Source organism: Clostridium tertium (assembly GCF_902652255.1).
Lineage (GTDB): Bacteria > Bacillota > Clostridia > Clostridiales > Clostridiaceae > Clostridium > Clostridium tertium_A.
Genome location: NZ_CACRTO010000037.1, coordinates 57,672 through 115,342, shown reverse-complemented (window position 1 = coordinate 115,342; position 57,671 = coordinate 57,672). Strand labels below are relative to the sequence as shown.

General features: G+C 28.8%; 50 protein-coding genes (2 of these 50 cut by a window edge). 3 read left to right on the top strand and 47 right to left on the bottom strand.

The features are described 5' to 3' along the window. The 19 genes from GPX08_RS12670 to GPX08_RS12580 form a co-directional block, all read right to left on the bottom strand. Window positions 1-740, bottom strand: the 5' portion of a protein-coding gene (locus tag GPX08_RS12670) for a GTPase Era (protein ID WP_156627171.1). The gene continues 151 nt to the left of window position 1, outside the view; only the first 740 of its 891 coding nucleotides appear in the window; its start codon is at window positions 738-740; its stop codon lies off the left edge, out of view. A 121-nt stretch (window positions 741-861) separates the two neighbouring features. Further along, window positions 862-1,563, bottom strand: a complete 702-nt coding sequence (locus GPX08_RS12665) for a phosphatase PAP2 family protein (protein WP_156627170.1) — start codon at window positions 1,561-1,563, stop codon at window positions 862-864. A gap of 225 nt (window positions 1,564-1,788) precedes the next feature. After that, a complete protein-coding gene (ybeY, locus tag GPX08_RS12660; protein ID WP_156627169.1) occupies window positions 1,789-2,289 on the bottom strand; it encodes an rRNA maturation RNase YbeY in 501 nt (166 codons plus the stop codon). A 125-nt stretch (window positions 2,290-2,414) separates the two neighbouring features. Next, window positions 2,415-4,511, bottom strand: coding sequence for an HDIG domain-containing protein (locus GPX08_RS12655; RefSeq protein WP_156627168.1), 2,097 nt, complete (start codon window positions 4,509-4,511; stop codon window positions 2,415-2,417). A gap of 19 nt (window positions 4,512-4,530) precedes the next feature. After that, the gene (gene yqfD / locus GPX08_RS12650) at window positions 4,531-5,670 is read right to left on the bottom strand and encodes a sporulation protein YqfD (protein WP_156627167.1); all 1,140 of its coding nucleotides are present in this window, start codon (window positions 5,668-5,670) and stop codon (window positions 4,531-4,533) included. 1 nt (window position 5,671) lies between these two features. Further along, window positions 5,672-5,950, bottom strand: a complete 279-nt coding sequence (gene yqfC, locus GPX08_RS12645; protein ID WP_156627166.1) for a sporulation protein YqfC — start codon at window positions 5,948-5,950, stop codon at window positions 5,672-5,674. Between the two features lie 452 nt (window positions 5,951-6,402). After that, entirely contained in the window at window positions 6,403-6,579 is a 177-nt protein-coding gene (locus GPX08_RS12640) for a 30S ribosomal protein S21 (RefSeq protein WP_003441547.1), read from the bottom strand. A 117-nt stretch (window positions 6,580-6,696) separates the two neighbouring features. Further along, window positions 6,697-7,038 carry an HIT domain-containing protein gene (locus GPX08_RS12635; RefSeq protein WP_156627165.1) on the bottom strand — a complete coding sequence of 114 codons (342 nt, stop codon included), beginning with the start codon at window positions 7,036-7,038 and terminating at the stop codon, window positions 6,697-6,699. Window positions 7,039-7,185: 147 nt separating this feature from the next. After that, window positions 7,186-8,490 carry a tRNA (N(6)-L-threonylcarbamoyladenosine(37)-C(2))-methylthiotransferase MtaB gene (gene mtaB / locus GPX08_RS12630; RefSeq protein ID WP_156627164.1) on the bottom strand — a complete coding sequence of 435 codons (1,305 nt, stop codon included), beginning with the start codon at window positions 8,488-8,490 and terminating at the stop codon, window positions 7,186-7,188. Continuing rightward, on the bottom strand, window positions 8,490-9,245 hold the full coding sequence (locus GPX08_RS12625; protein WP_156627163.1) for an RsmE family RNA methyltransferase: 756 nt from the start codon (window positions 9,243-9,245) through the stop codon (window positions 8,490-8,492). The genes mtaB and GPX08_RS12625 overlap by 1 nt, the downstream gene beginning before the upstream one ends. 19 nt (window positions 9,246-9,264) lie before the next feature. After that, window positions 9,265-10,206, bottom strand: coding sequence for a 50S ribosomal protein L11 methyltransferase (prmA, locus tag GPX08_RS12620; RefSeq protein WP_156627162.1), 942 nt, complete (start codon window positions 10,204-10,206; stop codon window positions 9,265-9,267). A 356-nt stretch (window positions 10,207-10,562) separates the two neighbouring features. Next, entirely contained in the window at window positions 10,563-11,060 is a 498-nt protein-coding gene (locus tag GPX08_RS12615) for a thiol peroxidase (protein ID WP_156627161.1), read from the bottom strand. A 147-nt stretch (window positions 11,061-11,207) separates the two neighbouring features. After that, window positions 11,208-12,758, bottom strand: coding sequence for a nitrite/sulfite reductase (locus GPX08_RS12610; RefSeq protein WP_156627160.1), 1,551 nt, complete (start codon window positions 12,756-12,758; stop codon window positions 11,208-11,210). A 239-nt stretch (window positions 12,759-12,997) separates the two neighbouring features. Beyond that, a complete protein-coding gene (gene dnaJ, locus GPX08_RS12605) occupies window positions 12,998-14,113 on the bottom strand; it encodes a molecular chaperone DnaJ (RefSeq protein WP_156627159.1) in 1,116 nt (371 codons plus the stop codon). Window positions 14,114-14,204: 91 nt separating this feature from the next. Beyond that, complete coding sequence (gene dnaK, locus GPX08_RS12600; RefSeq protein WP_156627158.1) at window positions 14,205-16,064, bottom strand: molecular chaperone DnaK; 1,860 nt, start codon at window positions 16,062-16,064, stop codon at window positions 14,205-14,207. A 51-nt stretch (window positions 16,065-16,115) separates the two neighbouring features. Next, the gene (gene grpE / locus GPX08_RS12595; protein WP_156627157.1) at window positions 16,116-16,730 is read right to left on the bottom strand and encodes a nucleotide exchange factor GrpE; all 615 of its coding nucleotides are present in this window, start codon (window positions 16,728-16,730) and stop codon (window positions 16,116-16,118) included. An 18-nt stretch (window positions 16,731-16,748) separates the two neighbouring features. Beyond that, window positions 16,749-17,780 (bottom strand): heat-inducible transcriptional repressor HrcA, encoded by a 1,032-nt coding sequence (gene hrcA, locus GPX08_RS12590; RefSeq protein WP_156627156.1) that lies wholly within the window; start codon window positions 17,778-17,780, stop codon window positions 16,749-16,751. Between the two features lie 184 nt (window positions 17,781-17,964). After that, window positions 17,965-19,098 carry an oxygen-independent coproporphyrinogen III oxidase gene (locus GPX08_RS12585; protein WP_156627155.1) on the bottom strand — a complete coding sequence of 378 codons (1,134 nt, stop codon included), beginning with the start codon at window positions 19,096-19,098 and terminating at the stop codon, window positions 17,965-17,967. A 351-nt stretch (window positions 19,099-19,449) separates the two neighbouring features. Next, window positions 19,450-19,719, bottom strand: a complete 270-nt coding sequence (locus GPX08_RS12580) for a hypothetical protein (RefSeq protein WP_156627154.1) — start codon at window positions 19,717-19,719, stop codon at window positions 19,450-19,452. Window positions 19,720-19,855: 136 nt separating this feature from the next. Here GPX08_RS12580 and GPX08_RS12575 point away from each other — a divergent pair, with 136 nt between their 5' ends. Beyond that, complete coding sequence (locus tag GPX08_RS12575; RefSeq protein WP_156627153.1) at window positions 19,856-20,764, top strand: patatin; 909 nt, start codon at window positions 19,856-19,858, stop codon at window positions 20,762-20,764. 160 nt (window positions 20,765-20,924) lie between these two features. Here GPX08_RS12575 and lepA read toward each other — a convergent pair whose 3' ends face one another. From lepA to GPX08_RS12555, 4 genes are all read right to left on the bottom strand, one after another. Then, on the bottom strand, window positions 20,925-22,730 hold the full coding sequence (gene lepA / locus GPX08_RS12570; protein ID WP_156627191.1) for an elongation factor 4: 1,806 nt from the start codon (window positions 22,728-22,730) through the stop codon (window positions 20,925-20,927). 124 nt (window positions 22,731-22,854) lie between these two features. Further along, window positions 22,855-23,349: a hypothetical protein gene (locus GPX08_RS12565; RefSeq protein ID WP_156627152.1), complete on the bottom strand. Its 495-nt coding sequence runs from the start codon at window positions 23,347-23,349 to the stop codon at window positions 22,855-22,857. 60 nt (window positions 23,350-23,409) lie between these two features. Continuing rightward, entirely contained in the window at window positions 23,410-24,519 is a 1,110-nt protein-coding gene (locus GPX08_RS12560) for a stage II sporulation protein P (protein ID WP_156627151.1), read from the bottom strand. A gap of 72 nt (window positions 24,520-24,591) precedes the next feature. Further along, window positions 24,592-25,566 (bottom strand): GPR endopeptidase, encoded by a 975-nt coding sequence (locus GPX08_RS12555; RefSeq protein WP_156627150.1) that lies wholly within the window; start codon window positions 25,564-25,566, stop codon window positions 24,592-24,594. Window positions 25,567-25,740: 174 nt separating this feature from the next. Between GPX08_RS12555 and rpsT the strand changes: the two genes are divergently transcribed. Further along, window positions 25,741-26,004, top strand: coding sequence for a 30S ribosomal protein S20 (gene rpsT / locus GPX08_RS12550; protein ID WP_156627149.1), 264 nt, complete (start codon window positions 25,741-25,743; stop codon window positions 26,002-26,004). A gap of 40 nt (window positions 26,005-26,044) precedes the next feature. Here the strand turns inward: rpsT and holA are convergent, their stop codons facing one another. From holA to GPX08_RS12490, 12 genes are all read right to left on the bottom strand, one after another. Continuing rightward, the gene (gene holA, locus GPX08_RS12545) at window positions 26,045-27,076 is read right to left on the bottom strand and encodes a DNA polymerase III subunit delta (RefSeq protein WP_156627148.1); all 1,032 of its coding nucleotides are present in this window, start codon (window positions 27,074-27,076) and stop codon (window positions 26,045-26,047) included. Window positions 27,077-27,091: 15 nt separating this feature from the next. Then, on the bottom strand, window positions 27,092-28,789 hold the full coding sequence (locus GPX08_RS12540; RefSeq protein ID WP_156627147.1) for a ComEC/Rec2 family competence protein: 1,698 nt from the start codon (window positions 28,787-28,789) through the stop codon (window positions 27,092-27,094). Window positions 28,790-28,811: 22 nt separating this feature from the next. Continuing rightward, window positions 28,812-31,307, bottom strand: a complete 2,496-nt coding sequence (locus tag GPX08_RS12535; RefSeq protein ID WP_156627146.1) for a hypothetical protein — start codon at window positions 31,305-31,307, stop codon at window positions 28,812-28,814. A gap of 156 nt (window positions 31,308-31,463) precedes the next feature. Continuing rightward, on the bottom strand, window positions 31,464-31,820 hold the full coding sequence (spoVAE, locus tag GPX08_RS12530; protein ID WP_156627145.1) for a stage V sporulation protein AE: 357 nt from the start codon (window positions 31,818-31,820) through the stop codon (window positions 31,464-31,466). A gap of 15 nt (window positions 31,821-31,835) precedes the next feature. Beyond that, window positions 31,836-32,864, bottom strand: coding sequence for a stage V sporulation protein AD (gene spoVAD / locus GPX08_RS12525; RefSeq protein ID WP_156627144.1), 1,029 nt, complete (start codon window positions 32,862-32,864; stop codon window positions 31,836-31,838). Window positions 32,865-32,878: 14 nt separating this feature from the next. Beyond that, entirely contained in the window at window positions 32,879-33,349 is a 471-nt protein-coding gene (gene spoVAC, locus GPX08_RS12520; RefSeq protein ID WP_156627143.1) for a stage V sporulation protein AC, read from the bottom strand. A gap of 193 nt (window positions 33,350-33,542) precedes the next feature. Continuing rightward, window positions 33,543-34,298, bottom strand: a complete 756-nt coding sequence (gene sigF / locus GPX08_RS12515; protein ID WP_156627142.1) for an RNA polymerase sporulation sigma factor SigF — start codon at window positions 34,296-34,298, stop codon at window positions 33,543-33,545. Window positions 34,299-34,307: 9 nt separating this feature from the next. Continuing rightward, on the bottom strand, window positions 34,308-34,739 hold the full coding sequence (locus tag GPX08_RS12510) for an anti-sigma F factor (protein WP_156627141.1): 432 nt from the start codon (window positions 34,737-34,739) through the stop codon (window positions 34,308-34,310). A gap of 13 nt (window positions 34,740-34,752) precedes the next feature. Next, window positions 34,753-35,088, bottom strand: coding sequence for an anti-sigma F factor antagonist (gene spoIIAA, locus GPX08_RS12505; RefSeq protein WP_156627140.1), 336 nt, complete (start codon window positions 35,086-35,088; stop codon window positions 34,753-34,755). A gap of 376 nt (window positions 35,089-35,464) precedes the next feature. After that, a complete protein-coding gene (locus GPX08_RS12500; RefSeq protein ID WP_156627139.1) occupies window positions 35,465-37,753 on the bottom strand; it encodes an AAA family ATPase in 2,289 nt (762 codons plus the stop codon). 441 nt (window positions 37,754-38,194) lie between these two features. Continuing rightward, window positions 38,195-39,367 (bottom strand): MBL fold metallo-hydrolase, encoded by a 1,173-nt coding sequence (locus tag GPX08_RS12495; RefSeq protein ID WP_156627138.1) that lies wholly within the window; start codon window positions 39,365-39,367, stop codon window positions 38,195-38,197. A 124-nt stretch (window positions 39,368-39,491) separates the two neighbouring features. After that, complete coding sequence (locus tag GPX08_RS12490) at window positions 39,492-41,777, bottom strand: AAA family ATPase (protein ID WP_156627137.1); 2,286 nt, start codon at window positions 41,775-41,777, stop codon at window positions 39,492-39,494. 437 nt (window positions 41,778-42,214) lie between these two features. Here GPX08_RS12490 and GPX08_RS12485 point away from each other — a divergent pair, with 437 nt between their 5' ends. Beyond that, window positions 42,215-42,835: a GntR family transcriptional regulator gene (locus GPX08_RS12485; protein ID WP_156627136.1), complete on the top strand. Its 621-nt coding sequence runs from the start codon at window positions 42,215-42,217 to the stop codon at window positions 42,833-42,835. Between the two features lie 172 nt (window positions 42,836-43,007). Here GPX08_RS12485 and GPX08_RS12480 read toward each other — a convergent pair whose 3' ends face one another. The 12 genes from GPX08_RS12480 to GPX08_RS12425 form a co-directional block, all read right to left on the bottom strand. Beyond that, window positions 43,008-43,217 carry a hypothetical protein gene (locus GPX08_RS12480; RefSeq protein ID WP_156627135.1) on the bottom strand — a complete coding sequence of 70 codons (210 nt, stop codon included), beginning with the start codon at window positions 43,215-43,217 and terminating at the stop codon, window positions 43,008-43,010. 184 nt (window positions 43,218-43,401) lie between these two features. Then, a complete protein-coding gene (locus GPX08_RS12475) occupies window positions 43,402-43,746 on the bottom strand; it encodes a hypothetical protein (RefSeq protein ID WP_156627134.1) in 345 nt (114 codons plus the stop codon). Continuing rightward, the gene (locus GPX08_RS12470; RefSeq protein ID WP_156627133.1) at window positions 43,739-44,173 is read right to left on the bottom strand and encodes a hypothetical protein; all 435 of its coding nucleotides are present in this window, start codon (window positions 44,171-44,173) and stop codon (window positions 43,739-43,741) included. The genes GPX08_RS12475 and GPX08_RS12470 overlap by 8 nt, the downstream gene beginning before the upstream one ends. 415 nt (window positions 44,174-44,588) lie before the next feature. Continuing rightward, window positions 44,589-45,944, bottom strand: a complete 1,356-nt coding sequence (locus GPX08_RS12465) for a DUF711 family protein (RefSeq protein WP_156627132.1) — start codon at window positions 45,942-45,944, stop codon at window positions 44,589-44,591. 22 nt (window positions 45,945-45,966) lie between these two features. Continuing rightward, the gene (locus tag GPX08_RS12460; protein ID WP_136003407.1) at window positions 45,967-46,236 is read right to left on the bottom strand and encodes an ACT domain-containing protein; all 270 of its coding nucleotides are present in this window, start codon (window positions 46,234-46,236) and stop codon (window positions 45,967-45,969) included. 243 nt (window positions 46,237-46,479) lie between these two features. Beyond that, the gene (locus GPX08_RS12455) at window positions 46,480-46,830 is read right to left on the bottom strand and encodes a DUF1667 domain-containing protein (RefSeq protein ID WP_156627131.1); all 351 of its coding nucleotides are present in this window, start codon (window positions 46,828-46,830) and stop codon (window positions 46,480-46,482) included. Window positions 46,831-46,848: 18 nt separating this feature from the next. Next, window positions 46,849-48,087 carry an FAD-binding protein gene (locus tag GPX08_RS12450; RefSeq protein WP_156627130.1) on the bottom strand — a complete coding sequence of 413 codons (1,239 nt, stop codon included), beginning with the start codon at window positions 48,085-48,087 and terminating at the stop codon, window positions 46,849-46,851. An 11-nt stretch (window positions 48,088-48,098) separates the two neighbouring features. Further along, window positions 48,099-49,526: an FAD-dependent oxidoreductase gene (locus GPX08_RS12445; protein ID WP_156627129.1), complete on the bottom strand. Its 1,428-nt coding sequence runs from the start codon at window positions 49,524-49,526 to the stop codon at window positions 48,099-48,101. A gap of 537 nt (window positions 49,527-50,063) precedes the next feature. Beyond that, window positions 50,064-50,732 carry a cyclic nucleotide-binding domain-containing protein gene (locus GPX08_RS12440; RefSeq protein ID WP_156627128.1) on the bottom strand — a complete coding sequence of 223 codons (669 nt, stop codon included), beginning with the start codon at window positions 50,730-50,732 and terminating at the stop codon, window positions 50,064-50,066. Between the two features lie 39 nt (window positions 50,733-50,771). After that, complete coding sequence (gene hcp, locus GPX08_RS12435) at window positions 50,772-52,409, bottom strand: hydroxylamine reductase (RefSeq protein ID WP_156627127.1); 1,638 nt, start codon at window positions 52,407-52,409, stop codon at window positions 50,772-50,774. A gap of 312 nt (window positions 52,410-52,721) precedes the next feature. Further along, entirely contained in the window at window positions 52,722-54,740 is a 2,019-nt protein-coding gene (locus GPX08_RS12430; RefSeq protein WP_156627126.1) for a HAMP domain-containing protein, read from the bottom strand. A gap of 380 nt (window positions 54,741-55,120) precedes the next feature. Beyond that, window positions 55,121-57,671, bottom strand: partial view of an AAA family ATPase gene (locus GPX08_RS12425; RefSeq protein ID WP_156627125.1) — the 3' portion only. The gene runs 581 nt beyond the window's last position; the window shows 2,551 of its 3,132 coding nt (coding positions 582-3,132); its start codon lies off the right edge, out of view; its stop codon occupies window positions 55,121-55,123.

Genomic DNA, 57,671 nt, shown 5'->3' with positions numbered 1-57,671 from the left:
TGACCATTTTTACCTATTATTATTCCTTTGTGTGAATCTTTTTCACAAAGCATATCTACTTCTATATGCCATGTACCACTAGGGCTTTGCTTCATTTGAATTATATCTACAGCAATACCATGAGGTATTTCTTCTCTTAGAGTTCTTAAAGCCTTTTCTCTTACTATTTCAGATATAACGAATCTTTCTTGAACATCTGTTATCATATCATCTGGATAGTATTTAGGGCCTTCTGGCATTGCATCTACCATTAATTCAACTAACTTTTCTACGTTTTTACCCTTAAGAGCTGAAATAGGAATAATTTCTTTAAATTCCATTTCTCCTGAATACATTTGTAAAGTCTTTGCTACCCTATCTTGTGTAAATTCATCAATTTTATTTACAACTAAAAACACAGGCGCCTTTTGAGTCTTTAAAGTTTCTATTATAAACTTATCTCCTCTTCCTATTTCTTCTTCTGGATTTATTAAAAATAAAACTAAATCTACTTCTTTAATAGAGTCCTTCGCAGAATTAACCATATATTCTCCAAGCTTATGCTTAGGCTTATGAATTCCTGGAGTATCCACAAAGACTAATTGATAATTATCGCCAGTTAATATAGTTTGAATATTATTTCTTGTTGTTTGAGGTTTATTAGATACAATAGAAAGCTTTTCTCCCATTATTTCATTTAATAATGTTGACTTTCCTACATTAGGTCTTCCTACTATCGTTACAAATCCTGATTTAAACATTCTTCCTCCTAGTTTAAGAAACTGTCCTACGACAGCACTAATTAATAATTAAGAATTATTAAAAGTTTCTTTTTTAAGATTATAGCATTCTTAAGAACTTTTATCATCTATTTAATGAAAATTATATTTTAAAAATAACAAATATCAATAACGTTAATAGAGTTCCAAAAAGCCCTCCAACAATAACTTCAAACACTGAATGAACATTGGAATCAACTCTACTTTGCGCCGTAATAAATGCCATTAAATAACTAAGCATTATACATATTGGCTCTTCTGTAATTAAAGATATAGCCGTAGCAATAGAAAAAGAAAGAGCACTGTGACCACTAGGCATACCTCCTTTTAGAGGAGTACCTTCTCCATATATAGATTTAACGATTAATGTTGCAATAGTAACTACTACTAAAGCTATTAATACCATATAGGGCTCAGATTGTTTCATTTTATGTATTACATCATAAGAAATCAAAGAAATCTTATCCCAAAATATAACATACCCAACAACTAAAGCATTTATTGCAGTTATCAGAACTGCTCCAGCAGCTGCATTCTTTGCAATTTTAGCCAAAGGATGATAATGATTTGTACTCATATCTATAGTAGCTTCTATCGCAGTATTAATTACTTCTGCTGCCAAAACTAAAGTTATTGTTACAGCTAAAACTAAAAATTCTGCCTTAGAAATATCTATAACAAAACACGCTATAAGTACACATAGAACTGCAACTAAATGAATTCTCATGTTCCTTTGGGTTCTAACAGTATGTATAATACCTTCTATTGCATAGTTAAAGCTTTCAACTAGCTTTTTTATTTTCATAATCTCGCCCCCATATTTAGTATATATCTTTCAATTAATAATTTACTTCTTATAATCTTATAAATTTAAAAGGCACTAACCATCCTTTTATAAAATATGTAAAATTGAAATCATCTATACCGTTTAATTTATTTATATAAGTTGCTTAAGAACTTACTATACTTAAATTCTATACATTAGAGCAATAATTCAATTGGATGTAGTATCTTTATTACAACTTATATATTATCTTCTAATATCTAATTTATTTAATATTTCTTCTTCTCTTGCTCTCATTTTTATTTTATCTTCATCTACCATATGATCATATCCAAGTAAATGTAAAATAGAATGTACTACTAAATAACTAACTTCTCTTTCATAAGAATGACCATATTCTTTACTTTGCTCTAAAGCTTTCTCTAAAGATAAAACCATATCTCCTAAGATAAGCTCTTCCCCATCTTTGAAAGTTTCATCAAATTCAAAATCCAAATAAATATCTTTATATACTTTTCCTTCTTCAAAATCCAACATAGGAAATGATAATACATCTGTTTCTCTATCAATATTTCTAGTTTCCTCATTTATTTCTTTTATTTCAGAGTTATCAACAAATAATAAAGAAATCTGATAAGGTATATTAAGATTTTCTTCTTTTAATGCAAAATCGCATACCTCTGTAATTTTATTTACAAATTCATCTGTAACTTCTATTTTATCTTGTCTGTTTTCTGTATATAACATTTTTCTCTCCTTATAATATTTTTCTATTAATTCATTTAATAATTTACTTTAGTAGTTTAGAAAAGATAACTTCCTTAACTGTTCACTGTTAATTATTCATTGTAATTGTTAATTAAGGGCTGTTATTAAACAGCCCCTTTTTTAATTTCCTTCTTAGCTTTCGCTTCAGATGGATATTCAATTCTATGATGATAAATACCATCTAAAGTCTTAAGAAAACTCTTTCTTATTATTTCCACATCTTTCAATGTTAAATCACAATCTACAAGTTGCCTATTATTAAGCTTATCATTAATTATATTATTAACCATTTCTTCAATTTTACCTTTAGTAGGATCTGTAATAGATCTAACTGAAGCTTCAACACCATCAGCAAGCATTAATATTCCTGATTCCTTAGTATTTGGAATTGGGCCTGGATATCTAAAATCTTCTTCCTTAATTTCATCAGGATTTTCCGCTTCTTTTTTAGCCTTAAAATAGAAATACTTAACTAAAGTAGTTCCATGATGTTGAACTATAATATCTTGAATTACCTTAGGAATTTTATGCTCCTTAGCTAACTCTAACCCATCCTTAGTATGAGAAAGTATAATTAGTGTGCTTAAATTCGGAGTTATCTTATCATGAGGATTATCTCTTCCTATCTGGTTTTCACCAAAGAAATATGGTCTCTTCGTCTTACCTATATCATGATAATAAGCTCCTACCCTAGCAACCACAGGATTACCTCCAACTAATTCTGCTGCTGCTTCAGCTAAATTAGCCACCATCATGCTATGATGATAAGTTCCCGGTGCCTCCATAATAAGCTTTTTCATTAATGGTTGATTTGGATTAGAAAGTTCTAATAACTTTATATTAGTTACTACATCAAATATTGATTCAAAAAATGGTAGTAAACCAACAGCTAGAATTCCTGATAAGACCACTCCTATTAATGTATATCCAGTCTGAATAATGTTTTCTTTTAAATTATTAGAAGAAATCATACCAACAGTTAAAGCTAAAACACCTATTATTACAGCAATATAGCCTGTTGAATAGATAATGTCATTTCTTTGTTGTACCTTCTTAACTGCTGTAGATCCAAGTATAATACTTAAAATTGATAAAAGTATAATAGATGGGTTAAATCCAGTTATTATAGATATAAATATTAAATTTAACAAGTTTGTTACTAATGATATTCTATAATCAATTAATATTGTTATTAGAATAGCTCCACAAACTATCGGAATAATATATGGTGAAATAATATTTAATCCCATAGACAATCCTAATACAATAATATTTACACTACTTATAAGGATTATTAGCTTAGTATTTTTAAATACATCTGGTCTTTCCTTATATATATAACTAAATTGAATAAATAATATTAAAGCTACTAAAACAGCAAGTGCTAAAAAGGATGATACATAGCTTTTAGTAATACCATTACTTAATAAACCTAGCTCCTTTAGTATCTCTATTTGTCTCTCAGTTACTGGCTCTCCCTCTTTAACAATTATTTGATTTTTCTTTATTATTTCTTTTTGAACACTCTTTTCTGCTTCTTTTATATTTTCTTCTGTTTTTTCTGTATCTATAAATAAGTTAGGCTTTATTTGAGAATGCACAATTGTTGTTAAAGTCTCTTCTAATGCTATATCTAAATTATGACTTTGAATTTCTTCTAAAGCTATTCCCCTAGCCTTCTGCAATGCTTCATAATCATTTTCTTCAATATTATTATTTGCATAAACCTTCTCTAAAGCACCAACTGCAACGGACTGAATCTCTGTAACTTGTGATGCTGACAATGCAAGTAAAATGTTATACTCATCATCACTTAATCTAATTGATTCTATTTTCTTTACTTCAGTCAATTTATCCTTGGCATCTTTACTCGATGAAACTTCCGAAGAAATTTTATTGAATAATTTATTTACATTTTCTATGGCCTGTGTTTTAACTTCACTTTTAACAAAATACTGCTTTTCCTCTTTTGCTTTCTCTATTGCTTCTTGTACTTTTTCTTTAGTTGCAATTTCATCTATAGTATCAATAGGCGCTTTTATGTCTACAGGAGCTATATCTCCAACTGATAAATTATGCTTTTTGGGCGCTATTGATGTTAACAATAGAAAATATGTTAATAAAAATACCACTACATAAATTAGCCCTCTCTTGTACTTTAATTCTTCTTTTCTTATTTCTTTTCTAAAAAACAAGTTCATCCCCCTTTACTACTGTAGCTTAATAATCAACTGTGTCATAGTTAACTATATTTTGTTCAACAACAAAAACTACATTTACTACTAACTCCTCTTCTGAGTCTTCCCTTGTACTAACTATCCTATCTATAATCTTAGCTTCTCTAGTTAAATCATTATACAGAGATTTCTCTAAATCATTAATAGAGTTACTTATTATTTCCTCTTTAGTCAATTCTATAGGAATTTCTTTCTTTTCATAGTAATTTATTTTGTTTATTATTTTTCCACTTTCCTCTATTTTATCATATTCACCAAAGTCTTTTATAGCTTTTTTAAGATAAATTTTCTTTCCGAAGATATTTAAATATATATCACTATCCTTTTCACCACTTCTTTTGAGTTCAGTTCCTTGATATTTAGCCTTTCTACTTTTTTCATAGAATGTATTAGCCATAACCACTCCATCTGGTATAACCTCATAAGGATCCTCTTCTTTTCCATTTATACCTTCTATTATTACATCACCAGCTTTTACAAAATCACCTGAATGTACTACTGATCTTCCTTCAAAAGTATAAACTCTACTTATCTCGCCATCCATCCTAGCAACTAAATTTCCTAAGCTTCCTTCTTTTATTTCAGGAGGATTAACCTTTTCTTCTATCGAAACCTTCAAAGTAGAACCTTCCACCCTTGCTCTTAACCATAAAATATCAGAATTCATATTTTCTAACTTCTTTTCAATATCTTTAAAATCTATTTTTCTCTTACTTATTCCAGGCTTTATTCCTAAATCATATAATTGCTGCCTTAGTTCATAAGGAGAAACATTTTTCTTTGTAGTAATTTCAATACTCCAAACAAAGGTTGATAAATATAATAATATTACTATAAACATCCCTCCACCAAGAGCTAAAACCATCTTACCTTTCAATTTTCCAACAAAGAATAATATCCCTCTACTACCTACTATTTTACTTTTTCCTCCAAGCCTTTTTACAGCCTCAACAACTGCTAAGTAATTCTCATATTCTACAGTAACCCTTATAGTTACAACATCTACTCTCTTTACATTTATAACTCTAATATTTTCACTCCATAATATGTTTAAAAGCCTTTCTGGTTTTAATATGTTAATTTCTAATATTACTTTTCCACTCTCAAATACACCTTTCGCCATGCTACACCTCGTAAGAAACTGATTTAAATTTTCCACTTATCGTAATAGTAGAGTCGCCAATATATAATATTTCAAAGTTTTCTCCCTCAATATTTACAACTTTCACCTTAGTATTAACTTTGATTATATTCCTTTCGAATAGTATTATGCCTTTATGATTTTCTATAGTAATCTCATCATTACCTACTATCGTAATCTTAGGAAAATTCAAAACTACATCCTTTGGCAAATCAAATTTTTCTGCAATTATATCTCTACTCTTATCAAACTTATCTTGCATAATTTTCTCTCCTTATATTATTTCTATTAGTACTTTATGATAAATATATTTAGAAAATTACACCTTACGATTCTCAAAAAAAGTTTCTTAAATAAAGCAAAAAGCAAAAGGAAAATTCCTTTTGCTTATTTATCAGTTAATATTAATCTTTAAATTAATTTTGATACAACTATAAGTTATACCCAAATGTTATTAACACCAGTGGTGTAGCCGTTTCTTTAATAATTTCATTTTCTTCTATTAACTGCTGAGGAAGGTACTATAATAAGAGATTACTCTTATTTATTCCCTTAATTCAAGTATAATTGTATTACACCTTTTGATAACTATACAAATATAGTCCTCAACTCTAATGTATATAAATACATTCAGTTTTATTGGATAATCATAGATTCCAATAATAGTTCACTCAATTAAAAATCAAGTTATATTGAGTCTAAATCAAAATTATCCTACTTGAATTTTCTCTTTCTAGCAGCTTCTGATTTTTTCTTTCTCTTCACGCTTGGCTTTTCATAGTGTTCTCTCTTTCTAACTTCAGAAAGAACTCCTGCTCTAGCACATTTTCTCTTGAATCTTCTTAACGCACTTTCAAGTGTTTCGTTTTCTCCAACTTTTATTTCTGACATCTATTATCCCTCCCTCCGCTAGCTCAAATTAATTAATTTAACTCAGCTACGGGCTTAATAACACACGCTATATTATACAATAGGCATACCCTAAAGTCAACTACTTGTATAAACTATTTAGCCTGGTGGCCATTTTAAATCTCTTTGGCCTAAAACATGAAAATGTATGTGATCAACAGTTTGACCTCCATCTTTTCCACAGTTATTAACTATTCTATACCCTGTTTCGCTTATATTCAGTTCTTTTACTAACTTATTAATTACAAGGAATATGTGTGAAATAATACTAGCATTTTCTTCATTTAATTCATTAGCACTTTGGATATGCTCTTTAGGTACTACTAAAAAGTGAACTGGTGCCTCAGGACTAATATCATAAAAAGCTAATACTTTATCATCTTCATAAAGCTTTTTACTTGGAATTTCACCAGCTACTATTTTACAAAAAATACAACTCATAAATTCACCACCTTTACAATTAAGAATTAAGATGAAAAATGAAGAATTTAGGTTAAAACTCAACGATCTGAGTTTCTGAAATTAAGTTTTTCATAATTTAGCCTCTGCTAAATTATTTCCTTCATTCTACATTATTCATTTTACATTTTACATTAATTTCCCTATTCCGTATTCTTCTTTTGCTTCAGTTATTTCTATATCTACTATTTTACCAGTAACATCTGCACATGTACAAGGTACATGTACTTTGATATAGTTTCTTGTATATCCTTCATATACTCCTGGCTCATTCTTAAGCTCTGTTTCTACTAAAATATCCATTTCTTTACCGATATACTTTTCTATAAATTCTTTTTCATTTTTATTGCTTAATTCAATTAAAAGCTTACTTCTTTTTTCTTTAATAGTTCCATCTATTTGATCTGGCATATCAGCTGCCTTCGTTCCTTTTCTTTGACTATATTTAAATACATGAGTTTTTGTAAGCTTAATATTCTTTAAGAATTCATATGTTTCATTAAATTCTTCTTCTGTTTCCCCTGGGAAACCAACAATTACATCAGTAGTTATTGAAACATCAGGTAAAGTTTTTCTTAAAAGTTCAACTGATGCTGCATATTCTTCTGCAGTATATCTTCTATTCATTCTCTTAAGAGTTGCATTACAACCACTTTGAAGAGATAAATGGAAGTGAGGACATAACTTTTTAAAGCCCTTAATCTTTTCAATTACTTCAGAAGTAAAGAAAGCTGGCTCAATTGAACCTATTCTGATTCTTTCAATTCCCTCTACCTTTTCTATTTCCTCTATAATATCAATTAAGTTAACATTGCCTTCTAAGTCTAGTCCATAAGAAGCTGTATGAATTCCTGATAAAATAATTTCTTTAAATCCATGTTCAGCTAGTTTATTTACTTCTTCTATTACCTTTTTAGGATCCTTTGAACATACAGATCCTCTTGAATAAGGTATTATACAGTAAGTACAGAATCTATTACATCCATCTTGAATCTTTAAGAAGGCTCTAGTCTTATCTTGGTACTCTTCTATATTAAGCTCTTCAAACTTTTTATTCTTTAGTACACCTTCAACATGAACTTGAGATTTCCCCTCATCTCTAGCTTTGTTTACATAATATACTACATCACCTTTATTTCTAGTTCCAAGAACTACATCTACTCCAGGTATTTCAGAAACTTCTTTTGGAGCAATTTGAGAATAACATCCAACTACTGCTATAATAGCATCTTCATTTAATCTTCTTGCTCTACTAATAATTTGCCTAGATTTTTTATCTCCCATATTAGTTACTGTACATGTGTTAATTACATATACATCAGCTACTTCACTTGCTTCTACAACTTCATAGCCTTCTCTAATAAATTTTTCTACCATTGCCTCAGATTCATATACATTAACTCTACATCCAAGAGTTGAAAATGCAACTTTCATTATTTACTTCCTCCTAAATCTCCAAGCTCATATTGAACTAAAGAAGTAGCCACAAAACCAGCTGTTTCAGTTCTTAAGATTCTACTTCCTAAAGTTACTATATAAGCACCATTTTCTCTTAGCTTATTTATTTCCTCTAATTCAAATCCACCTTCTGGACCAACTAATATTCCAACAGTTTTTATACTAGATATATCAATTTTTTCATTATTAAACAGTGTTTTAATTCCGAAATTTTCAGCATTTTCATAAGGAACTATAACTAAATCTAAGTTTTTAAGATTATTTAAAGCTGTTTCAAAATCCACTGGTTCTAAAACCTTTGGAATTATACTTCTTTTACTTTGTTTTGCAGCTTCTAATGCAATCCTATTCAATCTATCTAGCTTTTTAAAGTCCCCCTTAAGCTTTATATCCACTCTATCTGTTAAAGTAGGTATAAATTCAGAAATTCCTAGTTCTGTCCCCTTTTGAACTATTAAATCCATCTTTTGGGCCTTTGGTAAGCCTTGATAAAGAAAAATCTTTATTGAACTTTCATTATTGATTTCTAACTTTTCATCAATATCTAAGATTACTTCTTGTTTAGTTATTTCTTTTATAGTCGCTAAAAACTCTTCACCTTCACAATTGTTTAAGACAATTTGATCCCCTTCATTTAGCCTTAATACTTTATATAGATGCTTTACATCATCACCTAAAATTTTACCTTGATTATCTATTATATTTTCTTTAGGAGTAAAAAACTTATGCATTGAAAACTCTCCTTAAAACCTATTTTGCTTTGGCAACTATACAGTTCCATTCCCCATCTTTATTTATTTCAATAACTTCAAAGCCTGTTTCCTCTAGCTTTTTAGTAACCATATCTACCCTATCATGAATAATACCTGATGTTATAAAATATCCATCAGCTTTAAGCACTCTTTTAACATCTTCAGTTAAAATACATATAACTTCAGCTATAATATTGGCAACTACTATATCTGCTTTTCCATCAATTACTTCAACTAAATTACCATATAAAATATCTATATTGTCTAAATCATTATATCCTACATTTTCCTTAGCAGATTCAACTGCTACTGGATCTAAATCAACCCCAACAGCCTTTTTAGCTCCTAATTTTGCAGCTGCAATTGCTAGTATTCCTGATCCACATCCAACATCAAATACTACGCTATCTTCCTTAACATAGTTTTCTAATGATTGAATACACATTCTAGTAGTTTCATGAGTACCAGTTCCAAAAGCCATACCTGGATCTAAAACTAATACTAATTCATCATTTTCTTCTTTATATTCTTCCCATATAGGCCTAACTACTATTCTATTACCTACCTTTGTTGGCTTATAATACTTTTTCCAGTTATTAGCCCAATCTTCTTCATACATTTTTTCGCTTTCAACTTTAGCTTCTCCTAAGTCTAAGCCTAATGATTTTAATTCCTCAATTTTTTCATTTACGTAATTTAATATATCTTCTATATCATCTTCTTCAGCAAAATATGCTTTTACAACAGCTACTTTGCCTTTATGTTCTAAAACATTAATATCAGCAAAATCCCAAGTTAAAGGTCCTTGCTCTCTTTCTAAAATATCATTAGGATCCTCAATTGCAACTCCTTTACAATCTAATCCATAAAAAATGCCTGAAACTGGTTCTAGAGCTTCACTTTTAGTAATAACTCTTACTTCAATCCATGTTCCTTCCATGTAAATAATCAATCCTTTCAGATATATATGTTTCAATTAATAATCTGCATCAATATGGTTTATAAAATTTATTTAAGTAAAATATAAAAATTGAAAGCATATATTATTTAATTTTTATATAAGTTACAGAAAAAACTTCCTCCATAAATATCATTAAAATAAAAAATTATTTGATAAAATGAATAATACTTATTACAACTTATATATTTGACTAATTTAATATTTTACACTTATGTTAAGTTTCTGTCTAGTATTGTTTTATTTTCAGCTACTCTTCCATTAAAGTAAAAAAATAAAAGTTGTAACATTAACTATTTTTTCTAAAGTTAACGCTACAACTTTTTATGAATTAGAAATTACTTAGCTGATTTAGCTGCTTCTAATATCTTTTCATAACTTGGTTCGTTAGTAATTTCTTCTAAGTATTCAACAAAAGTTACATTGTCATTTGAATCAACTACGAATGATGCTCTTGCAAGTAAACCTAATTCCTTAGCATAAGTACCTGTAGCTGCTCCAAAACTTCTATCCTTATAATCTGATAAAGTCTTTACCTTTTCTACTCCTTCTAAAGCACACCATCTGCTTTGAGCGAATGGTAAATCCATTGATACAGTGTAGCAAGTAACTCCAGCTAAAGCATCAATTTGTTCATTGAACTTCTTAACTTCCATATCACATACTGGTGTATCAATAGATGGAACTGTTAAAAACACTCTAACTCCCTTAGAATCTTTTTCTGTAAATTCTCCTAAATCATTAGTAGTAACCTTAAAACTTGGTAATTTATCTCCAACTGATACAGTATTTCCTTCTAACGTAATTGGCGAACCTTGAAATTTAACAACTTTCATTTTTATATTCCTCCTAAATTAAAACTTCTATTTTATTTTTACCATATTTGTCATAAAATAATATAACTTAATTATACATCTAATAATTATTATTTGCAAATATTTCTTATTTAAAAATCTTTAGTTTTAATTCAAAAGTAATTATTATTAAACTGAGTATTCTTCCACTAGAATCTTAAATTCATCTGCTCTATCACTCAAATAATCTTCAAAGCTTAAGTTACTTTCTTCAACCTTTTTAGAAAGTTTAAATAAAAATTCTGGTATCTTACTACTTTGAATATCTGCGTAAGCTTCTCCTAGTCTTGATTTCTCAATACCACATGCTCCATTTACAAATAAAGTAAAACACTCTTCAATAGCTTCCCCAACCCTCTTTTTCTTACCTGTAAATCCTATTCCACTAATCTGATGTACTCCACAAGAGTTTCCGCATCCAGAAAAATGTATTTTAGGTAATATATCTAATCTACCTTCATTCTCTTTAAAATAATTAATTACGCTATGCAATGTACCTTGGCTATTACATAATCCAACTTGACATATAGGTACTCCAATACAAGCTACACTTTGTTCAAAATCAGTTTTTGCGCTCATATTTTCTGTTAGACTTAATAATTCTTCTGCTTCTTTACCATTTAGATTTCTAAAGTAAACCCCTTCAGTCATTGCAAGTCTAATTTCAATATCTTCAAAGTTAGCAATTAAGTCTAATATTGCTCTTAAATCTTTTACTAATAATTGTCCTCCAATTGGATGTAAATAAACACTGTATAGGCCTTCTTGTTTTTGTTCAACTAATCTTGAATTATCTACATTAGTTTTAATTCCCTTTTTATCATAAACCTTAGGCTTAACTTCAATTTCTAAACTCTTGTCATTCTTAACTTCATTTACATACTTTTCATAGCAATTTAAGAATTCTTCCTCCCCTAACCTCTCTACAATATATCTAATACGAGCCTTATTTCTGTTAGTGTAGTCTCCCTCAGCCATAAATAGTCTTACCATAGCTTCTACATAATATAAGACTTCTTTTGGTTCTATTAATTCTCTATACTTAACTGCTTTCCTAGGGTTCTGTCCAAGTCCACCACCTAAATACACTTGGAAGTATTCCTTACCATCTTTATTTACTGCAAGGAATCCTAAATCTTGAACAGTACAATGTCCTTCATCATTTTCATTACTAGAAAATGAAACCTTAAGCTTTCTCGGTAATTTATATGTATAAATTCTTTCTAAGAAATAATTTCCTACCTTAATAGCATATGGTGTGACATCAAAAGCCTCATCTTTCTCTACACCTGATAAAGGTGAAATAGCAACATTTCTTGGGAAATTCCCACCTGCACCTCTAGTGTAGATATTATTGTCTAAAGCTTCTTTCATCAAATCACAAACTTCATCTATAGATAATCCATGAAGCTGAATAGCTTGACGAGTAGTAAAATGAATTTTATCTAATCCATATTTAGCAGCAAAATTATATATAGTATTCATTTCAGAAACATCCGTTATGCCTGATGGAATTCTAAGCCTTATCATAAAGTCTTTTCCACCTCTGTGAGCATAAACTCCAAAGCCACCTGAAGCATGCTTAAATTGCATTAAATTAAGTTCTCCATTAATAAATTGATGTCCTACTTTTCTGAACCCTTCAATTTCTCCATATAAAATTTCTTTTAACTTTTCCATCTTCCACCTCTTATTATGTATTATTAACTTAAATTATAACACTAATGTTTAGTGTTTCTTTATAGTTTATTCTTATGTAAACTATAAGATTTCCTTATCTTTTATTTTATGTATTATAATATTTTTTAAACAAACTAAATATTTCATATTGAAATATTTTTATAAGAAAACAAAAAAACTCATTAATACTTTTAGAATCTATAATTTCTAAATAAGTATTAATGAGTTTATTTTATATTTTATTTAAAAAGGTCTTTTAATCCTTTTTTGTGAGTTGTCTCTCCAACTTTTTCTCCGCAAGCTTCCATAAACGCTTTTAACGCCTCTTTTTGCTTATCATTTAATGTCTTAGGAATATCAACTATAACCTTAACGTATTGATCTCCTCTACCTGATGAGTTAACTCTTGGAACACCTTTTCCTTTTAATCTAAATAATGTACCTGATTGAGTTCCAGATGGAACAGTATACTTCACGTCACCATCTACTGTAGGAACTGTTATCTCTACTCCTAAAGCTGCATTACCCATAGAAATATGAGTATCATAGTAAATATCATTACCTTTTCTTACAAATTTCTTAGAAGGAGAAACATTGATTCTTACATATAAATCTCCAGGAGGACCATCATTAGTTCCATGATTTCCTTGTCCTCTTAAAGGCATAACATTCCCTGTATCAACACCAGCTGGAATATTAACTTTTATTTTTCTATTTTTTCTTACATTACCTTTTCCATGACAAGTAGTACAAGGTTCTTCAATAACAGTTCCGCTTCCACCACAGTTATTACAAGTTGTAGTGCTAACAAAGCTTCCTAATGGAGTTTGTCTTTGAACTCTTATTTGTCCTTGTCCGTTACATGTAGGACATGTCTTTTTAGATGTACCAGCTTTTGCTCCTGTTCCACTACAAGTTTCACAAGATTCGCTTCTATTTATTGAAATTTCTTTTTCAACACCAAAAACAGCTTCTTCAAAAGTCAAGTTAACAGTGTATTCTAAATCCGAACCTCTTTGTGGGCCATTTCTTCTTCTGCCGCCGCCAAAGAAGCTTTCAAAAATATCTCCAAAGCCACCCATATCAGAAAAGTCAAAGCCACCAAATCCACCTGATCCAAATCCACTGCCATCAAAATCAACTGTTCCAAACTTATCATATCTTTCTTTCTTTTCAGGATCTGAAAGTACTTGATAAGCCTCATTTATTTCTTTAAATTTATTTTCAGCTTCTTTATCGCCTTGATTTTTATCAGGATGATATTTTATAGCAAGCTTTCTAAAGGCTTTCTTAATTTCATCTTCTGAAGCTCCTTTTTCAAGCCCAAGGGCTGCATAATAGTCCTTATTTGCCATTTATTTTTCACCACCATTTTAAACTTTACAAAAGGGAAGACGACTTTTGCCTTCCCTCATATATTATATATATCTGATTAATAGGTTACAACTATTTATCGTCTTTAACTTCAAAATCTGCATCTACTACATTGTCATCATGTGGAGCTTCACTAGCACCTGCGCCACCCATGTTGTTTGGATCGAAGCCTGCTCCTTGAGCTCCTTCTGCTCCTTGAGCATCTTGATACATCTTAGATGAAATTGCATAGAATTCTTTATTTAATTCTTCCATAGCATTCTTAATTGCATCTAAATCTTCGCCATCTTTAACTTTATTTAATTCATCTAACTTAGCTTGAACTTTAGCCTTATCATCAGCAGATACCTTATCTCCTAATTCTTCTAAAGCCTTAGCTGTTTGATAAGAAGCTTGATCTGCATTATTTTTAACTTCTATTTTTTCTTTTCTCTTCTTATCTTCTTCAGCAAACTTTTCTGCTTCTTTAACAGCTCTTTCTACTTCGTCTTCACTTAAGTTAGTTGAAGCTGTAATAGTGATATTAGCTTCCTTATTTGTAGCCTTATCTAAAGCAGATACCTTAACTAATCCATTAGCATCTATATCAAATGTAACTTCTATTTGAGGAATTCCTCTTGGTGCTGGAGCAATACCTGATAATGTAAATCTACCTAAAGTCTTGTTGTCAGCTGCCATTTGTCTTTCACCTTGAACTACGTGAATTTCAACTGATGTTTGACCATCTGCTGCAGTTGAGAATATTTGACTCTTCTTAGTTGGTATTGTTGTATTTCTTTCTATAAGTGGAGTTGCAACTCCTCCTAAAGTTTCAATACCTAATGTTAATGGAGTAACATCTAATAATAATACATCCTTAACTTCTCCTGTTAATACACCCGCTTGGATAGCCGCACCTACAGCAACACATTCATCTGGGTTAACTCCCTTTGATGGTTCCTTACCTGTGAAGTTCTTAACTGCATCTACAACAGCTGGTATTCTAGTAGATCCACCTACTAAGATTACTTTATTAATATCACTTAATGAAAGGTTAGCATCTGATAATGCCTTCTTCATTGGCTCTATTGATCTTTCAACTAAGTCATGAGTAATTTCGTTAAACTTAGCTCTAGTTAAGTTCATATCTATATGCTTAGGACCTGTTGCATCAGCAGTGATGAATGGTAAGTTAATGTTTGTTTGCATTGATGATGATAATTCAATCTTTGCTTTTTCAGCTGCTTCTTTTAATCTTTGAAGAGCCATCTTATCATTTCTTAAATCTATTCCATTTTCAGCTTTAAACGCTTCAGCCATAAAGTCGATAATTCTTTGGTCAAAGTCATCTCCACCAAGCTTAGTATCTCCATTAGTAGATAATACTTCAAATACTCCATCTCCAAGTTCTAAGATAGATACGTCGAATGTACCACCACCAAGGTCATAAACAAATATCTTTTGGTTTGTATCCATTTTGTCTAATCCATAAGCTAAAGCTGCTGCAGTTGGTTCGTTTATAATTCTTAAAACTTCTAAACCTGCAATTTTACCTGCATCTTTAGTTGCTTGTCTTTCAGAGTCATTGAAGTATGCTGGAACTGTAATTACTGCTTGAGTTACAGCTTCACCTAAGTAAGCTTCTGCGTCAGCTTTAATTTTTTGAAGTACCATTGCTGATATTTCTTGTGGTGAATGATCTTTACCATCTATTGTTACTTTATAGTTAGTACCCATATGTCTCTTAATTGAAATTATTGTTTTATCTGGATTAGTAATTGCTTGTCTTTTAGCTATTTGTCCTACTAATCTTTCTCCATTTGCTTGGAATGATACTACTGATGGAGTAGTTCTTGCTCCTTCAGAGTTAGCGATTACTACTGGTTCTCCACCTTCCATAACAGCTACACAAGAGTTAGTTGTTCCTAAATCAATTCCTATAATTTTTCCCATAATTTATTTCCTCCTAAAATATATATTGAAGTTAGTAAAATTTCTATTTAATTAATTAGCTACCTTTACAACAGTATATCTAATTACTTTTTCTCCTCTTTTATATCCCTTTTGGAATACTTCAGCTATAGTATTAGTATTAAGATTTTCATCTTCAATATGCATTACAGCTTGGTGCAAGTTTGGATCAAACTCTCCAGTGGCGTCAATTTCTTCCACCCCTAATTTTTCAAAGGAAGTTTTAAAGCCTTTTATAGTCATTTCTATTCCTTTTTTAATATCTTGAGCGTTTCCTTCAACTTCAACTGCTCTTTCTAAGTTATCTAATACTGGAATCATTTCTTTCAATACATCAGTACAAGCATCTGTGTAAATGCCTTCTTTTTCTTTAGCTGTTCTTTTTCTGTAATTTTCATATTCAGCTGTTAATCTAAGAAGTCTTTCTTTTAATGTATCAATTTCATTAGTTAACTTTTTGTTTTCATCTTTTAACTTACGCATAGCATCTAACTCATTTTCCTTATCATTATTTTCTTCATTATCTGAAGTTTCATTAATTTCTGATTCAGTATTAGTAGTTTCTTCAGAATCAATTTCAGTTTCTGGTTGTGCTTCAGTTTCTAAAGTATTATCAACTTCCTCTAAAATATCTTTGTTATCCTCCACAAAAACACCTCATCTCTCTTATTCTATAATTTGATTTCTTAAGCTCTTATTAAGTTCTTTCATAACTTGATTCATTATAGCCACTACTTTAGAATAATTTATTCTCTTTGGTCCTATAAGTCCAACACGACCTATCGGTCTGCCATCTAAAGAATATACGGCTGAAATGATAGAGCAATCCTTAGCCTCTGGAAAATCATTTTCTTCACCTATTCTTATAGTAATATCATTCCCAGGTTCAATTAAATCTAATAAATTTTCTTTGTCATTTATTAATGATAATATTTCCTTTGCTTTTTCTATGTTGTTGTATTCAGGATAATTAAAAATATTAGTTGCTCCTTCAACAAAAACTTCATTACTTTTTGATTCTTTTAAAGTTTCGTATAAAGCTGGAAGTATTCCATTAAACACTTCATCGTAGCCTGCTAATTCTTGTTTCAAGTTATTAATAACTTCTAAGTTAATTTCTTCAATCGTTAAATTTTTAAGTCTTGAATTTAATACTAAATTTATCATCTGAATAGTTTCAGCTTTAGGCATGTTGTTAACTCTTATCCTATGATTTTTAATAACACCATTGTCTGCTACTATTACTGAAACCAAATTATGACTATCTATGGTAAGCAATTGAATAGATTTTATATAACTACTTCTTACAGACGGAGTCTGTACAACAGTTGTTAAATTAGTAAGCTCTGATAATAATGAGCATGCTTGCTTTACAATTTTATCAACTTCATACATAGCAGAATCAATTATATATTCCTTAATCTTAAGCTCTTCATCTTTAGTCAGTCTACCAAGCTCCATAAGCTTATCAACATATAATCTATACCCTTTATTTGAAGGTACTCTTCCCGCTGAAGTATGTGGTTGCTCTAAATAACCCATCTCTTCTAAATCAGCCATTTCATTTCTAATAGTGGCTGAGCCTACTCCTAAGTCATATCTCTTTGCTATAGTCCTTGAACCCACTGGTTCTCCAGTCATGATATAGTCATTAATGATAGCTTGAAGTATTTTTATTTTCCTTTCATCAATAGCCATTATATCACCTCTACCTGTTAGCACTCATTAGTATCGAGTGCTAATGACTACAATATCAATATATTATTTCTTAACTTATTTGTCAATTTTATTAACTGATAAAATAAATAATATGCTTCTAATTAGTTAAATTATTTTTAATTTTCTCTAATTTTCTAGTTTTTACTTCGATTTTCTATATGCTTTATAATATAAAATCACTCATAACTGAATTGGAAAATTCTATTCCTTTTTCTGTTAATTTAAGCCTATCATCATCTTCTACTAAAAGACCCTTTTGAATATTTTTATTTATTTCATCATTATATATTTCATAAATATCTACTTTAAATCTTTTCTTAAACTCCTCCTTGCTTATTCCTTCAATCATTCTAAGTCCCATAAATACAAACTCTTCAATATTGTCTTCTCTTGAATTATCATTTTCTTCTAAAACAATTGACTTCCCATCCATAATTCCGTCTATATAAGCTTTTACATTCTCAACATTTTTTATCCTTTTCCCATCCATAAATGAAGTAGATGCTGATCCTACTCCTAAGTAATTCATACTTTGCCAATAAACTTTGTTATGATAACATTCATATCCTTCTTTAGAATAGTTGGATATCTCATATTGATGATATCCTTTTTCTTTTAATATCCCTTTAGTTTCAGAATACATCCTTCTTTCATCCTCTTCTGAAGGTAATATAAGCTTATTTCTCTCCCAAAGCTTATAAAAGGCTGTTCCTTCCTCAACTATTAAACTATAAGCTGAAATGTGTTCAGGTTCTAAGCTAGAAATAGTTTCTAAAGATTCCTTCCATTCATCAAAACTTTGATTTGGAAGACCGAACATTAAATCAACATTTATATTCTTAAATCCAACTTTTCTCGCAAGATTAAAATTTTCTTTAAATTCATTAAATGTATGAATTCTTCCTATATCTTTAAGAAGTGAATTTTGTACAGCTTGAAGTCCCATGCTAATCCTGTTTACTCCACCTTCTATCATTGTCCTAAGCTTTTCTTCTTCTAAAGCTCCTGGATTGCATTCCATAGTAAACTCCATTCCTTCTTCTAAATCTAATTTACTAATTGTTTTAAGCAATTTATCTATTTCTTTCACTTCTAAATATGAAGGTGTTCCACCACCAATAAAAATACTTTTTATTTTATAATTAATAGCTTTTTCTTCTATCTCTTTGCATAAAGCCTTAACATAATCTTCCCTTAAGTAATCTATAGATGCATAGGAAGGAAAATCGCAATAGAAACATTTCTGTTTGCAAAATGGTATATGTATATAAAGAGATAACTCTTTTTTATTTTCCATATTATCAACTCTTTCTAAAATAAATTCTTATTATACTCATTATATATAAATTTTAATAAAATGCGAAGATAACAGTAAAGATAAATATAATAGCTCAATAATCTAATGGCTACAAAAAGAGGAATTGAATACTTAGTGAAGTTGAGTGAAAGGATAACTGAACTTAGTATTAAAGCCCATCTACTGAAGCTTGCCTAAAGTAGATGAATCTATTAAAAATTTTAAAAAGCTACTAAACCAAGATTTTTGGTAGAATTCGCATTTACTCAGACAAACCAACAACTCTAAGGTCTAGTAGCTTTTACTTCACCAACAACTTCTAATTATTCAAAAAGCATTTTAAAACAACCTCTATTCTTCAAATAAATCTACATTAATTATGTTATGGAGAAGAACATCTCTCTGAACCCTATTAATCTTAGTATTAATGACTTCTCCTTCAAAATTTATTTGTAACCTTAAACTTAATCCATTCCTTTTTACTAATGTATCAAGTTTATTTCCATCCACTTCTACATTAAATACTCTTCCATCTTTTCTTATTAGTGTACCAGTTATTATTCCATTATTTCTTAAAGTCTTACCCTTCTTTTTTAAATCTCTAACCTTTACTTCTAACACAAATCCACCTCACTAAATTTACTTTACACATTAAATATATTTTAATTTTTATAATTTAATTACTTATATCTTTATATCAATAAAAAAACTTTTGAATATCATGATATAAAATTATTTATTCTTATAGGAGTTTAAATTGAAGAAATTTAGAATACTTGCTTTTGATGGTGGTGGTGTCAAGGGTGCCTTAAGCCTTGAAATCTTAAATAATATCCTAAAGAAATTTCCTAACTTCTTAGATAATATAGACCTTTTTACAGGTACTTCAACAGGATCAATAATTGCTACTCTATTAGCTAAAGGTTATGATTTAAAATCACTAAATCACTTATACAGTGAAAAAGAGGCTAAAAAGATATTTTCTCAATCAAGTCTAAACTTAATTAGACCTAAATATAAAAATAATAATTTAAAAGATATGATTGAAGACTATTTTCCTAAAAACTTTTTAATATCAGACTTTAAGAAATATATTTTCATACCTGCCTTTTACTTAGGAGATGAAAAAACAATTTCTTGGTATCCAAAATTCTTTAGCAATTTACCTAAAAGTAAAACCCGTAATACTAGTGTAATTGATGCAATTCTAGCCAGTTCCGCTGCCCCTACCTTCTTTCCTTCTCATAAAGGTTATATAGATGGTGGCGTAATTGCTAATTCTCCTACAGCTGTAACTATATTATCTATTTTAGAAAGCATGCCATCTTTAACATCAAAGGATATAGTTCTATTATCTATAGGAACAGGAGATAGCCCCGAAAGGATAAGCGGAAAAACTAATAAATGGGGAATAATCCAATGGTCCTTTCATCCATTCTCTAAAATGAAGTCCCCACTTCTCTCATTATTAATGGATGGAATGTCTAGCCTAGAAGATTTGTATTCAAAAGAAATTTTAAAAGATAACTATTTTAGAATAAATCCAAAGGTTCCAAAATTTATACAATTGGATAACTATAAACTCATTTTCCTTCTAAGACAAATAGGTAAATCTGCCAATACTGAAGATCTCTATAAATTTATAGAAAATATATATTTAAAATAAAATTTATTGTAACATATCTTTATTTTTCGATGTATAATAAAGTATATTAACAAAGGTTGATATACTAATACAATTACCACCTTACTCTTATAGTTATCTATCACAAAGAGGCTGTTGTTATGCTAATTTATAGCACTACAACAGCCTCTTTTGTTATATATTAGTCTACTTTTAATACAGCCATAAATGCTTCTTGAGGAATTTCAACTGAGCCCACTTGTCTCATTCTCTTCTTTCCTTCTTTTTGCTTTTCTAATAGCTTTTTCTTTCTAGAAATATCTCCACCATAACATTTTGCAAGAACGTCTTTTCTCATAGCTTTAACAGTTTCTCTTGCTATTATCTTTGACCCTACAGCAGCTTGAATTGGAACTTCAAACATTTGCCTTGGGATTATTTCTTTAAGCTTTTCAGCTATACCTCTACCTTTATCATAAGCTTTTTCTCTAGGTACTATCATAGATAAAGCATCTACAACATCACCATTTAACATAATGTCAAGCTTAACTAATTCAGTTTGAGTATATCCCTTAAATTCATAATCTAATGATGCATATCCTCTAGTTCTAGATTTTAATGTATCAAAGAAATCATATACTATTTCATTTAATGGAATATCATAATTTATAGAAACTCTAGTTGCTTCTAAATATTGCATGTCAATAAATGTTCCTCTTCTTTCTTGACATAATTCCATTACAGCACCAACATAATCTGAAGGAGCTATTATACTAGCCTTAACTATAGGTTCTTCCATATATTCTATTTCAGTTGCTTCTGGAAGGTTAGTTGGGTTAGTAAGTTCAATAACTTCACCATTAGTCTTTATTACCTTATATATAACTGATGGTGCAGTTGTAATAATATCTAAATTAAATTCTCTTTCTATTCTTTCTTGAATTATTTCCATATGTAATAATCCTAAGAATCCGCATCTAAATCCAAATCCTAAAGCAATTGATGTTTCAGGCTCAAAATTTAATGCTGCATCGTTAATTTGAAGCTTTTCTAAAGCATCTTTTAATTCTTGATACTTTGCTCCATCCACTGGATATATACCTGAATAAACCATAGGAACAGCAGGCTTATAACCTGGTAATGCTTCCTTAATAGGTCTATCAGCTTCAGTTATAGTATCACCAACTCTTGCATCTCTTACATTCTTAATAGAAGCTGCAATATATCCAACGTCTCCTGCACTTAATTCATTTATAGGTAAAGTTTTAGGAGTGAATACTCCAACTTCTGTTACTTCATAAACTTTATTAGTTGCCATTAACTTTATTTTAGTTCCTGGCTTAACTTTACCATCAAATATTCTAACGTAAGAAACTACTCCTTTGTAGCTATCATAGTATGAATCAAAGATTAATGCTTTAAGAGGAGCATCTTCATCACCATTCGGTGCTGGTACCTTCTCAACTACTGTTTCTAATACATCTTGAATATTTAAACCAGTTTTTGCTGAAATCATAGGAGCATCCTCTGCTTCTATTCCAATAATATCTTCAATTTCTTGTTTAACTTCGTCAGGTCTTGCTGATTGAAGGTCAACTTTATTAATAACTGGTGCTATTTCTAAATCATTATTTAAAGCTAAATAACAGTTAGCTAGAGTTTGTGCTTGAACTCCTTGTGTAGCATCAACTACTAACACTGCACCTTCACATGCTGCTAAACTTCTTGATACCTCATATGTAAAATCTACATGTCCTGGAGTATCTATTAAATTTAAAATATATTCCTCTCCATCAGGTCTTCTATAAATAAGTCTTGCAGCTTGAGACTTAATAGTAATTCCTCTTTCTCTTTCAATTTCCATATTATCAAGGATTTGCTCTTCCATTTCTCTTTGAGTAAGAGTTCCTGTGGCTTCTAATAATCTGTCAGCTAGGGTTGATTTCCCATGATCTATATGGGCTACTATTGAAAAATTTCTAATATGCTGTTGTCTATTATTACTCATATATAAAACTATTGCACTTAGGCAAATAGTCACTTCACCCCCATTATAAATTAAATCAAGGTAAATTATATCACAAAGCCTAGGTTATGTGTCAATATAAATGTTTGGTAGTCGTACTATTCATCTAATTATCCATACTTTCTAAATAATTATTAATAATATTATCTAATTCCTTACTGCTGTTATTAGAATTACTTTCATCTTTATTATTTTCCGTATTTCTACCTTCTTCAGTGTTATTACTTGATTCAATATCACTTTCTGACTTTTTATCGAACTTATTTATAATATTATTAAAACCATTATATATATATCCACCTAAGTTATATATTTGCTTTGTAACTTTATTATTTAAATCAACTATAAGCTCTTTGCTTCCAACTTTAATAGTTGGATTGTTATTATTGATATTGCTTGGTTCATAAATTTTCACTTCCGCATTATCTTTTATAAATTCTTGAAATTCTTCACCAAACTCTTCTTTTACTAATTCATAATTATCCTCAGTATTTCCAACTGGCGACAATGCTTTAGTATTTATAGTATTAATCTTAATAAATCCCAACATTATAATCAGAAAAAATACTGAGAGTCCTAGTATAACTTTCTTATTAAACAAAATGGCACCCCCTAGTTTTTATATCTAAAGGATGCTCAAAATATATATTTTTTATTCAGTTTATTTATTAAGATGCTCAGCAATTATTCTTGCAATATATTTACTTGTTAGTTTTGCTTCTTGTGCTGTATTTACATTAGATCCATCTTCTATAAGTATAAAATTATCACTTAAACTGTAATTGATAGCTGTTGCAGCTGGATTAATTTCATGGATATCTCTTATTAAACCTGGAAATAATTCATTTCCAATATTATATAGATTTTCAACAAATGCTTTATTGGCTTCATACCTACTACTATTAGGTGCAGTAACAAACATCATTTTTGCTAAATCTTGATCATTCATATTTACAGTATAAACATTTTTTAATTGTTCAGCTCTAGCACCATCAACTCCATCTCTATGAAGATCTATTATTACCTTAAAATCGCCATATTTATTCAAATATTTTTTAAGTGTTTCATTAGATCTAGCATAACTATCATTATAAGCTACACTATGATTAGTTTTATCATGAATTACAGAAATACCATAGCCTTCTTCTAGCTCTTTAGCTAAAACATCACCAACTCCTGATACATTAAAATCATTATCAGTAGTTAAGTTTTCTCTTTCGGAGTAATTTTCTGTAGTATGAGTATGAAGAATAAGTACTTCTGGCTTTGAATTATCTAAAGACTTCTTTAAGCTTGGATCATAAGCTGCACTAACCTTATTAAGTTCTGCAATTTCCTCTGGAGTCATTTTAGCTATACTATTATTATTTAAGGAAAATGGGGTTAGCTTGCTAATATTAGTTCTTAAAGAATCATTTCCTAATATGCTATTAAATAAACTTATTTCCTTAGCAACTATGCTATATCCATTTATACCTCTTATACCTAAGGCTTCAAGTACAACATTTTTTAAAGAAAGGCTATTATCTGCATATTGAGCCTCATCATATATTTGTGTTTCTACTAAGGGAACAGAAAAATTAAGCATTTGTACATATGCAAATCCTCCTCTTTCCCCATAATTATTAATAACACTAACCGACCTTATTAAAAAAATTATAAACGCTATTATAATTATCAAATATCCAACGCTAAAATTATTTTTACTAAATCCTGAACTCCCACCCCTTTTTAAATTTTTTCTAGGTAATTTTTGACCTAAAGAATACATGCAACTCCCCCTTCCTTTATTATTTATATTAGGAGAGTTACATAATTATTAATAAATTTATAAAATAATATTCTAATTCATAAATTTATTAATATCTTCCATATCAAGGTTAGGCTGTATAGCCATATTTATCCCATTAGCAATTATTTTAGATAAAGATTCAATTACAGTATCCACTTCTTTAGGAGTTACCATCAAATCACCAAATGAAGGATTTAATATTTCTCTAATTAAGTTACTTTTTTCAATTTTATCTACAGAACTTAACATTTTATAAAATTCTGTACCGCTTTTGGATTGCTTAGATAATTCATCTAAAACTAAATCTATAGTATCATTAGCAATAGTTGCTGCATGAACTACTGTAGGAACTCCTATAGCAATTACTTTAACACCTAAAGCTTCTTCATTTATTTTCATTCTATGATTGCCAACTCCTGCTCCAGGAGATATACCACTATCACTAATTTGGATCGTTCTATTTACCCTTTCTAGCTTTCTTGATCCTAAAGCATCTATGCATATTACAAAGTCTGGTTTAATTCTATCTACTAATCCTTTTACTACTTCTCCAGTTTCTATTCCAGTAATACCTAGCACTCCCGGTGAAATACAACATACAGGCCTAACTGAATCATCTATGGCATCAGGCATAACTTGCTTTAAATGTCTTGTAACCATAATTTTTTCAGTAACTCTTGGTCCTAAAGCATCTGGTGTAACATTCCAATTTCCAAGACCTACTATTAAAGCAGTTTTTTCTTCTGGTACATCTATTAGTCTTACTAAAACATTATCAACAACCTTTGCAACTTTATCCATAGTTTCACCATCATAATGTGTAATTTCTGGGAAATCTATAGTTATATAATTTCCTTTTGGTTTACCAAGTTCCTTACCTGCATCATCACTTTCAATTGTTACTGTAGTAATCTTAATATCATCTTCAAACTCTTCATCTACTATAACACCATCAAGTTCTCTTTTATTTTCTTTAGTGTACATATCACGTGCTTCAATAGCTAAATCAGTCCATACATTATTCATAATTACCTCCATAAAAACTATTATCCCTTTTATTTTTCCTTAATGTTTCAATTTAATACTTGAACTTATAAAGTTTCAATGATATAATCTAGTATGTTAAAAACGAACTCGAACGCAGATTTCCCCAGAACTGCAAAAGAGACCCTATAAAATTATTAAGGGGGTGAATTTGAAATGGCAAACATTAAATCAGCAAAAAAGAGAATAAAGGTTACTGAAGCTAAAACTGCTCAAAACAGAATGATTAAGTCAGCTTTAAAGACTGCTGTAAAGAAGTTTGAAGTAGCTGTTGCTGCAAATAACGTAGAAGAAGCTAACGTTCTTTTCCCTAAGGCTGTTAAGGCTTTAGACATGGCTGCTCAAAAAGGAGTATGTCACAAGAACATGGTAGCTAGAAAGAAATCAAGATTAGCTGCAAAGTTAAACGCTATGGCGTAATCAAATAAGAAGCCGACCCTAAGGTCGGCTATTATTTTATCTATTTTAGCATAAATATTTTAAAAATCATTAATTCCATTTCCATATTTTTATCAACACCTGAAGTCTTTAATTTATTTTCTGTATCTAAACAAATCTTCATTAAAGCTTGTAGTTGCTTTACAGTAAATTTATTACATTGATTTATTAATTTCTCACAAACAAAGGCAGGTAACTTAAATTTTCCTGATATACTATGAACATTTTCTCCATTTTGAACAAGTATCTTTATTTCATATAGTCTTTTAAAGTTATTTGCTATATTTGATATTATAAGCATATGCTGATCACTTGTTGAAAGTAAATCATTAAGTAACTCTAAAGTTTTTTCTACTTTTCTTTGAGAAATAAAATCTATTAAATCAAATATATCATCCTCGCTAGAATTTAAAATCAGCTTATCTATATCTCCTCTAGTAATTTGTCTCCCATTTGTGTAGGATATTATCTTATCAACTTCTCTTTTTATTATATCGAAGTTATGCTGAACTTTTTCCGCAAAATATCTAAGTTCTACTTTTCCTATATCCTTACCTTTTTCTTTAAATATCTCTTCAACTTTTTTATAATATCTATCCTTTTTCAGCTTATCAAAATACACTACCTTAGTTACTTTTTCTAAAGCTCTTATCTTGCTACTTTTCTTAGGTGTATCTCTTTTATCATTAAATAAATAATACATTACTAAAACAGTGTATGAAGGTAAATCCTTTAAATAATTTAAGACTTCATTATATAATTTAGTTGAAGAAGCATCACATTTATCCTTAAGAAAATTACTTCTATACACAACTACAACCTTATTTTCTCCCATAAAAGGCATAGTTTCACAGGCGTTCATAATATCTTCAAAAGTAGTAGTCAATCCATCTAACCTTATGTAATTTAAATCTAAAAGACTCTTATCTATAGACTTATCTACGATTAAATTTACTCCTTCTTTTATTAACTCTTCATCTAAGCCACAAAATATATACGAATTTTCTATTTTACCTTTTTTAATTTCACCTTCTAGAACATCAAAATCTATCAATTTAATCTACCTTTCTTAATTAAAAACTAAAACGTCATTATTAAACAATATTATCTTACTATAGCTACTATATTTGCAATCTATTATATCATAATTAGAGGTGATTTTCCCTTTGGATAAATTAATTAAATATTCTTTATTATCATAATTTAATATTAAATTATTTTTCATTTTATATATCTTAACATTTCCTTTTAGTTTAACAATTTTAAAGTCCTTATTTATATTATTAGAAAGTGAAATCTTTTTATATTTTTCAATATTAACACCATCTTTCAATAGAAATACCTGTCTTTCTCCTTTATAACTAATAGTCATTACACCATCTTTATAATATTCCATTTTAGGTATAGGACTGTACATATTAACCATAAGATAAACTATAAATATAAAGTTAAAATAAATTGCTCTTTTATGCCCATTCTTATAAAAGTAAGACGATATCATAACAATTATATAGGCTAAAGCTATTAAATCATTAAGATAGAAGGATTTTGGTAAAAATAATAGTAATTTTTCTGATAAATAGTCTATTCCTAAAGTTGAATAATAAAGAAGGAAACTTAAATAATTAAATATTAGAGGTATTTTATAGAATAGAACTATAATATTTCCTAATATAACTACAACGTTTATTAATGGAATTAATATTAAATTCCCTAGTAAAAAGCCTATAGAAAATTCTCTAAAATATAGAATCATGAGCGGGACTGTAAAAACTTGTGCAGAAAGTGAAATAGCTGCTCCCTCTCTTATTGACTTAGGCAATTTATATAATTTTTTATTTAAGCTTTTATTAAAAATAATTATTCCTAAAGTAGCTAGAAAACTTAGCTGAAAGCCTATTTCAAATATACTGTAGGGCTTATATATAATTAGTATTATCCCTGCTAAAGATAAGGAAGCTACTGGATTGTAATTTCTTCTAACCATTGGTGCCAAGCTTAATATAAGTAACATTATATAAGATCTCACTGTTGATGCAGCTGCTCCAGTAAAAAGCACATAAATTACTGAAACAACAATTGCTGATTTTTCTCCAAGTAACTTTTTTAGTATTGAGTATACAAGAGCCATATGTAGTCCAGATACAGATATAGCATGTAATACCCCTAAATTCTTCATTATATCTTCATCTTCTTTATCTAAGAACTCATCATATCCAAAAGCGATAGAAGTTACTAATGCTGCCCTTCTTCCCCCTATTTTTTCTTTTATCTTATTAAATATATCTTCTCTAATTTTAAAGAGCCTTCCTTTAAAATCTAATGGCATTACTTCTATACTTTCTATAGTATAATCACCTACGATACCTTTTTCTATATTAGCATCATATCTAAATTCTCCTATAGCATTTACTCTCTTCCCAATACCTGTATCACTTATATCTCCAAATAAATATACTTTTCTACCATCTATTTCACCAAGGCCTCCGTAACTATAAACTTTCAATATCCTTACTTCTTCTCTCTTATCAAACTTTACATTATAATAAATAAAATTGCTTATTATTGGTATTATTAAAAATAAAGATAATAATAAATAAAGGTAGCTTTTTTCATTAATTGACCTAAAAATATAATAAATAAAAAAACAGCTAACAATAATAATTGCTAGCCATTTATTTTTAAAGAATAATAAATACGAAATTGATGATAAAATAAACGAAATAAAAATATGAAGTAGTATATTTTCTTTGTTCTTATTATACAAATGGCTCACCTCATTTAAAGTCTTACCATTTTCTAATAATTAAACCTCCTAATAAGAAAATAAATAATAACCAAGCTGATATTATTAAAATTATAGGAGTAAATGTTACTTTATATATAAATATTACTGCTACTATAGATAAAGCATATACTAATATTGAAATTAACAATAATTTAAGTGCATTCATGTTGTTTTTTGAGAATATTTTGCTATTAATTATAGTATCTATAATACTCATTCCACCTAATAAAAATAACACTACTAAGCTATAACTTTCTTTTAAGAAGTAAATTGCAAATGATGGAATTATAATAAACATCAATCCTCTTAGTATTAATTTTTTATTACTATGCCCATCCTTGCCATAAAGAGCATTTATTAAAATTACTGGAGTTGCTATAATAAAGTTTATTAATGCTAAGTAATATTCTGCCTCTAATTTCCCTGATGTGAACAAGTATTGGAAGTTAAGCATTAGGATTTCTGATAATACTATTAAAGTATAAAAAACAATCCCTCTATTTATACCACCCTCTACTTCTCTATATCTCTTTCTTAAATTGAAAAATGCTTTTATGCTACTTTCTTCAGTATGAATATCAGCAATTTTTCTAAGTAGCATTGAAAAGTTTTCTTTTGCTATTCCAACTTTAGCTAAACTTACTAAAGATAAATCCCCTAAAGTTTTTCCTTCAGCAACAAAATTATACCCATCACTATTATATAAAGAAATTATCTTGTTTTTAAGTTCAGGACTTATCCTACAATAAATTCTCGCCTTAGAAACTATATTTATTAATTCCTCATCACTTACTGACTCTAGCTCAATTCCTGATGTAATTTGGTCTTCATTAGAAATAAGACCAATTTTCCTCCCAAATACTTCTGCTTGAAACTTATTATCTTCAGTGAAAATAACTGGTAAAATTCCAGCATTTAAAACATCATTTATATCATCTGGAGCGTCTTCAAACAATGGATTTTCTAAAGCAATAATTCCTACAAATACTAAATTACTCTCTATATTTTCAAACTGTGAAGGCTGATAATTAAAACTTCTATAAGCAAAACCTTCAGTAACTAACCCCTCTTTAGAGAAATTTAAATCAGCAAGTTTTATTTTAATTATATCTTCTGATGTTAACTCTCTCTCAATTCCATTAGTAAGTATATGTGTACAGCAGTTCAAAATACTTTCTAGGTTTCCTCTAGAATTAGCCCTATATCCTCTTTTAGTCTTATTTACTGTAGTAATTATATCCTTACTCGAAGATCTAGGAAGTTCAAATTTCCTTCTATTTGCCACATCCAAACTTCCTTTATGTATTGAATTATCCATTCCATATCTAGCATAAGCTATTTCATGCATAGTACCCTTAGTCCAATTATTATCATTATTGCACTTTGCATTATTACATATAATAGAAATATCTATAAGTCTTCTTAAATTAATATCGCCTGTATCTATTTTGTTAGAACTATATATTTGCTCATTAGTATATAGCTTGTCTACATATAGCTCATTTTTACTTAAGTTTCCTACTTTTTCTAAGAAGAAAATCTTAACTTTATTAGATAGCTCTAAAACTGAAAAATTATTTAATTCAATGTTATCTTCTTCATATGTCTTTTTTCTTATAGCTTTTCCATAATAAATTATTATGAAAGGTATTAATATACTAACTATTGAAAATACCCCTTGCGCAAGAAGTATCATCTTATCACTGAACTTCCCTGGGAAAATTAGCATTAGATTAGCTTGTACCAATATAAGGCATAAAGCAATATTTAATATTTTATTTTGTAACCTCTTTACAGTTAAATCTTTTTTAACATTTATATTATTTATTATTTTTACTAGCTTTCCAAGTTGTGTGTTGTTTCCTACTTCAACTACTACACCTTTCCCTTGTCCATCCTTAATAACAGATCCTCTAAAAAGCATATTACTAATTTCACCAATGCTACTAACCTCATCTTCTAACTTAACAGAATACTTTTCTTTAATGAAGTTATCCCCTGTTACGCCTCTTTCATCTACTTTAACGCCCTCTGAATCAATTATTCTAATATCTGCAGCTATTATAGAGTTTTTTCTAAAATATACTATATCTCCTCTTACAAGAGATTCTGCTTCAATTAATTTTTCAACCCCTTCTCTAAGAACCAGAACTTGAGTAGTATTTAAATTTTGAAGAATCTCTATCTCTTTTTCTTTAAATACATCATGATATATCTTCATTATTAATATAGATAAAACTAAACATGTTGTTATTATAGCCATTGAATAAAATTTATAAAATAAGAAAAAGCCTATAACTAATATAAATACATATAAATACCTTTGTTTTAATAATTCTAATATTAAATTTAATAATCCCTTTTTATATGGAAGTGAAAGCTTATTTCCTTCTTTTTCTCTTCTTATATTACATTCAACCTCATCTAGACCTTTATGTACATCACTTCCTAAATTTTCCACTGCATTGATCCAAGTATTATTATAATAAGCCTTCATTACACTTCTCCTTTCTTAAAAATGATAAAATTACCAATATGAATCAAATTATCTATAAATTCTCCTTTAATATATTTTCCTAAAGAGTAAATAAAAACAATCTAACACTTATAGTATAAATTGTTAAATTGTTTTTTAAAAGATTTTTTTTATATATTAACTTTTTGTCTTAGGATTAAATATTAAAGCCATAAGATATCCAAAGAAAATTGCAGCTGTTATTCCTGCCGCTGTTCCTGATATTCCTCCTATAAAAGCGCCTAAAAGTCCTTGCTCTTTAACAGCCTTTATAGCACCTTTAGCTAAAGAATTTCCAAAACCAGGTAAAGGAATGGTAGCCCCTGCCCCTCCTATTTCTACTAACTTATCATATATTCCAAAGGCTCCTAGTATAACTCCTGCTGTAACAAAAATAACCAATATTCTGGCAGGAGTTAATTTAGTTGTATCCATTAGAATTTGTCCTATAACACATATAATACCGCCAACTATAAATGCACTTACATAAGTCATAGCACCGTCTCCCTTCTATTCATTAAACTCTATTGCAACTGCATGAGCTATTCCCGGAATGCTTTCTCCTTGTAATGAGGAAGTAGTACTCATCAATGCACCTGTTGATACTAATAACATATTTTTCAATTCTTTTCTAATCATCTTTTTATAAAAATATCCACATGAAACTACAGCAGAACATCCACATCCGCTACCACCTGAGTCAGTTTTTTGCATTGTATCATCATATATCATATCTCCACAATCAAAGTAGTTTTGTCTTATATCATAACCATATTCTAATAATAGTTTACTTATAATTTCTTTACCAACCTTCCCTAAATCACCTGTAACTATAGCATCATAATATTTAGGTTCTCTTCCTGTATCTTTAAAATGCATAGATATAGTATCTACTGCAGCAGGTGCCATAGCTGCTCCCATATTGTTAGGATCCTTTATTCCATAGTCCTTAACCACTCCTGTTGTTATATATGTAACCACAGGAAAATCCCCTTCTTTTGCTAAAACCATTGCTCCAGCACCAGTTACTGTCCACTGAGCTAACGGACTCCTTTGAGCTCCATATTCTAATGGAAATCTAAATTGCCTTTCTGCCGAACTAAAATGAGATGATGTTGCTGCAATAACATAGTCAGCAAAACCTCCATCTATCATCATAGAAGCAACACTTAATGATTCTGACATTGTAGAACAAGCTCCATACAGTCCAAAAAAAGGTATATTAAGCTTTCGTGCTGCAAAGGATGAAGATGTTAATTGATTTAATAAATCTCCAGCAAAAAGATAATCTATATCTTCTTCATTTAAATTTGCTCTATTAATAGCAGAAGTAATAGCAGTATATATCATTTCACTTTCAGCTTTTTCAAAACTCTCTTTTCCAAATAAATCATCATTCAGTATTTCATCAAAATATCCACCTAAAGGACCTTCGCCCTCCTTTGGCCCAACTATTGAATATGTACTCACTATTTTAGGTGGATTATTAAGCTTAACCGTTTGTTTTCCAACTTTTTTAGTAGTATCATTATTGCTCATAACTTTCACCTTTCTTATGTAAATAGTTGAATTATATAATAAATAACTCCTACTATTACTGAGCTACCTATTCCATAAACTAATACCGGTCCAGCAATTGTAAACATTTTTGCTGCAACTCCAAATACAAACCCTTCTCTTTTAAATTCTATCGCAGGAGCAACAATTGCATTAGAAAACCCTGTTATAGGTACTACAGTTCCTGCCCCAGCAAAGGTTGCTATCTTATCATATATTCCAACTCCAGTTAGTAATGCTCCTAAGAATACCATTATTATAGGAAGAAGCATTTTTATCTCATCTTCTGGAAAACCATAACTTATCATCAACTCTTGAAAGATTTGACCTAATGTACAAATAGCTCCTCCAACTAAAAAAGCTCTGGAACAATTTCTAGCTATTTTAGGTTTTGGATTAGTTTGTTCAGCAATAGTCTGAAACTTCTCTTGTATTTGCTTCTCTGTAGGCCTTTTTTTCTTTAGCATAATAATTCTCCTTTCAAATATTTATAAGTTTATTATTCCACTTTATACAAATATAACACTGGAATTTAATTGCAAAATTAAATAAATCTAAAAAATAAATACCAAATTACTATAAATTAGCAAGATACTATTTATAGTAATTTGGTATTTTATTCTACTTAATTCAACAAAATTTTCATTTGAAATAAACATTTTACTCTTGTAGCTTTTCCTTCATAATAACTAATACTTTCTTCTCAATTCTAGATACTTGAACTTGGCTAATCCCTAGAAGCTTAGCAACTTGTACTTGAGTTTTATCCTTAAAGTACCTAAGCATTATTACTTGTCTCGATTTACTATCTAAGCTTCTTAGTGCCTCTTTTAGTGCAATCCTATTAATCATATCACTATCATCTTCGCCTTTTTCACTTAATTTATCTATAAGTAAAACTGGTGCTCCATCATCCTGATGAATAGTATCATAAAGATATTGCATATTTACTGAAGATTCTATGGCAAACATAATCTCTTCTTTTTCTACTCCTGAGTATTCGGATAATTCATCAATAGTAGGCTCTCTATCTAATTTTTTAGTTAAAGCTTCTCTATCAAAATGAAGCTTCCTAGCTAATGTTTTTACGCTTCTACTTACTTTAATTATTCCGTCATCTCTGATAAATCTTTTTATCTCTCCTATAATCATAGGAACCGCATAAGTTGAAAACTTAACATTAAACTTGTCATCAAAGTTATTAATTGCTTTAACTAAACCTATAGACCCTATTTGGAAAATATCCTCATAGTCATAGCCTCTATTAAGAAATTTTTTGCTAATGGATGAAACAAGAGGTAAATTCATTTCAATAACCTTGTTCATAGCCTCTTGATTACCTTCCTTGGCTAGAGGTATTAATTGTGAATTTTCTTCGTAATTATACACCTCTTTTCTCATACTTCCATTTTCCATATATTTCACCTAACTTACTGTATCAAATTTCTTTTTCATAATAACTTTAGTTCCTTTTCCATCTTCACTTACTACTTCTAAATTATCCATAAAGGATTCCATAACTGTAAAACCCATTCCTGACCTTTCTAACTCTGGCTTAGAAGTATATAATGGCTCCATCGCTTGTTCGATATTATCAATGCCTTTTCCAAAATCCTCTACAATTATTGTTATTTCATTTCCAGAAATGCTAGCCTCTATTCTTATTATTCCCTCTTTTTTGTTTTCGTAACCATGAATTATAGAATTTGTTACAGCTTCTGATACAGCAGTTTTTACATCTGATAGTTCCTCAATAGTTGGGTCTAATTGAGATACAAAGGCAGCTACCGCAACTCTTGCAAATCCTTCATTTTGAGATTTACTCATTAACTCTATACTAATTTTATTATCCACCATTTTAAACCCTCCACTAAATATTCATTATACCTTCATCAACATTTCTATAAACATCAATTAGCTTATACATACCTGAAATCTCAAAAACCTTGTTTACTGATTTGTTAATTTCAACTATACACATCTTTCCGTCTCTATTTTTCATTTTCTTATGTCTCCCTATTACTACCCCTATACCTGAGCTATCCATAAAAGTAACCCCGCTAAAATCTAATATAACTTTTTTTATGTTATCTCTATCTATTCTGTCATCTATCTTTACTCTAACTTCTTCAGCACTATGATGATCTAACTCTCCCATTAAACTAACTATTAATTTATTCTCTACTTTGTCAAACTTTAAATACATACTTAAACTCCAAAGTAATAACCTTAGAGCCTTCACCTCCTCCAGATAAATTTCCACTCTTTTCCATAATTTTAACATACTATTTTATTCATAGTCAAACACAATTATGTAATATACTGTAAATTTATCTTTAAATTATTAATATAAATTTATTTTTCATAAAAAGATATTAAACTATATCACAAAGATAGGTTTATAATTTAAAAATTAAATTTAATATCAACTAATAAAAAAACCCTCTGTCTTTAAACAGGGGGTTTTTCAATAAACTTAAAGAATCAAAAAATTTTAAAGATAGCTTTTCAGCAACTTTATTTAATACTCTTTAAGAAATTGCTTTCTAAATTCTTAATTTTCCATTCTTTTTTATTCTTAATTACTTTTTATATTTATATATTTCATTTTTAATACTTAAATAAAACTCTTCCAAGGTCTCATTTTCATCTAGTAATAATGTTTCAATAGCATCATCAAGACTACTCATCGTATAAACATTGAAGTCTCCAGCTTCAATAGCTTCCTCTACTTCTGGTATCAATATCAATTCATCAATATTAGATGATGGTATTAATACTCCTTTATTTTTGGCATTATCTATCATCAGACACACCCTGAAAAATCCCTCTATCTTCTCATTTACTCCTCCAATAGCTTGAACTTCACCTAATTGGTTTATTGAACCTGTTACAGCAATATTTTGCTTTATTGGTCTTTTACTAATAGATGATAAAATGCAAATTGCTTCAGCAACTGAGGCACTATCACCATCTATTATTCCATATGCTTGTTCGAAGCTTAAATAGAAATCTACAGGAATATCATCATAGGGATCAATAATACTATTAAATAAACCTTTTAAGATATTTATAGACTTTTCATGAATTTTCCCACTTAATCTACTTTCTTTATGAATATCTATTATTTTGCCAGTACCTTTATGAGAGACACATGTTATTCTAAGGGGTTTTCCGAAAGAGTAATATCCATTATTAATAACAGATAATCCATTGATAACTCCTATTTTTTCACCTAATACAGAAATTAGTATTTTTTCTTCTTTATATAATTTATCATACTCCTCTTCAAACTTTTCTCTAGAATATACAACAGCTCTAACATCATTAGAGTCTATTATATCTCCATTCTTGCTCTTAGCCGCATCATTTGATAATATTAAAATCTTATCTATCTCCGAAATATCTACATTTACCTTAGTTTTGCTATTTGCTTTTCTAGCAAGATATTTTATTATTTCTTTTTCTGCTTTTTCAGAGATAGGTAGTAATAAATTTTCATCTATTTTTTTACTAATTAATCTTTTAATATATGACACTACATTATAATTAGATTCTACTATGGGGTAAAACTCTGCCCTTAGCTGAAATAGTTTCCCAAAGTCTTCATCTAAACTATATAAACTATCATAAGTCTCCATATCTCCAATCAAGATAACCTTAACATTAATTGGAATAGGCATAGGTTTTAATGTATTAATAGAAATAACATCATAATAAGCCTTAGAAATATCATAAGTGATTTTACTAGTCATCAATGCTTTTTTTAAATGATAATATGCATAACCATTACTAGCTAAGGTATTCATCCTTAATACTAAACATCCTCCATTAGCTCTTAGTAATGAACCGCTATTAATTAAGGATATATCTGTTGTGTAAACTCCACTATGATTTTCGAATTCTAAAAAACCCATTAAATTATTAATACTTGGATCTTCTTCAAATATCACAGGTGGAGAGCAACTTGAACTATTATCTACTAATAAGTGAATATTATATTTATTTATAGCATCATAAATCTTTTCTTCATCATCCTCAAGGCTCATAGTATATGAATTTATTATTTCCTTTTCAACTAATAAAAATAGTTTTTCAAGATATTCATAAGCATTATCGTCATCAATAAATTCAAATAATATCTTATCCTTAATAGACTCCATTTCCTTAGATAGATAATCACTGTATATCTCTTTTATCTTAGTTATAGAGCTTACCTCTATTTCTTTTATCTTTCCAAGAGCTACTTCAGCTTTTTTCTTTAAAACAGTAGCTTTTGCAACAATACTGTCTTTTTTATTTTTTTCTAAAGTATCATACTCTTTTTCGCTCATTGCCTTACCGTTTAATAATGGTATAAAAGCAAAGCCTTTACTAGTAATCTTTACTTCAAAATTATCTTTCTTAGCTACTTCCATTAATTCATTAATATAATTATTTCTTTTACTCTGTACTTCTTCTATTAGTTCATCCTTTTCATCTTCAGAAGATGTATTATAAAATTCCTCAACTATATCAATATAGCCATCTCTAACTTCTTTTAATGCTTCAACTAATTTCTTTCCGCTTCCATTAGCTACGAAAAGAACTTCTGGCTTTTTATAATCTTCTAATATAACATAACAAACATCGTTAGGAGGTGGTAAATACTTATACTGCTCCTTTATATATGCTATAAGCTTTTCTAATTTCTCTTTTGAAAATGAATCTATTAAATAAATGTTGTAACCTTCCTTCTTTATATTAAGAGCTCTTCCTATCTTTTCATATTCTGAATCTAGTTCAGGAATAGTAGTAACTGTTCCCTTTTCTTCTAATTGCTTGAATTCAAAATTAAACTTCACTTCATCAAAAGTTAATTTTCTAATCATAATATTCCTACCTTCAAATTGACTTAGCAATTCAAAAAAAGCAGTTCCCCCCTTTATTAATTTATTTACTATATAAATATTCTTATGAGCCTCAATAGGGAATAAAAAAAACAAATAAATTCATTCATATCCATATTTCTATTAATAATCTACATTAATCTGAAATTATAAAATTAAAATTTAATAGAATATCTATTACAACTTATACAAATATAGTCTATTATATGAGTACTTCTAAAAACTCATACCATAAAAAATGAAGAATGAAAAATGAAAGAATTAATGTAATAATTTGTTCAAATTACTTGAATATAAATAGGAGCTATTGTTTTAGAGGATTTTAATCCACTAAAACAATAGCTCCTATAAATCTAAATTGTTATAAAATTTTATATTATATAGTTATATTTATTTCACAACTACCTTTTTGCTACTTTCTAATTACATTAAAGAGATAAATTTTTCTACTGCTTCATCAGCATTCTTATAATCCTCTTCTGATGGTACAAAACAGAATGATAATCCTGGATCTACAGTCTTTAATTTTAGATCTTTAAGTCTAGCTGTTAACATTTTTACTCCTTCTCCACTCCAGCCAAAGGATCCAAAAGCAAGTGCAGCCTTTCCTCTATTCATTATAGGGCTAACATGGGATAATAAATCCCAAGAAGGCTTAACAGCATCTTGATTTATAGTAGGTGACCCTATCATAAATCCTTTTGCTTTTTCAATCTTTGCCATGCTTTCTTCTAATGGTAAAGAAGTTATTTCTGTTATGTCTGCTTTATAACCTTTTTCTTCTACCTTTTTCTTTAAGTATTTAGCCATTTCTTCTGTATTTCCATAAGCAGTAATATAGAATATTTCTACCTTCTTATCGTCCACTTTTTCTTCAGTAGCCCATTCTCTATATAGATTCAATATCTTGTCGATATTTTCTATATGAACAGGACCATGGCTAGTTCCTATACAATCAAACTCTAAACCTTTAATCTTTTCAAGTCCCATTAATACAAATCTCTTAAATGGTCCCATTATACAATCGAAGTAATATTTCATTTCAACAAAGTAATCTTCATTTAAACTTGAAACTATACTTCCTTCTGGACAATAGTGTGAGCCTGTAAAATCACAAGTAAATAACATATTTCTTTCTTTTACATAAGTGAACATAGTATCAGGCCAGTGTAAATTTGGAGCAGTTATAAATTTAAGAGTAGTTTCACCAAGGGATATTTCTTCTCTAGCTTCGATATACTCGAATTCTCTATTCAAAATGTTTTTTAAATAAGTTATTGCAGCCTTTGTTCCAACTATCTTTATATCTGGGTAATCTTCTATTAAATTAATTAAAGATCCACTATGATCTAGCTCTGTATGCTGAACAATAACATAATCTACTTTTTTATCTCCAATTACATTAACTAAATTCTTTTTAAATTCATCATAAAATCCTGTTTTTACAGTATCTACAACTGCTACTTTCTCATCATTAATTACATAAGAGTTATAGGTTGTTCCTTTTTTTGTTTCCATTATTATATCAAATATTTTTAGATCTGGGTCTTTAACTCCGACCCAATAAATGCTATCTTTTAACTTTTCCTGTGACATATCCCTACCTCCAACTTCAATTAGTCCTTCGTATCACTAGTAATATTTTACCATAAACTCATTAGTCAAACAATTGGATTTCGACCTATTATTATATTTTTCTACTTTTTTCCCTATTATAGTATTATTGATTTATTAGAGTTGAAATATTATCTATCTCTATTATATATTCATAATGTAGAGCTCTTGTTAACGATACATATAAAAGCCTTTGATCTAATAAAGTATCGCTATAGTTTTCTTTGCTTGGATTATAAATTATTGTAGCATCAAATTCTAATCCTTTAGTTAAGTAAGATGGGATTATTACTATATCATCATTATTTTCTTTTTCATTCCCTTTTACTAAGGTAATATTTAGCTTTTTATTCTTTTTAAATATCTTTTCTAATGCTTTTCCTTCTTCTAAGCTTTTAGTTATTATTCCTATACTACTTTTCCCATTATTAATTATTTCATCAATTACAGCATAAATTTTTTCTGCAGCATCTTTTTCATTTGAACATTTTATAATCTTCGGTTCATCCCCGTGTCTTAATACAGGTTTTGCCTTTTTCAAATCTAATTTTTGTGCTTCTAAAGCTAAATTAGCGAAATCAATTATCTCTACTGTAGATCTATAACTTTGAGTAAGCTGTATATAAGTAGCATTTCCTTCAAAAACTTTATCAACAATGTCCTTCCAATCCCTAATTCCTTTATAATAATAGATACCTTGACCTATATCTCCAACTAAAGTTAATGAATTCCCCTTTGTTAATCTATTTATTAAATAAACTTGGAAAGGATTATAATCTTGAGCCTCGTCTACTACTATATGAGAATATTTATATTTCTCATCAATTCCTTCTAGTAACATGTGTATATATAATATAGGTCCTAAATCATCTTCATCTATTATTCCCTTAGAATAATTTAAGATTACTTCTTTCTTCATAAAATCAGATATTTCTTCTGGAATTTTACCCATAGTTGCCATTTCAAATAATTCTTCATTTTTAAATAAATCTAAATAAATATCTTTAGAGTTAATACCACGCCACTCTTTAAAATACTCATTCATTATTTTCTTAGAATTATTTTTTATGTTATCTTTTATAGCATCTCTCTCTGAATATACTTCTATAAGTTTTTTTCGTCTTTCTTCACCATCTTCAAGTTCTCTCTTTATTTCCTTAATTCTTCCATCCCAATCTAAGTCCACTTGAAGGCAAAGTATCTCTATCTTTTCTTTTAATTTTAAATTTAAATATCTTTTTATTTCATCTTTTCTCTTATTTATTGGATAAGTTTTTAAATCCTTTAAATAAAGTCTCATTATTTCTCTTTTGTTAAATAGAATATATCCATCTACCGTAATATTATCTATATCAACTGAAGCCCCTTCTAAAATAGCTATATATCTATCTATAATAGCCTTAAAAGTTAATGTTCCTTTAATTTTAGAAGAATTAATGATAAGTCTACTTTTTAAAGTATCTTCATTTTCAATTATTTCCCTAAGCTTTTCGTCCTTATTTTTTACCTTTGATTTTGCTTTTAGAAACTTAAATGCAAGCTCTTGAAAAGTAGTTTGATTTACTTCTTCTACCCCTAAGTTTGGAAGTATATCAGAAATGTAGTTTAAGAATAATTTATTTGGAGCTAAAACTAATATATCTTTACCTTTTATAACTTCTGAATACCTATATATTAAGTATGCAAGTCTATGTAATGCCACTGTAGTCTTTCCAGATCCAGCAGATCCTTGAACTATTATAGGAAGATTTTTGGGCCATCTTATTATATCATTTTGCTCCTTTTGAATAGTTGCAACTACTTCTTTAAGTTTTTTCCCTCTACTTTCTTCAAGGTTAATTTTTAAAAATTCATCTACCAAATCAGTTTCTTCTAAACCACTTTTAACTATAATTTCATTTATTCCTTCATCAAATATTTCTTCTAGTTTACTGTCCTTGAATAAAAATTTTCTTTTTAAAGAAAGGTTTCCTTCAATTATGCCGTTAGGAGCTTTATAGTAAGAATATCCGCCTGTACCACTATAATAAAGATCTGCTACTGGTGTCCTCCAATCCACTACTATCTCTTCGCCATCTGTAGTGGAACTAATAGATTGTTTACCAATATAAATGCTCTCATCTTGACCTTTGGTTTCTCTAAAATCAACCCTACCAAAATAAGGTGCCATCATAGCTTCCTCGTAACTTTTAATATCCTTCTTTAAAAAAGAACTGATTTTTTCGGTAGTTTCTTTCTCCTCATTATAGCTACCTTTTGCTTCCTTAGTTAAAGCTCTAAGCTTTTCTTCAATAAAATCATAACTTTTTCTTTTCTCCAAAAGTTCTTCATTTATTTTTTCTCTTTTTTCTTCTAAAATTTTTCTTTCTAATTTTAAACCTTCCTTATTCATCCTTATACCTCTATCTTCAACTATATAAGTTTTAATAAATATCTATATTGCTTAATTAAGTTTCAAATTATTAGTCTTTAAGTAATGTTAGTATTTAAGTAATTTATATAAAAATTAAATGATAGTCTTTCAATTTTTATATTTTGTTTAGATGTGCCTACTAACTTTTACTATCATATACTTATACTTATACTTATACTTATATAATAGTATTTGAAACATATAGTTAACTAAATTATAGGCTAAGTAAAATCTAAATTCAATGTGATTAAATATTTATATTATACAAATTGGAATTATTTACTTTATTAAAATTATCTACTATATTAGATATTATTATTCCGAATTATTTTATATAAAATTTAAACTATATTATAAAACTTGGTGATTTTCCTAATTTAGTATGATAGAATTTTTATGTAAAGGAGTGGTTACTTTTGTCTAAACAAACTAAAACACCTAATTATATTAAAATAGCAATTGATATAGCTTATAGAATAGTAAATAATGAGTTCCTTGAAGGCGAAAAAATCACTGGAAGAACTACTTTAGTAAGTATTTATAATGTTTCTCCAGAGACTATAAGAAGATCTTTAGCCTTACTTAAGGATATGGATGTAGTTACTGTTAATGAGAAAAGTGGTATTATCATTAAAAACAAGAATTCAGCCAAAGAATTTTTATATAAATTCAAAACTAAGTCAGATTTCACAAGTCTAAATAATGAAACCTTCGACTTAATAAAGATGAGAAAAGAAATTGATACAAAGCTTGAAAAGAATATAACTTCCATTATTGAATTTGCTACTCAGCTTAGAAATGTTGGCTCTATTATTCCTTTTGAGAATATAGTAAAAAAAGACAGTTTTGCTGTGGGAAAAAGCATTGGTGAGTTAAACTTTTGGCATAATACAAAAGCAACTATAATTGCAGTTAAAAGGGATGGTGATTTATTCTTATCCCCTGGCCCATATTTTATAATTAACACAGATGACATTATAGTTTATGTCGGTGATGATTCTGTATTGGAAAATGTTAAAAACTACATAGATAATTAGGGTAGCCATAGGCTACCCTAATTAATGAAGAATGAAAATTTAAAAATGAATAATTGATGATGCAATTCCTTCGGAATTACTGAAAATAATTTTTTCAAAAATGAAACTCAGCTTCTGCTGAGTTTCTTCCATAATTCTTTCATTCTTTCATTCTTTCATTTATATATATTATTTAAAATCTTTTGTTTACAAAAACACGAACTATTTCGGAGCCCAATGGTCCCATTATAAGAAGTATAATTAGTGGAACATATTCATATATAGGCATTTTATAATCCTCTGAAGTTAAAGAAATATTAGAAAGATATGCATCTATTGATGGAGCTGTAATATTCATTCCTATTAAAAAAATACTGGCACCCATATAATAATGAAAATCCACGCACAAATATCTCCTATAGTCAAAATACTCCAACCCCTTTTTTCAGGTGATACATAATATTTACTACTCTTGTATGTGCGTCCTAATGCTTTGACATAAATCAAGGGATACGTTACTAATGCTGTTATAATCATACTTGGTAATATCCAAGGTAAAAATTGAGTAATAGTCATATTATCACCTTTTAGTTTGCCTCTCCTGTTAAGTAATACCACATTCTATTTGCATATCTCCCACTAAATCCATATCGCAATCCAACCCACGTAGTGTAGTTGAAAAAGTTGGTGTAGGTATCTATTGTAAAACTTAATGCTTCTCCAGTTATTGTACCTATTGCAGCTGTAACTGCCCCTGCTGGTCCACCAATAACAAATGCTCCTAAAATAGACAATGATGTTCTTACGATTATACTTTTATCAGTCTCAGTATACATATTCATTAATCCCTCATCTTCCATATATCGATCGTACATTTCAGAAAGCTTTAATGTTGGATCTTTAGAAAGAATAGCACGTGATTGATTAAACAATGGAAGCTAAATATCCATCTTCACCTGATAGGCTTGGCCCATCTAAAAGTAGTCGTTCATCTTCAGTGCTCCAATAGTATTCATATCTGTCGATGTAATGAGAAACAAACATATACTGAGCTTCCTTGCTAAAGCTAAGAGAAGGATTTCTTTGAATACTAAATGTGGCTCTATTGATAGAGTACATTATCGCATCCGTCTTTGCAAGCGCTTCGCTATTTGCTTGAGATGTAGTAACCCTTGCATTTTGGGGAATAGTTGTATTATTGAATGACTCAACAAACAAATTAGCATCATTTAGCCATTCTGAATTAACATTGACTATCTCACTAGTTATGTCTTGAGGTCTTACACTAAATTCAACATCATACTTATTTTCAAACTTAGTAATTGTATCACTAAACATTGAAAATATTTTTTTAAACATATAAAGTCCTCCTTCTATTTTAAAATTATAAATAATCTTAACGCTCCTTAATTGACCTTTTACGCATAATATATAAGTTACCTTGTATTCCTTTAATACTATTTAAGTATTATATACATGGCTTTTATACTATATTGATTTATACTCCATCTATTTAATTGCATTATACATTTAAAATCGCAATCCTTTTCTTTATTATATCCATTTTCAAATATTTTACAATTATATAGATATAAATTTCTTATTTTCTATATTCACAAATGTCAATAATCAAGGTTATTTTAAAAAATTATATTAGCAATGCTAAAGAATACCTTTTATTAATTAATGATTTCACTCCTTCAGAATTACTGAAAAACAAAAAGAACTCGGCCTAAGCTGAGTTCCATCTATATTTTTTTAATTCTTTAATTCTTTAATTTTTAAAAGAGTGAATTGGCGCTGGTATTCTTCCACCTCTTTGAATAAATAGAGATGAAGAATATTTATTTACTGGCATTACTGGTGCTGTTCCTAGTAATCCACCGAATTCAACTAAATCTCCAACTTCACATCCTGGTGCTGGTATAACTCTAACAGCTGTAGTTTTATTATTTATCATTCCTATAGCTGATTCGTCTGCTATCATAGCTGCTATAGTTTCAGCTGGTGTATCTCCAGGTACTGCAATCATATCTAGTCCAACTGAACATATTGCTGTCATTGCTTCTAATTTTTCTAAGTTTAGTGATCCATTTAGCACTGCATCTATCATACCTGCATCTTCTGAAACTGGTATAAATGCACCACTTAATCCTCCAACATGGCTACATGCCATAACTCCACCTTTTTTAACTGCATCATTAAGTAAAGCTAGAGCTGCTGTAGTTCCATGAGTTCCTACTACTTCAAGTCCCATTTCCTCTAATATATGTGCAACAGAGTCACCAACTGCTGGTGTAGGTGCAAGAGATAAGTCAACTATTCCAAATGGAACTCCTAATCTTTCAGAAGCTTCCTTAGCAACAAGTTGTCCCATTCTAGTTATTTTAAAGGCAGTCTTTTTAATAGTTTCCGCTACTACATCAAAAGATTCTCCCTTAACTTTCTCTATAGCTCTTTGAACAACTCCTGGTCCACTAACTCCAACACTAATAACTTTATCTGCTTCTCCAACACCATGGAAGGCCCCTGCCATAAATGGATTATCTTCAACAGCATTACAGAATACTACAAGCTTTGCACAACCGAAGCCCTTAGTTTCCTTAGTATTTTCTGCAGTTCTCTTTATGATTTCTCCCATATGTTTAACTGCATCCATATTTATTCCAGATCTTGATGAACCTACATTTACTGATGAACAAACCTTACTAGTCTTTGCTAGTGCTTCTGGTATTGATTCTATTAAAATCTTATCTCCTTTAGTGTAACCTTTTTGAACTAACGCTGAAAAACCTCCAATAAAGTCTACTCCTAAGGTTTCCGCTGCCTTATCCAAAGTTTCAGCAAACTTAACATAATTTTCTTCATCAGTTGCTCCTGCAATTATTGATATAGGAGTTACTGATACTCTTTTATTTACTATTGGAATACCAAATTCATTTTCTATTTCTTTACCTACCTTAACTAGGTCCTTTGCACTACTTACAATTTTATTGTAAATTTTTTCTCTAGCCTTATCTCCATCTGAATCTATACAATCTAATAGGGATATACCCATAGTTATAGTTCTTATATCTAATTTTTCTTCTTCAATCATCTTTATTGTTTCTAAAATATTATTGCTGTTCATTTCTTAACCCCCAATATAATAATTATAAGGTATGCATAGAATTAAATATTTCTTCTCTTTGAATTTTTACATCTACTCCAAGTTCTTCTCCTCTTGCAACTAATGAACTCTTAATTTCATCAAAAGGAGTATTTGATTCTCTTAAATCTAACATCATTATCATTGTAAAATACTTGTCCATTATAGTTTGATTAACATCTAAAATATTGATATTTAAATCTAATAACTTATTGCTAATACCTGCAACTATACCCACCTTATCTTGTCCGATTACTGTTAAAATAGCCTTCATACACTTCAACTCCTACATATTATTTTTAACCAAAAAGTTACTATAATTTTATCCTTAGCACAAAAAATTGTCAATTAAATAACATTATCATTCGTGTTTTTAAGTCAAAAAATCTTAAGTTTTTTGCCGTACAAAACATTTAAATTATATATACCTACATATAAAAATCTTACTCCAAATCTAACTCCAAAGCTTTCTTTAATCTATAAAATAATTAAGGCCATCCTAAGACAGCCTATACTACTATTTATAAACAGATTTTGTTGATAAAACATCTATTCCAGTATCTAAAATATTTTTCAAAACTATATCACCTACTTCTATAGGCGCCTTAACCTTTATTCTTTTTAATTCTTCCATACACTTAAATATTAAATGCTTAGGTATTCCTTCTTTAGTTTTTACAGGTAATAAGTTTTCACTGCTATCTAATAATTTTACAGTTGTAGTTACAATTCTTATAGGATTTGTAACTTCCATTATTCCATACTCTTCTCCTCTTTTGCAGCTATTTCCTTTTACTGATTTTTCATCTATATCTACTTCTAGGTGGCAACCCATTGGACAACAAATGCAAATCAAGTTCTTTATCATACTAATCCTCCTCTTATTTTATTCTAATGAAATTGATAAGTCTTCTTTTAAGCCTTCTAATACTGATTTCTTCAAGACTATTCTTTCCATTTCTGAAGGTGCTAGATGCTTTTTCTTAAATACTGCAATTTCTTTTTCACCTGCCATTATTTTTATAATTTTATCTTTATAAACATTATTAACTCTCATAAAAATAGTAATATTAGTATCTATATCTGCAACAGATACTTTCTGAGGCACAGTATAGTTAATTCCATTTTTATTAACTATATTCAAGTATGAACTTTTTTTCAACCCCTCCTTTAAGTATTTAGCTACTGCCTTTCCAGTATTTTTAGCTTCTTCTGTTACAAAATCTACTAAATCATGAACATGAACTACATTCCCGCAAGCAAATATGCCTTCAACATTAGTTTCCATACTTTCAGTTACTATTAGTCCATTAGTTCTATTATCTAATATTACTCCTGATTTTTTTGATAACTCATTTTCAGGAATTAGACCAACAGATAATAATAATGTATCACATTCAAACTCTATTTCTGTACCTTTAATAGGTATTCTATTTTCATCAACCTTTGATATCACTACTTTTTCTAATCTTTTATTTCCAATTATGTCTGTTATGGTATGAGAAAGATATAGAGGAATATTATAATCTTCAAGACATTGTACTATATTCCTATTCAATCCATTAGAGTAAGGCATAAGCTCTACTACAGCCTTCACATTTGCTCCTTCTAATGTCATCCTCCTTGCCATTATTAATCCTATATCTCCTGAGCCAAGTATAACTACTTCCTTTCCTGGCATATATCCTTCTATATTTATATACCTTTGTGCAGCTCCTGCTGTAAATATTCCTGAAGGTCTATCCCCAGGTATTGCAATTGCTCCCCTGGTCCTCTCCCTACAACCCATAGCAAGTATTATAGACTTAGCTTCTAATATCATATATCCTTCAACATCATTAATAGCATGGATCTTCTTTCCTTCCATATTTATTACCATGGTATTAAGTTTTATTTCAATATTCGTATTTTTTACTAAGTTAATAAATCTGTCCGCATATTCTGGACCTGTTAGTTCTTCTTTAAAGGTATGTAGACCAAATCCATTATGAATACATTGATTTAATATTCCTCCAAGCTCTTTATCTCTTTCAATTATCAATATACTTTCTACACCATTTAAGTTTGCTTCATATGCAGCTGCAAGTCCTGCAGGTCCTCCACCTATTACTATTAAATCATACATTAATATCCCTCCTATCTTGACTTCCTAGTTAAAATGTAGGAGCCATCTTTTTCTTGAAGTACATCCTCTAAAGGTATATTTAGCTCCCTTGCTATAATTTCTTGTACCCTAGGTCCACAAAATCCTCCTTGGCATCTTCCCATTCCAGGTCTACACCTTCTCTTAACACCATCTAAAGTGATATTCCCAAAGGATCTTTTAATTGCATCTACTATTTCACCTTCAGTTATTTCTTCACATCTACAAACTATTCTGCCATAAGCCTTATTTTCTTTTATAAGTTTACTTCTTTCCTCTATAGGCAATTCCATAAATCTAATTTGTTTTCTATATGGATTGAAATCTCTATTTTTTACCAAATTTAATCCTGAATCCTTTAGAATTTCTACTATCTTCAATGCTACGGCTGGAGCTGCAGATAACCCTGGCGACTTCATCCCAGCCACATCAATAAATCCTTTTACATCACTATTTTCTTCTATGATAAAATCATGCATATTAGCTTCTGCTCTAAGTCCAGCAAAATTTCTAATTGAATTTCTAAAATTTATAGCCTCAGTAGTTTTGCTTACCTTATCTTTAATGAAACTTAAGGCATCAGCTGTAGTTTTAATTGATTCCTTATCTTCTATTTCTTCTGCATTAGGCCCAACTATTAAATTGCCATGCACTGTTGGTGTTACTAATACACCTTTTCCTAGTTTAGATGGACATTGAAAAATAGTATGAGTAAAGTTCTTCCCTTCTTCCTTATCTAATACATAATACTCCCCTCTTATAGGAGTAATTTTGAAACTCTCTTTACAGATCATATTATGAATTTCATCTGAATAAACTCCAGCTGCATTAATTACATATTTGGTCTTTATTTCCTCATTATTAGCTAGTTTTATAGTAAACACTTCATCTTTTTCTATCTTTACTACTTCAGCCCTAATCTTTATTTCTCCACCATTTTCTATAGCATTTTCTACTAAGGCAATAGTGTATTCAAAAGGACCAACAATTCCACCTGTTTTAGCATATAAAGCTCCTAAAACATCAGCACTTATATTAGGTTCAAGATTTAACACTTCATCTCTTCCTATTATCTCAAGATCTTTCACATTATTTTTTATTCCATTTTCATAAAGGCTCTTTATTGAATTAAGCTCTTCTTCATTAAAAGCTAATACTAAGGAGCCATTTCTTATAAATGGTACAGATAATTCCTTACATAGCTCTTCAAACATCTCATTACCTTTAACATTAAGTTCAGCCATTAAAGTACCATTTTTAGGATCATACCCTGCATGAATAATAGCTGAATTGGCTTTAGTAGTCCCCATAGCTACATCATTTTCTTTTTCTAGAGCTATTACTTTCAAATTATATCTACTTAATTCTCTAAGTATAGATGCTCCTATTATTCCTGCACCAATTATTACAACATCATACATCTTAATACCTCCATTTTTCGATTAATATTTCACAATTAATAATTAACAATTAAGGACGTAATTCATTTCTAAATTACTTAAATTAAAATCTAATGACCTTATGGGATTTTTATATTTAATACTAATTTTATGTTATAGATTTTACCTTCTTCTTAATGTCTATATCTATTCTTATAATTAGTTATTCTCAATTAGGCTAAAATTATAAAAGAATGCAAAAAAAGCACAAAAATAAGACGTATCTTATTTTTATGCTTATCTCTAAATCTCTCAGCACATTAAATAAATTATAGTATAATTCTACCATAAATTTAATATTAAGTATATAGATTTTATCTAAAATGTATTTATGCAATTTTTATCTTATATTTATACAAATTTCCACAAAATTTTTACAAATAAATATTTTTTCCACTAAACTCTTTAATTTATTAAAAATTAGAATTATAATTAATATATAAATTAGTTATCCCTTTACAATTTATATATACCCAAAATAATAGGGCAGATTTCTTTTATTAGAATCTGCCCTGTTTTTTATGCAAAAAATTCATCCTCTAAAGCTTCTAAATCAATTATCTTTATTTCCTTTAAATTAAAATCTATAAGGCCCATATCTCTCATTTTAATTAATTCTCTAGAAAGAGATGGTCTTGGTATTCCAAGTTCTTCAGCTAACTCTTTTTTTGAAGCTATTTTATATATATAACTATTATTTCTCTTATAATTATCTAATAGTATTTTGCATATTTTTCTTCTGATAGAATCTAACTCTATTAAATTAATTTTTCTGTTTAAGATAACTATTTTCTGTGATAAAAGTTCTAACATATTTTCAGCGAACTTAGCATTCTTTTGCATTATTCCTAAAACACTTTTTTTTGGTAAAGATAGTACCCTACAGTTTTCAACTGCCATAACTGTAGCAGGATATTCCTTATCCTTTGAGAATAATAAGGCTTCTGCAAATACATCACTTACATTAAAATTGGCTAAGGTTAATACCTTTCCATTTTCATATATAGTTTGAATTACAGCTTTTCCTTCAAGAATTACTGATAAGCTACTGCATTTCTCTCCTTGATTAGCTATTACTTCGCCCTTCTTATAATCTCTCACTAAATATAATTCACTTTTCAATATATTCTCTATTTCCTTTTCAGATATACCTTTAAAGAAACATGTTTTTTTTAGAACTTCTATCATTATAATTTCCTTCCTAAGAGTAAATTTTATATTTCTATTTTAAGCTAAAAACATCTTTAAGTCATCTTCTACATTAGTTATTCCACCAATACCGAAGTTATCAACTAATACCTTTGCAACATTTGGAGAAAGGAAGGCTGGTAATGTTGGTCCTAAATGGATATTCTTAACACCTAAGTATAGTAATGATAACAATACTATAACTGCCTTTTGTTCATACCAAGCTATATTAAATGCTATTGGTAAATCGTTAATATCTTGTAGTTCAAATACTTCTTTAAGCTTTAATGCTATTAATGCTAAAGAATATGAATCATTACATTGACCAGCGTCTAGAACTCTTGGAATTCCACCAATATCACCTAAGTCTAATTTGTTATATTTATATTTTGCACATCCTGCTGTTAATATTACAGTATCTTTTGGCAGAGCCTTTGCAAAATCAGTATAGTAATTTCTTGACTTAGCTCTTCCATCACATCCTGCCATTACAAAGAACTTCTTTATAGCTCCTGATTTAACAGCATCAACTACTTTATCAGCAAGTTGCATTACTTGATTATGAGCAAATCCACCAATTATTTCTCCATTTTCTATTTCTATTGGAGCCTTACATGTTTTAGCAAGTTCAATTATTTCTGAGAAATCCTTAGTTTCTCCATCAATTCCATCTATATGCTTACATCCTGGGAATCCTGCAGCTCCAGTTGTAAATACTCTATCTTTATAACTATCTTTTGGTGGCACTATACAATTTGTAGTCATTAATATAGGTCCATTAAAGCTTTCAAATTCTTCTTTTTGCTTCCACCAAGCATTTCCGTAGTTTCCTACAAAATGATCATATTTCTTAAATGCTGGATAATAGTGAGCTGGTAACATTTCTGAGTGAGTATAAACATCTACTCCTGTTCCTTTTGTTTGCTCTAATAACTGTTCCAAGTCCTTTAAATCATGACCTGATACTAATATTCCTGGGTTATTTCTAACACCTATATTAACTTTTGTCATTTCTGGATGTCCATAAGTTCCAGTGTTAGCACTATCAAGTAGAGCCATACCATCTACCCCTACTTTACCTGTTTCTAATGTTAATGCAACTAATTCATCAACTGTTAAGTTATCATTTAATAACTTAGCTAAAGTTTCTTGCATAAAGGCACTTACTTCTTCATTGTCATAGCTTAATTCATTAGCATGCTTCATATATGCTGCTAATCCTTTTAATCCGTAAGTTATAAGTTCTCTTAAGCTTCTTATATCCTCATCTTTAGTTGCTAATACTCCAACTACTTTTGATTTTTCATCATATTCTTCTCTAGTAGTAGCATTCCATAATGCTGCTTCTGATAAACCATCTTTATTTGATAGTTTATTTAATAATTCTTCCTTTATTTCTAAAGCTCTTTTTACTCTTTCATAAAATATTTCATCATCAAAATTAGCATTAGTAATTGTAGTAAATAAATTTATAGTTATAAAGTGATTCACTTCACTTGAAATTTCTTTTCCTTCTTTTCTAAGTCTAGTTGTAACTTCTGATAAACCTTTGCTTACATATACTAAAAGATCTTGCATTCTTGCTAAATCAGGTGATTTACCACATACTCCAAATTTAGTACATCCAGTACACCCTGCAGTTTCTTGACATTGAAAACAAAACATTTTATTTTCCATAAAACAATTCCCCCTATTTCGAATCTTTTAAATTAATTACTTTATGGCTATATTATATAAACAATAAAAAAGAAACTCGGTAACATTAGTTACTTATCTAAGTTAATTTTTATAAAAGCTACATCTTACATAGTTCTTATATTTTGTAACGAAAATCAATGGATAAAAAAACAAATAATAATATCATTAATCTAAAAGAGCAAAAATATATCAATATGTATAAACTTATATCAGCTTATCATATCCATAATAGGGACAGTAGCAGGTTTTGCATAAAAGCAAAATTAGCCACTGTCCCTATTAGTATTTAACCTATTCTTTCACTTTAAACTTTTCAATTTGTTCTTTCATATTATCTGTTAATTCTACTAATTCCACTGATGAGTTTGTTACATTTTTACTCAGCATACTAACCTTATCTGATGATGATGCTATCTCTTCAGCAGAAGCTGTTACTTCTTCTGATATTGCTAAAAGTTCGTCAACTTCAGTTAAAATTGCAATTTTTTCTTTTTCAACATTGTTTGATTTATCTGATATATCACTTATCATAGGTTGTATTCTATCAATAGATGTTGATATATCTTCAAATGATAATATAGTACTTTTAATAGCTTCTACTTGATTATTTATATATTCACTCATATTCTCTGATTCATTAATAAGTATTTTAATTTCTTTAAATATTTCTTCTACTGAATTGTTTATTTCATTTGTAGATTTAGTACTTTCTTCTGCTAATTTTCCTATTTCTTCTGCAACAACACTGAACCCTTTTCCAGCTTCCCCTGCCTTAGCTGATTCTATAGATGCATTTAATGATAATAATTTTGTTTGTTGTGATATGCCTTCAATAATTGCAGTTATATTAGTTATTCCCTTAAATTTCATACTCATTTCATTTATATTATTTATAAACATATCAAATTTAACAGTTAGTTCTTTAATCTCATCTGTAACAATTCTCATATCTGAATTACTATTCTTTGCATTCTTATCAATTTCATTAGCTACATTACTAATTGATTCAATACAATTATCCATATCCTTTAATAGGGTATTAAAAGAATCTAGCTTAACTGTAATATTAGATAAATTATTTGTCTGTAATGAAGTTCCTTGAGCAACATCTTTTATAGACTGTGAAATATTTTCATTATTTGTACTTAAAGTTTCATATGTATTATTTAATTCTTTAGAAGAAAGGTCAACTTTAACGGACATATCCTTTAAAGTTTTAACCATTGAAGACATATTTACATTTATCTCTTCTATATCTAAAGCTATTTCTCCAAATTCATCATTTCTATTTTTTAATTTATCGTCTATTTCTGAGCTAAAGTTTCCCTTTGCAATTTCATTAATAGAATCCTTAAGAGATTTAACACCTACATTTATGTTCTTAGAAAGCTTAATTACTATTAATATTGCTATTACTATTAGAATTGAAGTTACAGCTAATAGCATCATACTCATAGATTTTAGCCCTGCTAAAATAGAATTTTGACTTACTGAAATTCCAAGTATCCAATAGTCTGATAATATTCCCGTATGTACAACTATTCTTTCTTCTCCATCTATTTTATACTTAGTTATCCCCTCTATATTATTTCTCATATCCTCACTAGCCTTGCCAAATGATTCATACTTTTTATCTGTACTAACTAGCTCTTCAACATTTTTTAGATTCTTTACTAATTCTGTCTCAGGATGAGCTAAAATTTGTCCTGATTGTTTATCTAATATAAATGCAAAACCATCATTCCCAACTTCTATAGAGTTTGCTATATTACTATATTCTAACCCATCCTTTGTACCAATTATAACACCTATAATTTCATTGTTATTCCTTAATGGAGCACAGTAGGACACTTCCAATTGATTATCTATCTCTGAAGTATATAATTCTGAAGCTGCTCGTGTTCCTTCAATAGCCATTTGAAATTCGGCTCTTTCTTTAACATTAGTTGTTTTACCATCAGTATCTAAATAATTACCTGACTTATCAGCAAATGCCAAAGTTTTAAATTGACTTTCTTCAAGCTTTCCTTTAAGCTCTTTCATAATATCATCTTTAGATTTAACTCCCTTTAATTCCAAGTATGTAGCTATATCCTCTGCTAATTGCGCATTTTCTCTTATTTCTTTTTGAACTATAGTTGCAGTATCTTTAGATATCTGTGTCAATAAACTCTCAGCCATATTAATTATTTCTTCCTTAGCTGTTTTATAAGAAATAGTAGGTAGTAATATACTTATTATTACTATTATAGGAATTATAATTATAAATATATTCGTAACTATACTCTTTCTTTTCTTTAGATTTTCCATAATTCCTTCTCCTTTTATACATAATTATTCTCCCTTTTATATCATCGTATAATTATCGTTATTATTTAATCAAATTTTAGTTTAAATGTTAATATATTACTTAGTATATATTTCCATAAAAAACTACCTAACTTTCAATTTATCCTAAAACTTCTCGCTTGCTAATTTCAAAATATCTATACCATATTTTATTTAATATAAAACTTTATACTAATAAAGACTTAACCCCCTTCTTTTTTGGGGATTAAGTCCTATTTATACTATACAAACTTATTAATTTGTCAATCTTTTGGCTGTAAATAAATCTTAATGGTTAAACTTATAGAGTATATCCTATTATTTCTAATAAAATTAAAGATTTAACAGCAAATTCTAATAGACTATTTTTTAAATACAGCAGTACTTCCCTTATTAGTAGAAGCTACTTCTAATTTTACTTCTATCCTATCTTTTAATTCCTGTACGTGAGATATTATACCTACTACTCTTCCATCATTTTGTAAGTTAACTAAACATTCAATAGCATTATCTAAAGAGTCAGGATCTAATGTTCCAAATCCTTCATCTATAAACATAGTATCTAATTGAATTCCCCCTGAATATCTTTGAACCACATCAGCTAGGCCTAAAGCCATAGATAATGATGCCTTAAAGGCTTCTCCACCTGATAATGTCTTTACATCTCTAGCCTTTCCAGTATAGTTATCAAACACCTCAAGGTCTAACCCCTGACCTTTTCTTTTATCTCCTAAATCTTCTTTCCTTAATAATTCAAATCTATTATTAGTCATTTGAGTAAATCTTAAATTAGCTGATGTAATAATATCTTCAAAGTAAGCCGCTAAAACATATCTTTCAAAGCTTATTTTTCTTGGATTATCTCCATTTATAATCTTTGCTAACTTACCAACTACTTTATATTTTTCTTCATCATTCTTAATTAACTTATTATAATTTAAGCACTCACTAATGATTTTTTTATTTTGGTTTATTCTATAATAAATTTCTTTTTCAACCTTCTCTATTTTTTCCTTCTCAGTATTTTTAATGTTTAAACCTTCATTTATAGAATTAACATCTTGGACTTCTGAGTCTTTTGTTTCCTCTAAAGCAAGGTTATAAACCCTTTCAGCATTAGAAAGCTTAATATTATAATTATTAATGTCCTTTTCTAAAACTTCTATTTCCTCTTCAGTTATTCTTTTTTCCGCATAATCATTGTAGTTTTTGAAACCTAAAGCTAAAACCTTATCTTTAAATTCTTCTATAGCCTTATCTAAATCTTCCTTATTAGACTTTACTAATGATTCTAAAGATATTTTATTTCCATTTTCCTTATCATAGTTTGATTTACTATCTTTATAATACTTTTCTGCTTTTTTATAATCTTCTATTAAATCATTTAAAGCTTTATTTAACTCTAATTTTTCCTTATCTAAAGCTGTAACTGTTCTAAACTCACCTTTGAAGTCTTTTAAAATATTATTTAAATTAGCTTCTTGAGTTTTTACTTCTCCCTCTACCTCTAAAAGTTCATTATTAAACTTTTCTATATTAATCTTTAAAATTTCATTAGATTTTTCTTTTTCTTCTTTAATTAATATAGTCTTATTTTCTTTAGATAACTCTTTTTCAATTAAAGTTAAATCATTAGTTAGCTTATTTAACTTTTCTTCCTCTTCTAAAATAGCCTCTTTAGCTATTTTTAATAAATCTTCAGTTTCTTCATTTAAATCATCTAAGAAAATTTCTTTATATAGAGGCTTAATATATTTTTCTTTTAAAGAAGTTATTTCAGTTACTATCTTAGTTAATTCCCTATAGTATTTTTCTCTTCTTTCATAAGCTAAATCACTTACTGATTTTGATTCTTTTACTAAAACTTCTGTAATACTTTCTGATTCTAACTCCGCTAATATAGGATGATTAGTAGAACCACAAACTGGACATGGATCTCCATCCTTTAAAGACTTTGCTAAAATTCCTGCTTGATTTCTTCTAAAAGTATCTTCAAGCTTTTCATAGTTTTCTTTTTTATTTAAATACTCTTTATTTGCTTCTTCGTAATAAGCTGCTCCCTTACTATGTCTTTGTTCTTCATTTAATGATTTTTCTATTGCGTCTTTTAACTTATATAGCTTATCTAACTTGCTTTTTAAATTAAGTTCTTCTATTTTTAATGAGTTCTTCTTTTCTTTAAAAATACTTATATTGCCTAATTCTTCATTTAGAGATTTTATAAGTTTGCTATTATCTTCACTGTTTTCTGTAGCTTTTTTTATTTCTGTCTTTATCTTATTAGCTTTAAAAATATAAGTATTTAATTTTTCCTTATTTTCCTCATAATTCAAAGCCTTATCTTTTAAACTCTCTACTTCATCAAGCTTTTTAATTAATTCATTTTTTAATGGTTCCTTTTCTACTTGTATTTCAAATAATTTTTCTGCTTCTTTCAAAGAAACTTTATAATTATTTAACCTTTCATTACTTATACTTAATTCTTTCTCATTTTTAGAGAGGTAACTCTTCTTTTCCTTATACTTATCCTCATAGCTTAAGGCAGTAACAGCTTTCTTACCATTACTTAAATTTTCTTCTTTAAGTTTATATTCTTCTTTTAATAATGTTAAAGTATTAAATTCCTTCTTATAGGCTTCTAAATTCTCTAACTTTTTATTTATATCATTAGCTAAAGCCAATTCTTTAGATAATTTATTGATTTCTTTATTTACTCTTTGTAAGTTTTCTTTAATTATATCTTCATCTTTTTCATCCTTAGAAATAGAATCATAAAAACCTTCTAATATTAAATCAATATTTAAATCTTTATTAGAAATCAAACTACTTAAATCACTATCATCTTCTCTACATAAAAAAGCTCTAATTCTATTTTCTCTATCCCTTTGAATAGTTTCAATAATCTTTTTTAAG

Bases quoted from the DNA above. Each gene is read 5' to 3' on its own strand.
- mtaB (WP_156627164.1), bottom strand. From the start codon at position 8,490: ATGAAAGTTGCATTTTCAACTCTTGGATGTAGAGTTAATGTATATGAA.
- GPX08_RS12510 (WP_156627141.1), bottom strand. From the start codon at position 34,739: ATGGTGGATAATAAAATTAGTATAGAGTTAATGAGTAAATCTCAAAAT.
- sigF (WP_156627142.1), bottom strand. From the start codon at position 34,298: ATGGAAAATGGAAGTATGAGAAAAGAGGTGTATAATTACGAAGAAAAT.
- GPX08_RS12465 (WP_156627132.1), bottom strand. From the start codon at position 45,944: ATGAACAGCAATAATATTTTAGAAACAATAAAGATGATTGAAGAAGAA.
- GPX08_RS12440 (WP_156627128.1), bottom strand. From the start codon at position 50,732: ATGATAGAAGTTCTAAAAAAAACATGTTTCTTTAAAGGTATATCTGAA.
- spoIIAA (WP_156627140.1), bottom strand. From the start codon at position 35,088: ATGTATTTAAAGTTTGACAAAGTAGAGAATAAATTAATAGTTAGTTTA.
- GPX08_RS12445 (WP_156627129.1), bottom strand. From the start codon at position 49,526: ATGTATGATGTTGTAATAATTGGTGCAGGAATAATAGGAGCATCTATA.
- GPX08_RS12535 (WP_156627146.1), bottom strand. From the start codon at position 31,307: ATGAAGGCTTATTATAATAATACTTGGATCAATGCAGTGGAAAATTTA.
- GPX08_RS12655 (WP_156627168.1), bottom strand. From the start codon at position 4,511: ATGAACTTGTTTTTTAGAAAAGAAATAAGAAAAGAAGAATTAAAGTAC.
- GPX08_RS12430 (WP_156627126.1), bottom strand. From the start codon at position 54,740: ATGGAAAATCTAAAGAAAAGAAAGAGTATAGTTACGAATATATTTATA.
- spoVAE (WP_156627145.1), bottom strand. From the start codon at position 31,820: ATGACTTATGTAAGTGCATTTATAGTTGGCGGTATTATATGTGTTATA.
- GPX08_RS12470 (WP_156627133.1), bottom strand. From the start codon at position 44,173: ATGTTTAAAAAAATATTTTCAATGTTTAGTGATACAATTACTAAGTTT.
- GPX08_RS12450 (WP_156627130.1), bottom strand. From the start codon at position 48,087: ATGTATGATTTAATAGTAATAGGTGGAGGACCTGCAGGACTTGCAGCT.
- GPX08_RS12460 (WP_136003407.1), bottom strand. From the start codon at position 46,236: ATGAAGGCTATTTTAACAGTAATCGGACAAGATAAGGTGGGTATAGTT.
- rpsT (WP_156627149.1), top strand. From the start codon at position 25,741: ATGGCAAACATTAAATCAGCAAAAAAGAGAATAAAGGTTACTGAAGCT.
- hcp (WP_156627127.1), bottom strand. From the start codon at position 52,409: ATGGAAAATAAAATGTTTTGTTTTCAATGTCAAGAAACTGCAGGGTGT.
- GPX08_RS12625 (WP_156627163.1), bottom strand. From the start codon at position 9,245: ATGCATAAGTTTTTTACTCCTAAAGAAAATATAATAGATAATCAAGGT.
- GPX08_RS12455 (WP_156627131.1), bottom strand. From the start codon at position 46,830: ATGATAAAGAACTTGATTTGCATTTGTTGTCCAATGGGTTGCCACCTA.
- GPX08_RS12665 (WP_156627170.1), bottom strand. From the start codon at position 1,563: ATGAAAATAAAAAAGCTAGTTGAAAGCTTTAACTATGCAATAGAAGGT.
- yqfD (WP_156627167.1), bottom strand. From the start codon at position 5,670: ATGGCGAAAGGTGTATTTGAGAGTGGAAAAGTAATATTAGAAATTAAC.
- yqfC (WP_156627166.1), bottom strand. From the start codon at position 5,950: ATGCAAGATAAGTTTGATAAGAGTAGAGATATAATTGCAGAAAAATTT.
- hrcA (WP_156627156.1), bottom strand. From the start codon at position 17,780: ATGGCTATTGATGAAAGGAAAATAAAAATACTTCAAGCTATCATTAAT.
- spoVAD (WP_156627144.1), bottom strand. From the start codon at position 32,864: ATGAGCAATAATGATACTACTAAAAAAGTTGGAAAACAAACGGTTAAG.
- GPX08_RS12500 (WP_156627139.1), bottom strand. From the start codon at position 37,753: ATGATTAGAAAATTAACTTTTGATGAAGTGAAGTTTAATTTTGAATTC.
- GPX08_RS12490 (WP_156627137.1), bottom strand. From the start codon at position 41,777: ATGAATAAGGAAGGTTTAAAATTAGAAAGAAAAATTTTAGAAGAAAAA.
- GPX08_RS12495 (WP_156627138.1), bottom strand. From the start codon at position 39,367: ATGTCACAGGAAAAGTTAAAAGATAGCATTTATTGGGTCGGAGTTAAA.
- GPX08_RS12615 (WP_156627161.1), bottom strand. From the start codon at position 11,060: ATGAAAGTTGTTAAATTTCAAGGTTCGCCAATTACGTTAGAAGGAAAT.
- dnaK (WP_156627158.1), bottom strand. From the start codon at position 16,064: ATGGGAAAAATTATAGGAATTGATTTAGGAACAACTAACTCTTGTGTA.
- GPX08_RS12585 (WP_156627155.1), bottom strand. From the start codon at position 19,098: ATGGAAAATAAAAAAGAGTTATCTCTTTATATACATATACCATTTTGC.
- GPX08_RS12640 (WP_003441547.1), bottom strand. From the start codon at position 6,579: ATGTCAGAAATAAAAGTTGGAGAAAACGAAACACTTGAAAGTGCGTTA.
- lepA (WP_156627191.1), bottom strand. From the start codon at position 22,730: ATGAGTAATAATAGACAACAGCATATTAGAAATTTTTCAATAGTAGCC.
- GPX08_RS12560 (WP_156627151.1), bottom strand. From the start codon at position 24,519: ATGTATTCTTTAGGTCAAAAATTACCTAGAAAAAATTTAAAAAGGGGT.
- ybeY (WP_156627169.1), bottom strand. From the start codon at position 2,289: ATGTTATATACAGAAAACAGACAAGATAAAATAGAAGTTACAGATGAA.
- dnaJ (WP_156627159.1), bottom strand. From the start codon at position 14,113: ATGGCAAATAAGGACTATTATGCAGCCCTTGGGCTTGAAAAAGGAGCT.
- GPX08_RS12555 (WP_156627150.1), bottom strand. From the start codon at position 25,566: ATGAATAATGTATGGACTGATTTAGCTATTGAAGCACGTGATATGTAC.
- spoVAC (WP_156627143.1), bottom strand. From the start codon at position 33,349: ATGCTAAAGAAAAAAAGGCCTACAGAGAAGCAAATACAAGAGAAGTTT.
- GPX08_RS12635 (WP_156627165.1), bottom strand. From the start codon at position 7,038: ATGAGTTGTATTTTTTGTAAAATAGTAGCTGGTGAAATTCCAAGTAAA.
- GPX08_RS12610 (WP_156627160.1), bottom strand. From the start codon at position 12,758: ATGGAAAAGTTAAAAGAAATTTTATATGGAGAAATTGAAGGGTTCAGA.
- prmA (WP_156627162.1), bottom strand. From the start codon at position 10,206: ATGGAAGGAACATGGATTGAAGTAAGAGTTATTACTAAAAGTGAAGCT.